Annotated in this window: 53 protein-coding genes, 1 tRNA gene and 1 pseudogene; 31 read left to right on the forward strand and 24 right to left on the reverse strand. The window is 57.3% G+C overall.

Going from position 1 to position 50,235, the window contains the following annotated elements; all coding sequences use genetic code 11:
• Nucleotides 1-94: 94 nt before the first annotated feature.
• The 3 genes and pseudogenes from ACOTZF_RS23130 to ACOTZF_RS23140 form a co-directional block, all read right to left on the reverse strand.
• Nucleotides 95-382 (reverse strand): annotated as a pseudogene (locus ACOTZF_RS23130) (hypothetical protein); the annotation flags it as partial.
• A 347-nt stretch (nucleotides 383-729) separates the two neighbouring features.
• Nucleotides 730-805 (reverse strand) — tRNA-Phe (locus tag ACOTZF_RS23135).
• 95 nt (nucleotides 806-900) lie between these two features.
• Nucleotides 901-1,614 carry a DUF554 domain-containing protein gene (locus ACOTZF_RS23140; protein WP_013098689.1) on the reverse strand — a complete coding sequence of 238 codons (714 nt, stop codon included), beginning with the start codon at nucleotides 1,612-1,614 and terminating at the stop codon, nucleotides 901-903.
• A gap of 182 nt (nucleotides 1,615-1,796) precedes the next feature.
• Here ACOTZF_RS23140 and ACOTZF_RS23145 point away from each other — a divergent pair, with 182 nt between their 5' ends.
• Nucleotides 1,797-3,932 carry an ornithine decarboxylase gene (locus ACOTZF_RS23145; protein WP_129253544.1) on the forward strand — a complete coding sequence of 712 codons (2,136 nt, stop codon included), beginning with the start codon at nucleotides 1,797-1,799 and terminating at the stop codon, nucleotides 3,930-3,932.
• A 54-nt stretch (nucleotides 3,933-3,986) separates the two neighbouring features.
• Here the strand turns inward: ACOTZF_RS23145 and ACOTZF_RS23150 are convergent, their stop codons facing one another.
• On the reverse strand, nucleotides 3,987-4,679 hold the full coding sequence (locus tag ACOTZF_RS23150) for a response regulator (protein ID WP_014833240.1): 693 nt from the start codon (nucleotides 4,677-4,679) through the stop codon (nucleotides 3,987-3,989).
• Nucleotides 4,669-6,306 (reverse strand): ATP-binding protein, encoded by a 1,638-nt coding sequence (locus ACOTZF_RS23155; protein ID WP_114519506.1) that lies wholly within the window; start codon nucleotides 6,304-6,306, stop codon nucleotides 4,669-4,671. The genes ACOTZF_RS23150 and ACOTZF_RS23155 overlap by 11 nt, the downstream gene beginning before the upstream one ends.
• A 344-nt stretch (nucleotides 6,307-6,650) precedes the next feature.
• On the opposite strand from ACOTZF_RS23155, the gene ACOTZF_RS23160 reads away from it, so the two are divergent.
• Genes ACOTZF_RS23160 through citG form a run of 8 tightly spaced genes read left to right on the forward strand, consistent with a single transcriptional unit; the run spans nucleotide 6,651 to nucleotide 13,959 of the window.
• Nucleotides 6,651-8,012 carry a 2-hydroxycarboxylate transporter family protein gene (locus ACOTZF_RS23160; RefSeq protein ID WP_129318028.1) on the forward strand — a complete coding sequence of 454 codons (1,362 nt, stop codon included), beginning with the start codon at nucleotides 6,651-6,653 and terminating at the stop codon, nucleotides 8,010-8,012.
• 17 nt (nucleotides 8,013-8,029) lie between these two features.
• Nucleotides 8,030-8,893: a fumarylacetoacetate hydrolase family protein gene (locus ACOTZF_RS23165; RefSeq protein WP_023621451.1), complete on the forward strand. Its 864-nt coding sequence runs from the start codon at nucleotides 8,030-8,032 to the stop codon at nucleotides 8,891-8,893.
• Nucleotides 8,894-8,903: 10 nt separating this feature from the next.
• Entirely contained in the window at nucleotides 8,904-9,926 is a 1,023-nt protein-coding gene (citC, locus tag ACOTZF_RS23170; RefSeq protein WP_013098683.1) for a [citrate (pro-3S)-lyase] ligase, read from the forward strand.
• A gap of 16 nt (nucleotides 9,927-9,942) precedes the next feature.
• Complete coding sequence (gene citD, locus ACOTZF_RS23175) at nucleotides 9,943-10,236, forward strand: citrate lyase acyl carrier protein (RefSeq protein ID WP_013098682.1); 294 nt, start codon at nucleotides 9,943-9,945, stop codon at nucleotides 10,234-10,236.
• Nucleotides 10,233-11,108: a citrate (pro-3S)-lyase subunit beta gene (gene citE, locus ACOTZF_RS23180; protein WP_013098681.1), complete on the forward strand. Its 876-nt coding sequence runs from the start codon at nucleotides 10,233-10,235 to the stop codon at nucleotides 11,106-11,108. Before citD ends, citE begins: the two co-directional genes overlap by 4 nt.
• 10 nt (nucleotides 11,109-11,118) lie before the next feature.
• On the forward strand, nucleotides 11,119-12,636 hold the full coding sequence (gene citF / locus ACOTZF_RS23185) for a citrate lyase subunit alpha (RefSeq protein WP_029882972.1): 1,518 nt from the start codon (nucleotides 11,119-11,121) through the stop codon (nucleotides 12,634-12,636).
• Nucleotides 12,637-12,638: 2 nt separating this feature from the next.
• Nucleotides 12,639-13,178, forward strand: coding sequence for a citrate lyase holo-[acyl-carrier protein] synthase (citX, locus tag ACOTZF_RS23190; RefSeq protein WP_129253136.1), 540 nt, complete (start codon nucleotides 12,639-12,641; stop codon nucleotides 13,176-13,178).
• On the forward strand, nucleotides 13,156-13,959 hold the full coding sequence (gene citG, locus ACOTZF_RS23195) for a triphosphoribosyl-dephospho-CoA synthase CitG (protein WP_129253134.1): 804 nt from the start codon (nucleotides 13,156-13,158) through the stop codon (nucleotides 13,957-13,959). Before citX ends, citG begins: the two co-directional genes overlap by 23 nt.
• A 33-nt stretch (nucleotides 13,960-13,992) precedes the next feature.
• Here citG and ACOTZF_RS23200 read toward each other — a convergent pair whose 3' ends face one another.
• The 4 genes from ACOTZF_RS23200 to mutY all read right to left on the reverse strand — a co-directional run bounded on the left by ACOTZF_RS23200 (nucleotide 13,993) and on the right by mutY (nucleotide 18,021).
• Nucleotides 13,993-15,249: a nucleoside permease gene (locus ACOTZF_RS23200; RefSeq protein ID WP_013098677.1), complete on the reverse strand. Its 1,257-nt coding sequence runs from the start codon at nucleotides 15,247-15,249 to the stop codon at nucleotides 13,993-13,995.
• A gap of 288 nt (nucleotides 15,250-15,537) precedes the next feature.
• A complete protein-coding gene (gene mltC, locus ACOTZF_RS23205) occupies nucleotides 15,538-16,614 on the reverse strand; it encodes a membrane-bound lytic murein transglycosylase MltC (protein WP_013098675.1) in 1,077 nt (358 codons plus the stop codon).
• A gap of 56 nt (nucleotides 16,615-16,670) precedes the next feature.
• The gene (locus tag ACOTZF_RS23210; RefSeq protein WP_013098674.1) at nucleotides 16,671-16,943 is read right to left on the reverse strand and encodes an oxidative damage protection protein; all 273 of its coding nucleotides are present in this window, start codon (nucleotides 16,941-16,943) and stop codon (nucleotides 16,671-16,673) included.
• A 25-nt stretch (nucleotides 16,944-16,968) separates the two neighbouring features.
• Nucleotides 16,969-18,021, reverse strand: coding sequence for an A/G-specific adenine glycosylase (gene mutY, locus ACOTZF_RS23215; protein WP_168733707.1), 1,053 nt, complete (start codon nucleotides 18,019-18,021; stop codon nucleotides 16,969-16,971).
• Between the two features lie 144 nt (nucleotides 18,022-18,165).
• On the opposite strand from mutY, the gene trmB reads away from it, so the two are divergent.
• Genes trmB through ACOTZF_RS23230 form a run of 3 tightly spaced genes read left to right on the forward strand, consistent with a single transcriptional unit; the run spans nucleotide 18,166 to nucleotide 19,984 of the window.
• Nucleotides 18,166-18,885, forward strand: a complete 720-nt coding sequence (trmB, locus tag ACOTZF_RS23220; RefSeq protein ID WP_020689542.1) for a tRNA (guanosine(46)-N7)-methyltransferase TrmB — start codon at nucleotides 18,166-18,168, stop codon at nucleotides 18,883-18,885.
• Nucleotides 18,885-19,211, forward strand: coding sequence for a YggL family protein (locus ACOTZF_RS23225; protein ID WP_003862421.1), 327 nt, complete (start codon nucleotides 18,885-18,887; stop codon nucleotides 19,209-19,211). Before trmB ends, ACOTZF_RS23225 begins: the two co-directional genes overlap by 1 nt.
• A 56-nt stretch (nucleotides 19,212-19,267) precedes the next feature.
• Nucleotides 19,268-19,984, forward strand: coding sequence for a DUF2884 domain-containing protein (locus ACOTZF_RS23230; protein WP_023621456.1), 717 nt, complete (start codon nucleotides 19,268-19,270; stop codon nucleotides 19,982-19,984).
• A 67-nt stretch (nucleotides 19,985-20,051) separates the two neighbouring features.
• Here ACOTZF_RS23230 and ACOTZF_RS23235 read toward each other — a convergent pair whose 3' ends face one another.
• Genes ACOTZF_RS23235 through ACOTZF_RS23260 form a run of 6 tightly spaced genes read right to left on the reverse strand, consistent with a single transcriptional unit; the run spans nucleotide 20,052 to nucleotide 23,791 of the window.
• The gene (locus ACOTZF_RS23235; RefSeq protein WP_038983532.1) at nucleotides 20,052-20,414 is read right to left on the reverse strand and encodes an endonuclease domain-containing protein; all 363 of its coding nucleotides are present in this window, start codon (nucleotides 20,412-20,414) and stop codon (nucleotides 20,052-20,054) included.
• A gap of 56 nt (nucleotides 20,415-20,470) precedes the next feature.
• Nucleotides 20,471-21,619, reverse strand: a complete 1,149-nt coding sequence (hemW, locus tag ACOTZF_RS23240; protein ID WP_038983534.1) for a radical SAM family heme chaperone HemW — start codon at nucleotides 21,617-21,619, stop codon at nucleotides 20,471-20,473.
• On the reverse strand, nucleotides 21,612-22,205 hold the full coding sequence (gene rdgB, locus ACOTZF_RS23245) for an RdgB/HAM1 family non-canonical purine NTP pyrophosphatase (RefSeq protein ID WP_129253132.1): 594 nt from the start codon (nucleotides 22,203-22,205) through the stop codon (nucleotides 21,612-21,614). The genes hemW and rdgB overlap by 8 nt, the downstream gene beginning before the upstream one ends.
• Before the next feature lie 12 nt (nucleotides 22,206-22,217).
• The gene (yggU, locus tag ACOTZF_RS23250; protein WP_013098668.1) at nucleotides 22,218-22,505 is read right to left on the reverse strand and encodes a DUF167 family protein YggU; all 288 of its coding nucleotides are present in this window, start codon (nucleotides 22,503-22,505) and stop codon (nucleotides 22,218-22,220) included.
• Nucleotides 22,502-23,068: a YggT family protein gene (locus ACOTZF_RS23255; RefSeq protein ID WP_013098667.1), complete on the reverse strand. Its 567-nt coding sequence runs from the start codon at nucleotides 23,066-23,068 to the stop codon at nucleotides 22,502-22,504. Before ACOTZF_RS23255 ends, yggU begins: the two co-directional genes overlap by 4 nt.
• Before the next feature lie 21 nt (nucleotides 23,069-23,089).
• A complete protein-coding gene (locus ACOTZF_RS23260; RefSeq protein ID WP_023620785.1) occupies nucleotides 23,090-23,791 on the reverse strand; it encodes a YggS family pyridoxal phosphate-dependent enzyme in 702 nt (233 codons plus the stop codon).
• 17 nt (nucleotides 23,792-23,808) lie between these two features.
• On the opposite strand from ACOTZF_RS23260, the gene ACOTZF_RS23265 reads away from it, so the two are divergent.
• Nucleotides 23,809-24,789, forward strand: a complete 981-nt coding sequence (locus tag ACOTZF_RS23265; protein WP_029883139.1) for a type IV pilus twitching motility protein PilT — start codon at nucleotides 23,809-23,811, stop codon at nucleotides 24,787-24,789.
• A gap of 10 nt (nucleotides 24,790-24,799) precedes the next feature.
• Here the strand turns inward: ACOTZF_RS23265 and ruvX are convergent, their stop codons facing one another.
• The 8 genes from ruvX to metK all read right to left on the reverse strand — a co-directional run bounded on the left by ruvX (nucleotide 24,800) and on the right by metK (nucleotide 31,874).
• Nucleotides 24,800-25,216: a Holliday junction resolvase RuvX gene (ruvX, locus tag ACOTZF_RS23270; protein ID WP_006811925.1), complete on the reverse strand. Its 417-nt coding sequence runs from the start codon at nucleotides 25,214-25,216 to the stop codon at nucleotides 24,800-24,802.
• Complete coding sequence (locus ACOTZF_RS23275; RefSeq protein WP_129253130.1) at nucleotides 25,216-25,776, reverse strand: YqgE/AlgH family protein; 561 nt, start codon at nucleotides 25,774-25,776, stop codon at nucleotides 25,216-25,218. The genes ruvX and ACOTZF_RS23275 overlap by 1 nt, the downstream gene beginning before the upstream one ends.
• Before the next feature lie 86 nt (nucleotides 25,777-25,862).
• The gene (gene gshB, locus ACOTZF_RS23280; RefSeq protein WP_023620782.1) at nucleotides 25,863-26,810 is read right to left on the reverse strand and encodes a glutathione synthase; all 948 of its coding nucleotides are present in this window, start codon (nucleotides 26,808-26,810) and stop codon (nucleotides 25,863-25,865) included.
• Between the two features lie 19 nt (nucleotides 26,811-26,829).
• Complete coding sequence (rsmE, locus tag ACOTZF_RS23285; protein ID WP_013098662.1) at nucleotides 26,830-27,561, reverse strand: 16S rRNA (uracil(1498)-N(3))-methyltransferase; 732 nt, start codon at nucleotides 27,559-27,561, stop codon at nucleotides 26,830-26,832.
• Between the two features lie 52 nt (nucleotides 27,562-27,613).
• The gene (gene endA, locus ACOTZF_RS23290; RefSeq protein WP_013098661.1) at nucleotides 27,614-28,321 is read right to left on the reverse strand and encodes a deoxyribonuclease I; all 708 of its coding nucleotides are present in this window, start codon (nucleotides 28,319-28,321) and stop codon (nucleotides 27,614-27,616) included.
• A 94-nt stretch (nucleotides 28,322-28,415) separates the two neighbouring features.
• Nucleotides 28,416-28,913, reverse strand: coding sequence for a SprT family zinc-dependent metalloprotease (locus ACOTZF_RS23295; protein WP_003860035.1), 498 nt, complete (start codon nucleotides 28,911-28,913; stop codon nucleotides 28,416-28,418).
• A 58-nt stretch (nucleotides 28,914-28,971) separates the two neighbouring features.
• Nucleotides 28,972-30,369 carry a galactose/proton symporter gene (gene galP / locus ACOTZF_RS23300; protein ID WP_020687062.1) on the reverse strand — a complete coding sequence of 466 codons (1,398 nt, stop codon included), beginning with the start codon at nucleotides 30,367-30,369 and terminating at the stop codon, nucleotides 28,972-28,974.
• Nucleotides 30,370-30,719: 350 nt separating this feature from the next.
• Nucleotides 30,720-31,874 (reverse strand): methionine adenosyltransferase, encoded by a 1,155-nt coding sequence (gene metK / locus ACOTZF_RS23305; protein ID WP_013098658.1) that lies wholly within the window; start codon nucleotides 31,872-31,874, stop codon nucleotides 30,720-30,722.
• Nucleotides 31,875-32,299: 425 nt separating this feature from the next.
• On the opposite strand from metK, the gene ACOTZF_RS23310 reads away from it, so the two are divergent.
• From ACOTZF_RS23310 to speB, 4 genes are all read left to right on the forward strand, one after another.
• A complete protein-coding gene (locus ACOTZF_RS23310) occupies nucleotides 32,300-32,443 on the forward strand; it encodes a hypothetical protein (RefSeq protein WP_418250466.1) in 144 nt (47 codons plus the stop codon).
• A 94-nt stretch (nucleotides 32,444-32,537) separates the two neighbouring features.
• Nucleotides 32,538-32,669, forward strand: a complete 132-nt coding sequence (gene yqgB, locus ACOTZF_RS23315; protein ID WP_127312443.1) for an acid stress response protein YqgB — start codon at nucleotides 32,538-32,540, stop codon at nucleotides 32,667-32,669.
• Nucleotides 32,670-32,677: 8 nt separating this feature from the next.
• Nucleotides 32,678-34,654 (forward strand): biosynthetic arginine decarboxylase, encoded by a 1,977-nt coding sequence (gene speA / locus ACOTZF_RS23320; RefSeq protein WP_014833212.1) that lies wholly within the window; start codon nucleotides 32,678-32,680, stop codon nucleotides 34,652-34,654.
• A gap of 210 nt (nucleotides 34,655-34,864) precedes the next feature.
• Complete coding sequence (gene speB, locus ACOTZF_RS23325; RefSeq protein ID WP_002434404.1) at nucleotides 34,865-35,785, forward strand: agmatinase; 921 nt, start codon at nucleotides 34,865-34,867, stop codon at nucleotides 35,783-35,785.
• 3 nt (nucleotides 35,786-35,788) lie between these two features.
• On the opposite strand, the gene ACOTZF_RS23330 is transcribed toward speB, so the two are convergent.
• Entirely contained in the window at nucleotides 35,789-37,000 is a 1,212-nt protein-coding gene (locus tag ACOTZF_RS23330) for an MFS transporter (RefSeq protein ID WP_062729664.1), read from the reverse strand.
• Nucleotides 37,001-37,414: 414 nt separating this feature from the next.
• On the opposite strand from ACOTZF_RS23330, the gene ACOTZF_RS23335 reads away from it, so the two are divergent.
• The 14 genes from ACOTZF_RS23335 to ACOTZF_RS23400 all read left to right on the forward strand — a co-directional run bounded on the left by ACOTZF_RS23335 (nucleotide 37,415) and on the right by ACOTZF_RS23400 (nucleotide 50,109).
• Nucleotides 37,415-37,738, forward strand: coding sequence for a Rieske (2Fe-2S) protein (locus ACOTZF_RS23335; RefSeq protein WP_038983552.1), 324 nt, complete (start codon nucleotides 37,415-37,417; stop codon nucleotides 37,736-37,738).
• Nucleotides 37,735-38,043 (forward strand): recombinase-like helix-turn-helix domain-containing protein, encoded by a 309-nt coding sequence (locus ACOTZF_RS23340; RefSeq protein ID WP_020687064.1) that lies wholly within the window; start codon nucleotides 37,735-37,737, stop codon nucleotides 38,041-38,043. Before ACOTZF_RS23335 ends, ACOTZF_RS23340 begins: the two co-directional genes overlap by 4 nt.
• 10 nt (nucleotides 38,044-38,053) lie before the next feature.
• Complete coding sequence (locus ACOTZF_RS23345; protein ID WP_013098652.1) at nucleotides 38,054-39,076, forward strand: aromatic ring-hydroxylating oxygenase subunit alpha; 1,023 nt, start codon at nucleotides 38,054-38,056, stop codon at nucleotides 39,074-39,076.
• A complete protein-coding gene (locus ACOTZF_RS23350; RefSeq protein ID WP_013098651.1) occupies nucleotides 39,076-39,825 on the forward strand; it encodes an SDR family oxidoreductase in 750 nt (249 codons plus the stop codon). The genes ACOTZF_RS23345 and ACOTZF_RS23350 overlap by 1 nt, the downstream gene beginning before the upstream one ends.
• A 12-nt stretch (nucleotides 39,826-39,837) precedes the next feature.
• Nucleotides 39,838-40,626: an IclR family transcriptional regulator gene (locus tag ACOTZF_RS23355; RefSeq protein ID WP_028028063.1), complete on the forward strand. Its 789-nt coding sequence runs from the start codon at nucleotides 39,838-39,840 to the stop codon at nucleotides 40,624-40,626.
• Nucleotides 40,627-40,704: 78 nt separating this feature from the next.
• Entirely contained in the window at nucleotides 40,705-41,631 is a 927-nt protein-coding gene (locus ACOTZF_RS23360; protein ID WP_058650423.1) for a VOC family protein, read from the forward strand.
• Nucleotides 41,628-42,815 carry an NAD(P)/FAD-dependent oxidoreductase gene (locus ACOTZF_RS23365; protein WP_129253129.1) on the forward strand — a complete coding sequence of 396 codons (1,188 nt, stop codon included), beginning with the start codon at nucleotides 41,628-41,630 and terminating at the stop codon, nucleotides 42,813-42,815. Before ACOTZF_RS23360 ends, ACOTZF_RS23365 begins: the two co-directional genes overlap by 4 nt.
• 25 nt (nucleotides 42,816-42,840) lie before the next feature.
• The gene (locus ACOTZF_RS23370) at nucleotides 42,841-44,097 is read left to right on the forward strand and encodes an MFS transporter (protein ID WP_040021710.1); all 1,257 of its coding nucleotides are present in this window, start codon (nucleotides 42,841-42,843) and stop codon (nucleotides 44,095-44,097) included.
• A gap of 10 nt (nucleotides 44,098-44,107) precedes the next feature.
• Nucleotides 44,108-44,638, forward strand: a complete 531-nt coding sequence (locus ACOTZF_RS23375; RefSeq protein WP_013098646.1) for a cupin domain-containing protein — start codon at nucleotides 44,108-44,110, stop codon at nucleotides 44,636-44,638.
• A 9-nt stretch (nucleotides 44,639-44,647) separates the two neighbouring features.
• The gene (locus ACOTZF_RS23380; protein ID WP_013098645.1) at nucleotides 44,648-45,418 is read left to right on the forward strand and encodes an alpha/beta fold hydrolase; all 771 of its coding nucleotides are present in this window, start codon (nucleotides 44,648-44,650) and stop codon (nucleotides 45,416-45,418) included.
• Nucleotides 45,402-46,196, forward strand: a complete 795-nt coding sequence (locus ACOTZF_RS23385; RefSeq protein WP_020687070.1) for an SDR family oxidoreductase — start codon at nucleotides 45,402-45,404, stop codon at nucleotides 46,194-46,196. Before ACOTZF_RS23380 ends, ACOTZF_RS23385 begins: the two co-directional genes overlap by 17 nt.
• 9 nt (nucleotides 46,197-46,205) lie before the next feature.
• Nucleotides 46,206-46,976: an aspartate dehydrogenase gene (locus ACOTZF_RS23390; protein ID WP_040021709.1), complete on the forward strand. Its 771-nt coding sequence runs from the start codon at nucleotides 46,206-46,208 to the stop codon at nucleotides 46,974-46,976.
• Between the two features lie 9 nt (nucleotides 46,977-46,985).
• On the forward strand, nucleotides 46,986-48,455 hold the full coding sequence (locus tag ACOTZF_RS23395) for an aldehyde dehydrogenase (RefSeq protein ID WP_129253556.1): 1,470 nt from the start codon (nucleotides 46,986-46,988) through the stop codon (nucleotides 48,453-48,455).
• 13 nt (nucleotides 48,456-48,468) lie between these two features.
• Nucleotides 48,469-50,109 carry a thiamine pyrophosphate-binding protein gene (locus ACOTZF_RS23400; RefSeq protein ID WP_058650427.1) on the forward strand — a complete coding sequence of 547 codons (1,641 nt, stop codon included), beginning with the start codon at nucleotides 48,469-48,471 and terminating at the stop codon, nucleotides 50,107-50,109.
• Nucleotides 50,110-50,235: the final 126 nt, after the last annotated feature.

Consider the following 50,235-nt stretch of genomic DNA (forward strand, 5'->3'; position numbering starts at 1 on the left):
TCGTCGGAAAAACGCTTCTTCATGGGGATGTCCTCATGTGGCTTATGAAGACATTACTAACATCGGGGTGTACTAATCAACGGGGAGCAGGTCATAATAAACGAGCTTGTTCCAGGAGGTTACAGTTTTCTTCTCTCAGAACTTTAACGCATTCCATGCATTCTTCATCTGATTTAGCCCGACGAGCTAATGTAAACTGTCGTTCTATGAGGTCACGAATTTCCTGAATAAACTTCATTCGAGTCAGACTATCGCTGAGATGAAAAGCCGACAGAGTGTTGGCTGTATTTACCAGCTTCCTGGCTTCCATATTCACCATAGTTTCCGCCCAGGCTTTATTTCTTCCACCTGAGTGCATCATGTTAAGTAATGCTGCATCCATTGTAATTTCTCTCCATTGCTTTACCGGCCACTGCTTAGACTGATAAACGACTCCCCATGACAGCCATGCGTACCAACGCACCATATAGTAGCAATGTGGTTACGTGGTCTGAAGCAGAAGTCACTTCACGCATACGTGACGCCACTCTGTCGGGCTTTGTGGGGTTGATATGTGCTTTACAATACTTGAACAGATCGGTGAAGGTCAGGTTTTTCTGTTTCTATGTGACGGTAAACACGCCAATTGCGTACCACAGGGAAGCGGGGGATGGAGGAAAGAAAAGGGGGGTAGCTACTTTGCTGACTCAGAAAGCAAAAACCCCCGCCTAAGCGAGGGTTTAAAATGAGTGGTGCCCGGACTCGGAATCGAACCAAGGACACGGGGATTTTCAATCCCCTGCTCTACCGACTGAGCTATCCGGGCAACGGGGCGCATTAAACCCGATTCACTCTCCGCCGTCAACGAAAAATGTTGTTTTCGTTACAGGATGCACAATCTCTCACCAGTTCGTCGCAATCTTAAGCGAAAAAGTGGGTCCACAGCGCGGAAAGCGGCATGGCGAGCAGCAGGGCGGGCAGCATATTCACCACCGCGAACATCTTGATCCCGCAGATGCGCAGCCCTGTTGCCAGCAGGAGCAGACCGCCAACGGCGGTAAAATCTGCCATCATCGCGGGCGTGGTCAGCGGAAGGATCAGGGTGGCGCAGGTGGCAAGCGCCAGCTGAATCAGCAGCATTGGCACACAAATCGCGGCCACCGCGATACCGAGCGTGGTGGCAAAAATCGTAGCGGTGAAGAAATCGAGAAACGCCTTCGCGATTAAAATGCTGGGGTCACCGGTCATCCCTTCCTGCATCGAACCGAAAATCCCGGTGCCGCTGGCGCAAAAGAGAATAATGATGGCAACGTAGTTTTGAATAAACGTCTCGTGGGTGCCGTGTTTGGCTTTGCCCGGACGGGCTATCAGGTTTTTCGCTTTGCTGACCGCGTTGTTAATTCCCTTTTCCAGATAACAAAACTCACCAATCAGCGCCCCGAGCAGGGTGGCCAGCACCATCACCGGCAGGTTGGCGCATTTGATCACCAGCAGAATGCCAATCCCGAGGGAGGCCAGGCCAAAAATGGAGGGCATAGAGACGCGAATACGCTCCGGTAATCGCTGACTTAACACTGCACCGAGTACGCCGCCCAGCAATACGGCACTCGCGTTGATAAATGGCCCGATAACCACGGAAAACTCCTGTTACTTAATCATAGGTATTGCATGATTATGACACGCCAGCGCTTTTTTACGCTTAGCTTTGGGTGGTGAAGTGCATACTGATTCCTTCTTGCACCTCAAAATAAAAGGTGACATTATTGCGCGAATTTTCTCCTCCCTGTCTCACCGTTCGGTGAGGGTATATAGCGCCTATGAAAACCATGAAAATCGCCGTCAGCCGTGAGCTGGTTTCCACTGTGTCCACGCATCGCGAAAAGGTGACGCTGGATAACACTGATTTTACCGATGTGGCGGCAGTCGTCATTACGCTCGCGGAGAGTCGCAGTGGCATTCTTGCGTTGCTGAAACGCACGGGCTTTCATTTACCGGTCTATTTATTCTCGCAAGAGCCGACGGACGTGCCCGATAGCGCCACGGCTGTCATCTCGGGTAAAGCGCAGGAGTTCCTGGAACTGGAGTCTGCCGCCAGCCGTTACGAAGAGAACCTGTTACCACCGTTTTTCGACACCCTGAGCCAGTATGTTGCAATGGGCAACAGCACTTTTGCCTGTCCGGGCCACCAGCACGGGGCGTTTTTCAAAAAACACCCGGCGGGACGACAGTTCTATGACTTCTTTGGCGAGAACGTTTTTCGCGCCGATATGTGCAATGCTGACGTGAAGCTCGGCGATCTGCTGATCCACGAAGGTTCCGCCAAGCATGCGCAAAAGTTCGCCGCGAAAGTGTTCAACGCGGATAAAACCTACTTCGTGCTGAACGGTACGTCGGCGGCCAACAAGGTGGTGACCAATGCGCTGCTGACCCGTGGCGATCTGGTGCTGTTTGATCGCAATAACCACAAATCTAACCATCACGGGGCCCTGATTCAGGCGGGCGCGACGCCGGTGTATCTGGAAGCGGCGCGTAACCCGTTTGGCTTTATCGGTGGGATTGACGAACACTGCTTTGACGACGCGTACCTGCGCAATCTGATCCGCGACGTTGCGCCGGAGAAGGCAGACGAGACCCGCCCGTTCCGCCTGGCAGTGATCCAGCTTGGTACTTACGATGGCACGATCTACAACGCCCGTCAGGTGATCGACAAGATCGGCCATCTGTGCGATTACATCCTCTTTGACTCTGCGTGGGTGGGCTACGAGCAATTTATTCCGATGATGGCGGAAACCTCCCCGCTGTTACTGGAGCTGAACGAGAACGATCCGGGCATTTTCGTGACCCAGTCGGTGCATAAACAGCAGGCCGGGTTCTCGCAAACCTCGCAGATCCATAAAAAGGATAACCACATCCGGGGCCAGGCGCGTTTCTGTCCGCATAAACGCCTGAACAACGCATTTATGCTGCACGCCTCCACCAGCCCGTTTTATCCCCTGTTTGCGGCACTGGATGTGAACGCAAAAATTCACGAAGGGGAGAGCGGACGCAGGCTGTGGGCGGAGTGCGTCGAGCTGGGGATTGAAGCGCGTAAGGCGATCATTGCAAATTGCCATATGATCAAACCGTTTATTCCGCCAGTGGTGGCAGGCCGTCCGTGGCAGGATCATCCAACTCAGGCCATCGCCAGCGAACGTCGCTTCTTCAGCTTTGAGCCGGGGGCCAAATGGCACGGATTTGAGGGCTATGCCCGCGATCAGTACTTTGTCGATCCGTGCAAGCTACTGCTGACCACGCCGGGCATCGATGCTGAAACCGGGGAATATACTGATTTCGGTATTCCGGCGACCATCCTTGCGCACTATCTACGGGAAAATGGCATCGTGCCGGAGAAGTGCGATCTCAACTCGATCCTCTTCCTGCTGACGCCTGCCGAAAGCAGCGAGAAGCTGGCGCAGCTGGTGGCGATGCTTGGCCAGTTTGAACAGCATATTGAAGACGATACGCCGCTGGCGGACGTGTTGCCGACCATCTATCAGAAATACCCGGTACGCTACCGGGATTACACGCTCCGCCAGCTGTGTCAGGAGATGCACGATCTCTATGTCAGTTTTGATGTGAAAGATCTGCAGAAGGCGATGTTCCGCAAGGAGAGCCTGCCCGCGGTGGTGATGAATCCGCAGGATGCCAATCAGGCGTACATTCGCGGGAACGTGGAGCTGGTGCGCATCCGTGATGCGCAAGGGCGCATTGCTGCTGAAGGCGCGCTGCCGTATCCGCCTGGTGTACTGTGCGTGGTGCCGGGAGAAGTCTGGGGCGGGGCGGTGCAGCGCTACTTCCTGGCGCTGGAAGAGGGGATTAACCTGCTGCCGGGCTTCTCGCCGGAGCTGCAGGGCGTTTACAGCGAAAAGGATGCCGACGGGATTAAGCGGCTTTATGGGTATGTATTGAGATAGTGCGGGCTGTTGCCCTCACCCTAACCCTCTCCCACAGGGAGAGGGAACTTTTCTTCAAACCGCACTACGCTTGTACATCCTCCGCGGATGCCCAATCTTGCCGTACAGCATCTCCACCGTCAGAAAACCTGCCTCCACGCAGTGCTCCAGATAGCGCCGGGTGGTGGTTTTACTCAGCCCCGTTTCACTCACCACCTCATCCACCGTAAAACAGTGCGTCGCCTTGTCGTTAAACAGCGCCTGCACCCGCGCCAGCGTATTTTCCTCAATACCTTTGCTGCCGTTGTCCTGGCGGTAGTTTTTCGCCTGTAGCTGGTATAAAGAATCGACGTTCTGCTGGTCAACAATCTTCCAGACCCGCTGTTGCTCAGCAAACTGCACAAAACGCTCCAGCGACTGGCTGAGCCGCTTCCAGGAAACCGGCTTCAGGATGTAATCAAACGCCCCGTTACGAATGGCCTGGCTGCAGGTGTCCATATCGCTGGCGGCGGTGATGAAAATCACTGAACAGTTGGCGCGGGCGAGCATCGGGTTACTGATAAGGGTGATGCCTTTCCCGTCCGGCAGGTAGTTATCCAGCAACATCAGCTGCGGCTGTTTACTTTCAAGCTCAACCTGCGCTTGCGCCAGCGACGAGGCAATCCCCACCAGTCTAAGACGCGGATGTTTGCCGATCAGCTCTGCGTGCAGTTGCGCCAGTTCGTTCTCGTCTTCAACTATCAGTACGTCGATAAGTTCATGTTGCATAATCGGTATCTTCCTGTTCCTGTGCGGGATGCCGGGCGGTTCCCGTGGCGGGGATAAACAGTGAGAAAATCGCCCCCCGCGGCGTATTATCGGCAACCTCAATTGCACCGCCAGCCTGTGTGACATAGCTTTCGATCAGATACAAACCAATGCCGTGATCGCCGCGCGTTTTGGTGGTGATGCCTCGCTCAAATATCCTGTCACGGATCTCCGGTTTAATGCCAACGCCCTGATCGGCCACTTCGATGATGAGTTCTTGTTCGCTCAGTTTTATCAGCACTTCCACAGGAGCATGCAGAAGCGGCGAGCGCTGGGTCGCTTCAATGGCGTTATCCAGCAGGTTGCCAATGATAGAAATCAGCGCCTCCTCAGGCAGCGCGAGGAACGGTCTGTCCAGACGACAGATCGGGTCGAAGTTCAGCTCGACGCCTTTCTCCCGCGCCCGCGCGGCTTTCCCCAGCAGCAGGCCGCACAGGGTCGGGGAGCTGAAGCGCGAAGAGATAAAGTCCAGCAGCTCCTGAGCGTGTTCCGACTGCGCCTGAATGTAGCCAATCGCCTCCTCGTAGCGGCCCATATGCAACAGGCCGGAGAGAGTGGTCATCCGGTTTAGCTGCTCGTGACGCATAATGCGCAGGTTATCAACATAGCGTTTGACCTGGCTGAGCTGGGCGCTGAGCGAGTCGATCTCGTTGCGATCGCGGAAGGTGATCACCCAGCCCTGCAGAGAGTTCTCCAGCATGATGCGCACCCGGCTGGCGATCACCGTGAGATCGTTAAAGCGGCAAATCTCGTCATGGGTATCTTTGGCGAGCATCGTTTGTGTTTCGAAGAACGGAACAGGATCGATTACCTCGCTTATCAGCTGCCCGCGCAGTTCCCGGGCCGGCTGGCTCAGGCCCAGCAGTTTACGTGCCGCCTGGTTAATCACTTCTATTCGCCGTTCATCGTCAATGGCGATCACCCCTTCATAAATGGACTCCATCATCGCCTTCTGCTGGCGCACAAGCAGACCAATCTCTCGCGGCTCCAGGGAGAAAATCTGCTTCTTGATACTGCGGGTAAAGAACCAGGAGAAGATAAAGAGGGCAAGCAGTAACAGTACGGCGGCGATCAGGATGTTAACCACTTTACTGACGGTGATGGTTTCAAGATAGCTGGTGAGATAGCCTACCGAGACAATCCCCACTACCTGACCGGCATCGTTAAAAATGGGCGCTTTGCTGCGCAGCGAAATGCCTAATCCTCCCTTGCGGATGGTGGTGGTGCTTTTACCGCGCAGGACCTCTTCGTTGTCTCCGCCGACCAGCGTATGGCCCACTCTGTCCGCAAAAACGGAATGAAACAGATGCAGCCCTTTGTTATCGCCAATCACAATAAAACTGGCATCACTGTGGGTGGCTATTTTCTGCATAAAATCGTGAATGGCGTTGATATCTTTTTGTTCGACTTCTTTTCGTAATGACGGAATAAGGGCGATCTCTTCCGCCTGTATTTTTGCGCGTGCGCTCATTTCCTGATAAAGTTGTCGGCTAACGTCGACATAATAATATCCGCCCAGCAAAGCAAAAAGCACTGAGAAAAAGACAACCAGCGAAACAAACAGCTTAATCTGAAACGATACTTTCATAACAATCACGCGTGGTATCAACGAGGTTTGTCAATATATCATCTTTTTTCGCGTGGATACCCGCTTTGCCGAAAACTTGTGATCCCTTGCACAGCAAGGCCTGCAAAAGAATTATCTGAAAGGGTTTTCCCTTAAACACGACCGTGTAAATGTTATTTGTTTGTTCGGTTTAGAAAAGAAACCATAAAAACCACGGCAATAAATAAGGGGCAAATCACATTAAATAAAAGAAACCATTAAAACCATAGTCGCCATTAAAACTTCGCTTTTAATATGCCATTCCTCACATAAAGTAAGCCTTTGTGACTCTAAGCTGAACGCACAAAATAACTAAGGGGCTTATTATGAGCACAACTGACGATTCTTTCTCTGTTACCCACGACCCGATTGATATTCAGCGGCCATCGCTCAAAGAGCGCTGGTGGCATATTATGGATACCTGGAAAATCGGGATTATTCCTCTGCCGCTGTTTGTCCTGGCGGGCGCGCTGATTGCCATTGATTGTCTGGGCGGAAAACTGCCAAGCGATATCGTGGTGATGGTGGCGACGCTGGCGTTCTTCGGATTTGCCTGCGGTGAGTTCGGCAAACGCCTGCCGATTGTCGGCAAGCTCGGCGCGGCGGCGATTTGCGCCACCTTTATCCCCTCCGCGCTGGTCTATTACGGCCTGTTGCCGGATGTGGTAGTGGAATCCACCACTAAGTTCTATAAATCCACCAACATTCTTTATCTCTACATCTGCTGCATTATTGTCGGCAGCATCATGAGCATGAACCGCACCGTGCTGATTCAGGGCTTCCTGCGCATCTTCTTCCCGATGCTGTGCGGCGAGATCGTCGGCATGCTGGTGGGGATGGGCGTGGGTCTGGCGCTGGGTCTTGAGCCGTTCCAGATCTTCTTCTTTATCATTCTGCCGATTATGGCAGGCGGCGTGGGCGAAGGGGCTATCCCGCTCTCCATCGGCTACGCCACCCTGCTGCACATGGATCAGGGCGTGGCGCTCGGTCGCGTGCTGCCGATGGTCATGCTCGGCGGGCTGACCGCTATCATCATCTCCGGCTGTCTGAACCAACTGGGCAAGCGTTATCCGCACCTGACCGGTGAAGGTCAGCTGATGCCGAACCGCGCGAATGCCGATGCCACCGTTTCTCAACCGGCGTTCTCTGGCAAAGCGGACGTCACCACCATCGCCTCCGGTGCGTTGCTGGCGGTGCTGCTCTACATGCTGGGCATGCTCGGCCACAAGCTGATTGGTCTGCCTGCGCCGGTTGGCATGCTGTTTATGGCGGTGCTGGTGAAGCTCTGCAACGGTGCCTCTCCGCGTCTGCTGGAAGGCTCTCAGGTGGTGTACAAATTCTTCCAGACCTCGGTGACCTATCCCATCCTCTTCGCGGTCGGTGTGGCGATCACCCCATGGCATGAACTGGTCGCGGCCTTCACGCTGACTAACCTGCTGGTGATTATCAGTACCGTCTCTTCACTGGTGGCGACCGGCTTCTTCGTCGGCAAAAAGATTGGTATGCACCCGATTGATGTCGCCATCGTCTCCTGCTGCCAGAGTGGCCAGGGCGGTACCGGTGACGTGGCGATCCTGACCGCAGGCAACCGTATGAGCCTGATGCCCTTCGCCCAGATTGCTACCCGTATCGGCGGCGCGATTAACCTCTCTATCTCACTGCTGATTCTGGGCAACTTCCTCGTTTAAGTTTTCAGGAAAGAACAATGAAACTCGCAAGCTTTTTATACCAGGGAAAACGCAGCTACGGCATCGTCCAGGCCGAAGGTGTGATTGATTTAGGTCGCCGTCTCGGCGACCGCTACAGCGACCTCAAAGCGCTGCTGCAGGGCAACGGGCTGGCGCAGGCCACCCGTTACCTGAACGATGCCGTGGACGTGCCGATGAGCGCCATCACCTTCTTACCGGTGATTGAGCAGCCGGAAAAAATCCTCTGCGTCGGCATGAACTACGCCGACAAGCGCAAGGAGTTTGACCAGCACAACCCGGCACCGACGCTGTTCGTGCGCTTCCCGGATTCGCAGACCGGCCACAACGAGCCGGTGCTGAAGCCGCGTCACTCCAGCGAATTCGACTACGAAGGCGAGCTGGCTGTGATCATCGGCAAGGGCGGGGAAAACATCAGCCGTGACGAGGCGCTGCGCCACGTGGCGGGCTACAGCTGCTATATGGACGGCTCCGCCCGCGACTGGCAGCACACCTGGTTTACAGCCGGTAAGAACTGGCGTCAGACCGGCGCGTTTGGCCCGTGGATGGCAACGGCCGATGAGATCCCGGACCCGCACAGGCTGGCGATCCGCACCTGGCTGAATGGCCGCATGGTGCAGGAAGATAACACCAGCAGCATGATCCACAAGGTTGCGGAGCTGATCGAGTACATCAGCACCTTTACCCGCTTAAGTCCGGGCGATGTGATCATCACCGGCTCCCCGGGCGGGGTGGGTAAAAAGCGTAATCCGCCGCTGTTTATGAAAGAGGGGGATCGCATTGAAGTGGAGATCGAGCATATCGGTCATCTGAGCAACGTGATTGTGGAAGCGCCAGCCACCGGGCTTGCGGCGGCACACTGAGAAAGGCGGCATGAACAGTCAACCCATCGATTTTCGCCACACGCTGGTGGCGAAACACCCGGAACGCTTAAGCCAGATCCGTTATCTGCTTGCAGACAGCGGCCTTGGCCTGGACAACGACATCACGCTGTTTGTCGAAGCCTGGTCTGGCGCGCAACTGGTGGGTTGCGCCGGTCTTGCCGCCAACGTCATCAAGTGTGTGGCCGTGAACGAGCAGCTTCGCGGCGAGAACCTCAGTGCGCGCTTGCTGGCGGAGGTGCAGAATGCGGCGCTGGAGCGCGGTCATTTTCACCTCTTCCTCTGCACGCGACCGTGCAATAAGGAGCGCTTTGCGCGTAGCGGCTTCTGGCCGATTGCCCAGAGCGGCAACAACGCCGTGCTGATGGAGAACACTCCGCAGGGGATCGAGCGTTACTGCCGTTCCCTGGGCAGGATGCGCAAGGGCGGGGAGAAGACTGGCGCGATAGTGATGAACGCCAACCCGTTCACCCTCGGCCACCGTCATCTGGTGGAGCAGGCGGCGATGCAGTGTGACGCCCTGCACCTGTTTGTGGTGCGTGAAGATGCCTCGTTCTTTCCGTTCAGCGCGCGCCTCGGAATGGTGCGTGCGGGCGTCGCGCATCTGCCAAATGTGACCGTGCACGAAGGCTCGCAGTACATCATCTCCCGCGCCACCTTCCCGGCCTACTTTTTGAAAGAGACCGGCAAAGTGCAGCAGGCGTGGAGCGAAATCGACGTGCTGATCTTCCGCGACTTTATCGCACCGGCGCTGGGCATTACCCATCGTTTTATCGGCTCCGAGCCGTTTTGCGATATCACCCGTCAGTACAACCAGACGCTGCACGCCTTGCTGAGCCCGCAGATTGAGGTGGTGGAAATGCCGCGCATCAAGGCCACCGGCAATGCCATTTCAGCGTCCGAAGTGCGCCGCTTGCTCAAGACTCAGCAGTTTTCCCGGATCCGGGAGATTGTCCCGGACTCCACCTTCGCGCACCTCGAAACACACTACCGTGCGAGTGCCGAAGTCGCTTAACTACCAGGAATTTATCATGAAAATTGTAAGGGAGGCGCTGGCCGGAACGCAGGAGTCCAGCGACCTGATGGTGAAAATTGCTCCCGCTCACGGCGAGCTGGAGATAGTCATCCACAGTGAAGTGATTAAGCAGTTTGGCGAGCAAATTCGCCAGGTGGTCAACGAGACATTGCGCGCCATGAACGTGCACCAGGGACTTATCATTATTGAAGATAAAGGGGCGCTGGACTGTGTGATCCGCGCCCGCCTGCAAAGTGCGCTTCTGCGTGCTGCCGATGAACAGGCCATTAACTGGGGGGCGCTGAAATGAGCAAACTCCGCCGCAGTATGTTGTTCCTGCCGGGCGCCAACGCCGCCATGCTTTCAACTGCGTTTATCTACCGTCCAGACTCCATCATGTTTGACCTTGAAGATGCCGTTGCTCTGCGCGAGAAAGACACCGCGCGAATGCTGGTGTTCCACGCCCTGCAGCACCCGATGTATCAGGACATCGAAACCGTGGTGCGCATTAACCCGCTGAGCACGCCGTTTGGCTTGCTGGATCTGGAAGCCGCCGTGCGTGCCGGCGTGGACGTGATCCGCCTGCCGAAAACCGACACCCCGGACGACATCTACGAGCTGGAAGGCCATCTTGAGCGTATCGAGCAGGAGTGCGGGCGCGAGGTTGGTTCTACCCGCGTGATGGCGGCGATTGAATCGGCCATTGGCGTTATCAACGCCGTGGCGATTGCCCGCAGCTCGCCGCGCCTGATCGGCATTGCGCTGGCGGCTTTTGACTACGTGATGGACATGCAGACCGAGCGCGGCGACGGCACCGAGCTGTTCTACGCCCGCTGCGCCGTGCTGCACGCCGCTCGCGCAGCAGGCATCGACGCCTTCGACGTGGTGTGGTCAGACGTTAACGATGAGGCCGGATTCCTGCGCGAGGTCGATCTGATCCGCAAGATGGGCTTTAACGGCAAATCGCTGATCAACCCGCGCCAGATAGACCTGCTGCATAACGCCTACGCGCCGACCCAGGAAGAGGTGGATCACGCCCTGCGGGTGATTGAAGCGGCAGAAGAGGGCGAACGTAACGGCCTTGGCGTGGTGTCGCTCAACGGCAAGATGGTGGATGCACCGATTATTAACCACGCGCAGGTGGTGCTCGAACGCGCGGCGGCTTCCGGCGTGCGTCGGTAAGGATGACACAATGAACCAGACAGAACTTCTCCATGTGAATTTTCCCCATCTGCGGGAGTTAAAACCGTTTGATACCGCCCACAGCGCCACGCCGTGGCTGGCGGACAGCGACGCGAAACACAGCCGTAAACTCTGCGCCTCCATTGAAGAGGCGGTGAGGCGTAGCGGCCTGAAGGACGGAATGACCATCTCCTTCCACCACGCGTTTCGTGAAGGCGACCGGGTGATCAACACCGTCGTGGCGCTGCTGGCGCGGATGGGCTTCAAAAACCTGACCCTCGCCTCCAGCTCGCTGATGACCTGCAACGACGCGCTGATCGAGCATATTGCAAGCGGGGTGATCGCCCGGATCTACACCTCCGGCATGCGTGGCAAGCTGGCGGATGCCATCTCCCACGGGCTGATGGACGAGCCGGTACAAATTCACTCTCACGGCGGGCGCGTAAAGCTGCTGCAGGACGGTGAGCTGAACATTGACGTGGCGTTTCTTGGCGTGCCGTGCAGCGATGAGTTTGGTAACGCCAACGGCACGCACGGGAAATCGTGCTGCGGCTCGCTGGGCTACGCGATGGTGGACGCCCATTTTGCCCGCAAGGTGGTGTTGTTGACGGAAGCGCTGGTGCCGTTCCCCAATATGCCCGCCAGCCTGGTGCAGGATCAGGTGGACTACATCGTGCAGGTGGAGAGCGTGGGCGATCCGGCAAAAATCAGCGTCGGCGCGGCGCGCGTCACCAGTAACCCGCGCGAGCTGATGATTGCCCGCTATGCGGCGGATGTGATTGAGCACTCCGGCTATTTTAAACCGGGCTTCTCGATGCAGACCGGCTCCGGCGCGGCGGCCACCGCCTGCACCCGCTTTATGGAAGAGAAGATGGAGCGCAGCGGCGTGAAGGCACGCTTTGCGCTGGGTGGCATCACCGGCAGCCTGGTAGATCTGCACGAGAAGGGGCTGATTGAAAAGCTGCTCGATACCCAGTGCTTCGACGGCCAGGCGGCGGCCTCGCTGGCGCGCAACCCGAACCACGTGGAGATCTCCACTAACGTCTACGCCAACCCCGGCAGTAAGGCGGCAAGCTGCGACCAGCTCGACGTAGTGATCCTCAGCGCGCTGGAGATTGACGTCGATTTCAACGTTAACGTCATTACCGGCTCCGATGGCGTGATGCGCGGCGCGTCCGGCGGGCACTGCGACGTGGCCGCCGCGGCGAACCTGACCATCGTCGTTGCGCCGCTGCTGCGCAGCCGCATTCCGACGGTGGTGAAGCGCGTTACCACACGCCTCACGCCGGGCGAAAGCATCGACGTGCTGGTCACCGATCACGGCATTGCGGTCAACCCGGCGCGCCCGGAGATCCGCGAACGCCTCATGGAAGCAGGGCTGAAGGTTGTGGATATCAACGCCCTCTATGAGCGGGCGATTTCGCTGACAGGCGTACCGAAACCAATTGAATTCACCGACAAAATTGTCGGGGTGATCCGCTACCGCGACGGCAGCGTGATCGACACCGTTCGACAGGTAAAGGAGTGAATATGACCATTGCGACACCCGTGCGGGCGGGTGTCAGCCTGGACGCGCTGCTGGCGGCGAAAGAGCGCCGCGCGGCCCGTCAGGCTGACTGGCTTACGCACTATCAACAACCGGTGATCTCCCTCACGCTGATAACACCCGGGGAGATCAAAGACAGCCTGCGCTATCGCAACACCATGGGCGTGGCGTTACAAATGTGCGACCAGCTATTGTGGGAAAACCGTTGGCAGGTGCTGGACCGCCAGGTGCTGTGGCTCCCGACCGGGCCCGAAGCGCTGTGGTGTGTGGCCCATCCCGCGGCAGAAATCAAAGCCCACTGTGCGGAGCTGGAGCAGACGCACCCGCTTGGCAGGCTGTGGGATCTGGATGTGATTTGCCCTGAAAACGGCCACGTTGGACGTCAGTCGCTGGGCTCAAATCTCAGACGCTGTCTGATTTGCGATGAACCTGCCCACGCCTGTTCCCGTTCGCGCAAACATCCTGTGGAGCAGGTGGTGGCGCGCGTGGAGAAGATGATCGATGACTGGTTTGCTCGCGACTAAACCGCGCCCGCTTAACGTCCCCGCGCTTGCCGCAGAGGCGCTGTGGCAGGAGCTGGCGCTGACACCGAAACCGGGGCTGGTGGACAGGCTCAATAACGGCTCCCATCGCGATATGGATCACGCGCTGTTTGTCCGCAGCATTATGGCGATTACGCCGTGGTTTTCGCGCTTTGCTGAGTTGGGTAACACGCATGCCGATAAACCCGCAGGCGAACAGTTACGGCTCCTCCGCCCGATGGGGATGGCCTGTGAGCAGGCGATGTATGCCGCGACGAACGGGGTGAACACGCACAAAGGGGGCATTTTTGCCCTTGGTTTACTCTGCTTCGCCGCCGGGCGTGTGAAAAATATCTCCGCAGAAAGCCTCTGTTGTGAGGTGAGTAACATCTGCCACGGGCTGGTTTCGCGAGAGCTGGCCGAACGCAGCGGGCAGGCGACGGCGGGGGAGCGGCAGTTCCGGCAGTACGGCTTAACCGGCGCGCGCGGCGAGGCGGAGAGTGGTTTTGCGACGGTGCGTAAAGCGCTGGCGCAGTGGAACGGACATTCACTTCACGGCCTGCTGTTACGCCTGATGGCAATCAATCAGGACAGCAATCTGGTGTCGCGCGGCGGCATTGAGGGGCTGGGCTACGTTCAGAACTATGCGCGGGAACTGCTGGCTGACGGCTGGGATGGTGAAGCGTTGCGTAGAATGGATAACGCATTGATTGAACGCAACCTGAGCCCGGGCGGCAGCGCGGATTTGCTGTCGGTGGGGTGGGTGCTTGCTGCAATAAAATAGCCGGGTGGCGGCTTCGCCTACCCGGCACAATAATCAATGCGCGACTGGCTGTGCGCCGTGCGGTTCGCGTACATGCTTGTACTGGAACAGCACGATAAACGCGAAGAACAGCACCAGCGAGTATGCGGCGAAGATAAGCCACACTGGCTGCCAGTCGGTAATGCCGTTGGTGGTATACATCTCAACCACTTTACCGCTCACCACGCCGCCCAGGATACAGCCGAAGCCGTTGGTCATCATCAGGAACATACCCTGTGCGCTGGCGCGGATTTCAGGTTTCACCTCTTTTTCCACAAACACCGAACCAGAGATGTTGAAGAAGTCGAAGGCGCAGCCGTAAACAATCATCGACAGAACCAGCAGCACGGTGCCGAACGGGCTTGGGTCGCCGTAGGCGAACAGGCCGAAGCGCAGCATCCACGCGGCAATACTGATCAGCATGACGTTCTTGATGCCGTAGCGGCTCAGGAAGAACGGGATGGTCAGGATGAACAGCGTCTCAGAGATCTGCGAGATGGACATCATTACCGAGGCATGTTCAACGATAAAGCTGCCTGAGAACAGCGGGTTATTATCGAAGCTGTGCAGGAAGGTATTGCCGAACATGTTGGTGATTTGCAGTTCCGCGCCCAGCAGCATGGAGAAGATAAAGAAGATCGCCATGCGTTTGTTTTTAAACAGCGCGAAAGCGTCCAGGCCAAGCATGGTGCTCCAGCTCTGGTTTTTCTGCTGGTTAGATACCGGAATATGCGGCAGCGTCAGGGTAAACAGTGCCAGCACCACGGAGAGCGCCGCACCGATGTAGAGCTGCATATGGCTCAGTTCAAAGCCCGCGAAGCTCACGCCCCACATTGCCATAATAAAACCGATGGTGCCCCAGATACGGATAGGCGGGAAGTCGGTCACGATATCCATATCGGCGGATTTCAGGCGGTAGTAGGAGATGGTGTTGATCAGCCCAAGCGTTGGCATGTAGGCCAGCGAGTTAAGCAGGATCACCATAAACATCGCCCCCGGCGTGGTGACCTGGGCTGCCATAAACAGCGTGCCCGCGCCCACCAGGTGGCAAAGCATGTACAGCCATTTCGCACTCAACCATTTATCCGCCACGATCCCCAGCAGCGTTGGCATAAAGACCGCCGCGATACCCAGCGAGCTGTAGACGGCACCGATTGACGCACCATCGAACTTGAGCGTCACAAACATATAGGAGCCGAGTGTAGTCAGCCAGCTACCCCACAGGCAGAACTGCAGAAACGACAATATTTTAAGCTGCAGCTTAAGGTTCATGTTACTTTCCTCACAAGTGAGCGGGAGATATGTTGTTATAGGAACATTCAGGGTTGTTATTTGATGCAATTCTATCAGTTGGCAACGATATGTTTTGTTACCTCCCGCAAAAAAATGCAATCCACATTAATTTGCAGTTTGGATTGTGATGCAAATAACATTTTCGTATGGGTGGGGTGAGATGGGGTAGGTGCGGCCTGATGCCCTCACCCTGGCCCTCTCCCACAGGGAGAGGGAACTTGAATACCCTCTCACTTTGGGAGAGGGCAGGGTGAGGAGGGTTATTTTCTAGCGGCGACGATAGTTCTTCTGCGCCGTATTCACCTTATACAGATAACGACGGGATTCCGCAGACGGGTGGCGGGTGGTGAGGGTGGCGTAGACATCCCCCGGCGCCATGCTGTTGATGATATTTGCGGCCTGCACTTTGTCATTCGAGAAGACACGCAGCACGCTGCCTGCACCGCCGTTGTAAGCGGTAATGACCGCATAACGACGTGAGGTTGGGTTATCAATCCCGCCCAGATAGACATTATTCAGCATCGCCAGATAGGCCGTGCCGGTATCAATGTTGCTTTGCGGGTCAAACAGATAGCTACGGCTCGGCGTGCCCGATTTCCCCTGTGCGCGGAACACGTCTTTACCGGCGCTGTGCTGGACAACCTGCATCAGCCCCAGCGCGTCGGAACGGCTCACGGCGTACGGGTTAAAGGACGATTCGGTCTGCATGATCGCCAGGATCAGCGACTCATCCACGCCATATTTACGTGACGCCTGACGCACCATGCCCAGATACTTATGCGCACGCTTGTCGAGGTGGTTCGGCACCAGGTTAATTGTGACGCTATAAATCACTTTCAGGCCGTTGGTGCGGCTTTTCAGACGCGTTTGCAGCAGATAGTCGGCGAATTTCGTGGCGCGGCCTTCCCAGCGGATTGGCTGACCGGTCTGGTCCACGACCTGACCGTACAGGAACGGCTCTTTAGAAATGGTAATGTCGTCGGCGTCGGAGTAGAGATCGATTGAACCCGGATCGTCGCCCATCAGCAGGGTTTTGATAATGGCCTGCCGTAAATGCGCCGCTGGGTCAGTCCCCGCGATGGTTTCAACCGTGATCGTACCGTCATCGAAGTTGATGTGGCTACGGGTCTGGTAGGCGTCGGTGTACTTAACGTAATCCTTAGGTCCGGCGATAAGAACTTCGTTAAATCCCCATATGTTCTCGATGTTGTGGGCAAACTGCCCCATCAAAATATCAAAACCGTTGGTGTCCTTAACCCAGGCTTCGTTGTATTCATCGCCTTTTTTGGATGAACACGAGACAAGCAACGGCGCAACAAGGGCTAGCGCTAAAATTTTTTTCATCATTCCGGGAGTGCGTGTTGTGTTTGCTTGAACGGCGGGGTTTCCCCCGCGCGCTGTTATTTTTCCGGCGGCGTATAGCCTTCGATGTGCACGTCTTTACCTTCGAACAGGAAGTTCACCATCTCCTGCTCCAGCAGCTTGCGGTGTTCCGGGTTCATCATGCTGAGTTTTTTCTCGTTAATCAGCATGGTCTGTTTTTTCTGCCACTGTCCCCAGGCTTCTTTGGAGATCTCGTTATAAATGCGCTTACCCAGTTCGCCCGGATAGAGCTGGAAGTCCTGGCCTTCAGCGTCGCGCTGCAGGAAAGTACAAAAAATGGTTCTGGCCATACTCATTCCTCTTTTTTAGCCGATGCTAAACCATTGCACCGGCACGTAATTGTTGTAACAGGCGCTCCACGGGAGCCGCCAGCCCGACTGATGGCGGTTGCGCTAAGTTATACCAGAGAGCGGTGCCTTCATCCATGCACGAGGCGAAGGAGGACACGGGAAGCCACATCGGCACAATATCCAGATGGAAATGGCTGAAAGTGTGGCGAAACGCGGTCTGCTGCGTCAGGTTATCGGCAGCAATGCCGCGCTGTTTAAGCCAGGCCCGCAGCGTGGCTTCATCTTCAAACTGTGGGAAGCAGTATAGACCACCCCAGAGGCCGCTCGGCGGGCGCTGCGCCAGAAAGACCTCGTCCCCGTGCTGCATCAACAGCATGTAACCGGTGCGCTCCGGCAGCGTCTGCTTCGGCTTTTTACCGGGATACTGCGCCCAGGAATGATTTGCGTACGCCACGCACAGGTTATTGAGCGGGCAGAGCTCGCATTTTGGTTTCGAGCGGGTGCAGACCATCGCACCCAGATCCATCATCGCCTGGTTAAACCGCTCCACGCCCTTTGCCGGGGTCACCGCTTCGCTGATCTCCCACAGCCGCTTTTCGACCTCTTTTTTCCCCGGCCAGCCGTCAACCGCATAGCAACGTGCCAGCACGCGCTTCACGTTACCGTCAAGGATCGGGAAATGCTTGCCGAGGGACAGTGAGAGGATGGCACCCGCGGTGGATCGCCCAACGCCGGGTAAATCCGCCACCTCGTCGAAGGTTTCCGGGAATTTACCGTTGTGGCGCGTCGCGACCTGCTGTGCGGCTTTGTGCAGATTGCGCGCGCGGGCGTAGTAGCCAAGCCCTGTCCACAGGTGCAGCACCTCGTCTAACGGCGCGTTGGCCAGATCGGTTACCGTGGGAAAGCGCGCCATAAAACGCTCAAAGTAAGGGATCACCGTGGCAACCTGCGTTTGTTGCAACATCACTTCGGAGAGCCATACTTTGTAAGGCGTTTTTTCAATTTGCCAGGGCAGGGTTTTACGCCCGTATTTGTCGTACCAGTCCAGCACCTGGGCTGAAAATTGAGAGGCTTGCATGGTCATCGATTCGTCTAATCAGGGACGCCGATTGCAGCACAGCGTCAATCTGCTGTAAACCGGATCTTTCCCATGCTTGCATAGAAGCCTTAACTTTGGATAATGCCCGTTTCCCGAACATTCTCACAAGCAGACAACTCTTTTATGAAAAACGACGTCATTTCACCGGAATTTGATGAAAACGGTCGCCCGCTGCGCCGTATTCGCAGCTTTGTCCGCCGTCAGGGTCGCCTGACAAAAGGGCAGCAACACGCGCTGGACAACTACTGGCCGGTGATGGGCGTTGAGTTCAGCGAGCAGCCGCTCGATTTTGCCGACCTGTTCGGTCGCGATGCGCCAGTGACCCTGGAGATCGGCTTTGGTATGGGCACCTCGCTGGTGACCATGGCGAAAGCCCGCCCGGAGCAGAACTTCCTCGGCATAGAAGTGCATTCTCCAGGCGTTGGCGCGTGTCTGGCCACCGCCCACGAAGAGGGGGTCGAGAACCTGCGCGTGATGTGTCACGACGCGGTGGAAGTGCTGCACAAAATGATTCCTGACAATTCTTTGAACATGGTTCAGCTCTTTTTCCCTGACCCGTGGCACAAAGCACGTCATAATAAGCGCCGTATCGTTCAGGCGCCGTTTGCTGAGCTGGTAAAAAGTAAGCTGAAACTGGGCGGTGTCTTCCATATGGCGACCGACTGGGAACCGTATGCGGAACATATGCTGGAAGTGATGTCGTCTCTGGACGGGTATAAAAACCAGTCAGAGAGCAACGACTATGTACCGCGTCCGGAATCGCGTCCGGTAACGAAATTTGAACAGCGTGGCCATCGTCTTGGTCACGGCGTATGGGACTTAATGTTCGAGAGGGTGAAATAATGGCAAAGAATCGTAGCCGTCGTCTGCGTAAAAAGATGCACATCGAAGAATTCCAGGAAGTGGGCTTCTCCGTTGCCTGGCGTTTCCCGGAAGGCACCAGCGTTGAGCAGATCGATCAGGACGTTGATGCGTTCATCAACGAGGTGATCGAGCCAAACAAGCTGGCCTTCGACGGTAGCGGCTATCTGGCGTGGGAAGGTCTTATCTGCACCCAGGAAGTGGGTAAATGCACCGAAGAACATCAGGCGCTGGTACGTAAATGGCTTGAAGACCACAAACTGGAAGATGTCCGCGTCAGCGAACTTTTCGACGTTTGGTGGGACTAATAAAGAAGTCAGGGGCCAGCATTAGCTGGCCCATTTTGTCTGAGGGAGTGTTAAAGATGCGCAAAACGTTGCTGGCTGTTGTCTTAATGGCAACCGGATTCACCGCCCATGCGGAGTATAAATGTAGCGTCACCCCGCGTGATGACGTGGTGTTAAGTCCGCAAACCGTTCAGGTTAAAGGTGAGAACGGCAATCTGGTCATCACGCCGCAGGGTGATGTCACGTTCAATGGCAAACAGTACAATCTGACCGCCGCGCAGCGTGAGCAGGCCAGAGACTACCAGGCCGATTTGCGTACCGCGCTGCCGTGGATTGACGAAGGCGCGCTAACCCGCGTGGAGAAAGGCCGCGTCGCGCTGGACAAGATCATTACCAAAGAGGTGGGTGAGAGCAGCAACATGCGCACCCGCCTGACGAAGCTCGACAAACAGCTGAAAGAGCAGATGAACCGGATTATCGAGCATCGTACCGACGGCCTGACGTTCCACTACAAAGCGATTGATCAGGTGCGTGCTGACGGCCAGCAGCTGGTGAATCAGGCCATGGGCGGCATCCTGCAGGACAGCATTAACGAGATGGGCGCCAAAGCGGTACTGAAAGGCGGCGGTAACCCGCTGCAGGGTGTGCTGGGTAGCCTGGGCGGTCTGCAGACCTCGATTCAGAACGAGTGGAAGAATCAGGAAGCCGATTTCCAGCAGTTCGGTAAAGACGTGTGTAAACGCGTGGTGTCGCTGGAAGACAGCAGGAAGGCGCTGGTGGGGACGTTGAAGTAATTAACTTCACCCCTCACCCTAACCCTCTCCCCAAGGGGGCGAGGGAATGGTTTGCTCCCTCTCCCTTTCAGGGAGAGGGCCGGGGTGAGGGTAGTAGCATTTGCAGGGTTTCCCGTTTTTTTTCTAATACCGCCTCTTCGTTGTTCCAGATTTCGTTATTCCAGAATCGAATGACATACCAGCCTTTCTCGTTAAGCCAACGTGTCCTTTGACGATCGTATTCTTGCTTTTCGTCATGCTGCCCGCCATCTAACTCAACTGCCAAACGTGCTTTGCAGCATGCGAAATCCAGAATGTAGTGACCTACCGGATGTTGTCGACGAAATTTATAATTTTCGAAACGGCGGCTGCGAAGTAAATACCACAGTCGTCTCTCTTCCTTCGTCAGTTCGCGTCTGAGCTGTTTTGCATAAGAATATATAATTTCCATCCCCACACTCTGCCAGCCTTTCCCTTAGCTGGCAGAACGGGATGCAAAATCCTGAATCAGCCTTCAGATTCTTCGGCGAGGAACAGCTCAAGAAGGGAGTTTAAGAACAGTTTGCCGTGCTCGGTGATCTGCCAGTATTCCTCACATTCCGTGAGATACCCCTGTGCCAGCGCCTCGTCAATTTGTGGGCGAATCACGGTTTCCGGCAACCCGGTATAAAGGGCAAACTCTTTACGCGGCGCGGCTTCCAGCAGGCGGAAGCGGTTCATAAAGAACTCAAACGGCTTGTCCGCCGCCTCGACATCGTGCTGACGTTCGAGATAACGACCTTCCATATACCCGCGCGGATGGCGCGTTTTTGCGGTACGCAGGATACGCCCGTCAGGGAACGTCACTTTACCGTGCGCGCCGCAGCCAATGCCCAGATAGTCGCCAAAGCGCCAGTAGTTCAGGTTGTGCTGGCACTGGTAGCCCGGCTTCGCATAGGCCGACGTTTCGTACTGCTGATAGCCTGCGGCGGTCAACAGTTGATGGCCCTGCTCAAAGATATCCCACAGCGCATCGTCATCCGGCAGCACCGGTGGACGAGAGCCAAACAGCGTATTGGGCTCGATGGTCAGCTGATACCACGAAAGATGCGGCGGGTTCAGGGCAATCGCCTGACGCAAATCGTCCAGCGCCTCTTCCAGCGACTGATCCGGCAGGCCGTGCATCAGGTCGAGGTTAAAACTGCGCAGACCCAGCCCAGTAGCCAGCTTTGCCGCCCGCTTCGCCTCTTCCGGGCCGTGAATACGCCCCAGTCGTTTTAACTTCGGCTCGCTAAAGCTCTGCACGCCGATGGAAATCCGGTTCACGCCCGCCCGCTGATACTCGACAAAACGGTCGGCCTCAACGGTACCGGGGTTGGCTTCCATCGTAATTTCAGCATCCGCTGCCAGATTCAGGCGCGCACGCACGCCGTCCAGCAGCGTCTGCATCGCCGGGCCTGACAGCAGGCTCGGCGTACCGCCACCAATAAAAATGGTCTTCACTTCACGTCCCTGTGCGTAAGGTACATCGGCATCCAGGTCGGCCAGCAGATGTGCAACGTAATCATCGTGCGGCACTTCACCTTTCAGCGCATGCGAGTTGAAATCGCAGTACGGGCATTTCTGCACGCACCAGGGGATATGAATATAAAGACTCAGAGGCGGCAAATTAGCCATTACGCAGGGCTTCCAGTAACAATTTCAGGGCGCGTCCACGGTGGGAAATCGCGCTTTTCTCTTCGCGGGTCAGTTCCGCAGCGGTTTTGCCCTCAGTCAGGACAAAGAAAATCGGATCGTAGCCAAAGCCGCCGTTACCGGCTGCTTCACGGGTAATCACCCCCGGCCAGCTGCCGTGGCAGACGACAGGCGTGGGGTCTTCAGCGTGGCGCATATAGACCAGCACGCAGTGGAACTGCGCGGTACGCTGTTCGTCTGGCACATCCTTCAGGGCGACAAGCAGCTTTTCCAGATTCTGCTGGTCGGTGGCGTCCACGCCTGAATAGCGGGCAGAGTAAATGCCCGGAGCACCGCCCAGAAAATCAACCGCCAGACCGGAATCATCGGCAATCGCGGGCAGGCCGGTGACCTGTGCGGCATGGCGTGCTTTCAGGATCGCGTTTTCGATAAACGTCAGGCCGGTCTCTTCGGCGGACTCCACGCCCAGCTCGGTCTGCGCCACCACATCCAGCCCAAAATCATTTAATAGCGAGGCCAGCTCGCGCACTTTATCGGCGTTGCCGGTAGCGAGAACAACTTTCTGCATCGTTTTATCCTGTTAAATCAGAGCCGCGACTTCCGTCGGGATGGATTGCGGATTAAGGATTTTTACCTGTTTATGCCGCCCAAGTTCACCCTTTTCTATGATGACCTGGCTTTTAGCAACGCGAAACTGTTTTGCCAGATATTTGGTCAGATGCGCATTTGCCTGGCCATCTACCGGTGGGGCGGTGATGGCGACTTTTAACTCGTCGCCATGCAGTCCAACAATATTGTCACGGCTGGCTTTCGGCTGAATATACAGCCGTAAAACCAGCCCATCAGCGCAGGTGCTTACTGCACTCATAGCGCCATCCACAGCCCCGGCAGCAGCATATCGCCCGTGGACTGTAACAGCTCGGCAATGCCCATATTAACGACATACAGCAGCAGAACCAGGATCATCGGGGAAAAGTCGATGCCGCCCATTGACGGGAGCAGGTTGCGGATAGGGCGCAGCAGCGGTTCCGCCAGCTGAATCAGTGCATATTCCACCGGGCTACGGCCCTGGCTGACCCAACTCATGATGGCCATGACCAGCAGCACCCAGAAGATCAGCAGACCGATGGTTTTAATCAGGATCAGGACGGCAGCAATCCAGATGATCGGCTGGAAGGTGATGACCATAAACAGCACAATCGCTTTGATAACGCTCAGAATAAACGCTACCAGCAGAGATGCGCTGTCAATGGGGCCCATCGCCGGAATAATACGGCGCAGCGGCCCCACAACAGGTTGGGTGATTTTCACGACAAACTGCGAGAACGGGTTGTAAAAATCACAGCGGGCCCACTGCATCCAGACGCGCAGCAAAAGCGCCATCGTATACAGCTCAATGACCGTTGAGAGCAGGAAAGTCAACGTCTTCATGGCGTTCCTCAGGTTTCCTTATTATTGGGTGTAGTCGCGCGCACCGAAAATTGCCGTGCCGATGCGCACCATAGTGCTGCCTGCCGCGATGGCGGCTTCCATATCATCCGACATGCCCAGAGAAAGCGTGTCTACCGTTTCGTAGCGCGCTTTAAGCGCCCCAAATGCTACAGCCATTTGCTGTGCCACGGCAAACTGCCTTTCATAACTTGACTCAGGCGCCGGGATTGCCATCAAACCGCGCAGGGTTAAGCGCGGCAGTGCGGCCACTTCAGCCGCCAGCGCATCCAGCTCGCTCAGCGCAATGCCGGACTTGCTGTTTTCATCACTGATGTTGATTTGAATCAGCACGTTAAGCGCGGGCATCTCCGCCGGGCGCTGATCGTTCAGACGTGTGGCAATGCGCAGACGGTCGATGGTATGGCACCAGTCAAAGTGCTCTGCCACCAGACGGCTTTTATTCGACTGCAGTGGGCCAATAAAGTGCCATTGCAGGCCGGTATTCCCCTGCTCCTGGAAGTAGCGAATTTTATCCACGCCTTCCTGCACGTAGTTTTCACCAAATGCACGCTGGCCTGCATCAATCGCTTCTGCGATGGCGCTCGCAGGCTTGGTTTTGCTCACTGCAAGTAACGTAATTTCTTCTGAAGCACGGCCGCAACGTGTTGCTGCGGCTGAGATTTTGTCCCGGACCTGTGCCAGGTTATGCGCAATGTTGTTCATTTTCCGAGGAGTAATGTATGGATGTGGAAGAAATTGTGGCCCTTAGTGTAAAGCATAATGTCTCCGATCTACACCTGTGCAGTGATTCGCCACCGCGCTGGCGCAGAGTAGGCCGCCTTGAACCGGCTCCCTTTCCCTCTCCCGATGTGGATGCGTTACTGAAAACGTGGCTCAACGATGAGCAGCAGGGGGCATGGTGGGCAAGCGGGCAGGTGGATTTTGCCGTGACACTTACGGGAAACCAGCGCCTGCGCGCAAGCGCCTTTAAACAGATGAAGGGCAACTCAATCACGCTACGCCTGTTGCCCCGGGCCTGTCCGCAGCTCTCCGCCCTGGGGGTTCCCCGGGCTATCCCGGAACTCTTATCCCACGACAGCGGGCTGATACTGGTGACGGGGGCAACCGGCAGCGGCAAATCTACCACCCTTGCGGCAATGGTGGATTTTCTTAATCACCAGACGGATGGGCATATTCTGACGCTGGAAGATCCGGTGGAGTTTGTCTATCAGAGCGAACGTTGCCTGATTCAGCAGCGGGAGATAGGCCTGCACAGTCCCTCATTTGCCGAGGCGCTGCGCGCTGCGTTGCGTGAAGATCCGGATGTCATCCTGCTGGGAGAACTGCGCGACAGCGAAACGATCCGCCTGGCGCTGACGGCCGCTGAAACCGGGCATCTGGTGCTGGCGACGCTGCACACGCGCGGTGCCTCTCAGGCGATTGAACGGCTGGTCGATACGTTCCCGGCGCAGGAGAAAGACCCGGTGCGTAATCAGCTGGCCGGCAGCCTGCGGGCGGTGCTGGCGCAAAGACTGCTTCCCGACCTGCAGGGTGGGCGCGTCGCGCTGTATGAGCTGCTGGTGAATACGCCAGCGGCAGCGAACCTTATCCGCGAAGGTAAAACGTGGCAGTTGCCCGGGATTATTCAAACCGGTCAGCAGGCGGGGATGCAGAACTTTGACCAGAGCCTGGCAGAGCGACGGGCGCAGGGGCGGTTGTAAGCCCCGGCGATCAGTAACCCTGTTCGAAATAGCTTTCGAGGATAATGACGGCAGAAGCCGAATCGACACTGCCTTTGTTGAGTGCGCGGAAACCCCCGTGCTCAAACAGGCCGGCACGCGCTTCGACGGTACTCAATCGTTCGTCGTGGAGTTTCACGGAAACGCCAAAGCGACCGTGGATTTTATTGGCAAACTTACGCGCGCGGGCGGTAAGCGGCTGTTCAGTGCCATCCATGTTCAGCGGCAGACCGACAATTACATCGTCAGGCTGCCACTCTTTGAGCAGACGCTCAATGAGGTTCCAGTCCGGTGTGCCGTCGTTCGCCTTAAGGGCCGTGAGCGGGCGAGCGGTGCCGGTGATACGCTGGCCGACGGCGACGCCAATGCTTTTCGTGCCAAAGTCGAAGGCCAGAAGTGTGCCGCTCATTACGCGTGCCCCGCTACGCCTGGCATGGTCAGAATATCAATGCCAATCAGTTTCGCCGCATCACGCCAGCGATCGGTGATAGGGGTTTTAAACAGGATATTCATATCCGCAGGTGCGGTGAGCCAGGCGTTATCCAGGATCTCCTGTTCAAGCTGACCCTTCTCCCATGAGGCGTAACCCAGAGCCACCAGCACTTCGGAAGGCTGCTCTGCGGTGCCCAGCGTTTCCAGCACATCGCGGGAGGTGGTGATTACCGTGTTGTCAGAGATACGAATACTGGAAGAGAAAATGGGCGGCGTATGCAGGATAAAACCGCGATCCTCTGCAAGGGGGCCACCCAGCATTACCGGTTTATCAAGACGGATTTCCGGCAGGCGCGCTTCAGCTGTAATTTTCAGCTTTTCCAGAATCCCTTCAACCTGCAGGTTTTCCAGCGGTTTGTTGATGATAATGCCCATCGCGCCGTCTTCATTGTATTCACAAATATAAACCACGGAGCGGCGGAAAATCGGGTCCTGGAGAGCAGGCATGGCAATAAGAAAGTGATGCTGTAAATTCATTGTCAGAGGTACTGTTTCCTGGTTTAAAAAGCGACAGCCCCAGTATGCGGACAAACCGGGGTGCTGTCACTAATAGTATTGGTAAGTTATTTCTGGAGACGTTTTTCGATGGCGTCCATCAGCATTCCGGTGATCGAGACCGGGAATTCCGCTTCAATTTCACGAATGCAGGTCGGGCTGGTAACGTTCACTTCGGTCAGACGATCGCCAATGATATCCAGGCCAACAAAGATCAGGCCTTTGGCTTTCAGCGTTGGGCCGACACGGCGGGCAATTTCCCAGTCGCTTTCGGTTAACGGACGCGGTTCGCCACGACCACCGGCCGCCAGATTGCCACGGGTTTCGCCCCCCTGCGGGATACGTGCCAGGCAGTAAGGCACGGGTTCGCCATCCACGATCAGGACGCGTTTATCGCCGTCTTTAATCGCGGGCAGATAGTTCTGTGCCATGCAGTAACGCGTACCCAGTTCGGTCAGCGTTTCGGCAATCACGCCGATATTCGGGTCGCCTTCTTTTACGCGGAAAATAGACGCACCGCCCATGCCGTCCAGCGGCTTCATGATGATATCACCGTGCTTCTGCCAGAATGCCTTAAGCTGTGTTTTGCTGCGGGTCACCAGCGTTTCCGGCGTCAGATCGGAGAACCAGGCGGTATAGAGTTTCTCGTTGCAGTCGCGCAGGCTCTGCGGCTTATTGACGATAAGCGTCCCTTTTTCTTCTGCGCGCTCAAGGATATAGGTGCAGTAGATGTATTCGGTGTCGAACGGAGGATCTTTACGCATCAGGATGACGTTGAGATCGGCGAGCGCAATATCCTGCTCGCTGCCGAATTCGTACCATTTGTCGTAATTCTGCTCGACGTTAACGATGCGGGTGCGCGCGCGGGCTTCACCGTTGATCAGATAAAGATCGTTCATCTCCATATAGTGGAGCTCATAGCCGCGACGCTGCGCTTCCAGCAGCATGGCGAAGCTGGAATCTTTCTTGATGTTAATGTTTGCGATGGGGTCCATCACGATGCCGAGCTTGATCATGTTCTTCTCCGTTAATGGGTCAACCCAGATCGCCAAACCGCACCTGTAGCGCGGTGATGGCTGTGAGTGCCGTTGTCTCAGTGCGCAGAACGCGAGGTCCCAACAGAATATCAGTAAACTGGTAACGCGCCGTCATGGCAATTTCATCTGCCGACAGGCCGCCTTCCGGGCCAATCAGCAGGCGTACACGTTCAACGGGCAGTGGCAGCGTATTGATGCTGGCGCTGGCGCGCGGATGGAGATTGAGCTTGAGCCCGCTCTCCTCTTCTGCACACCAGTCTTCCAGGTCCATCGCCGGGCGGATCTCCGGAATACGGTTGCGGCCACTCTGTTCGCAGGCAGCAATGGCAATTTTCTGCCACTGCTGGATCTTCTTGTTCAGACGTTCCGCGTCCAGTTTAACGCCGCAGCGCTCAGAAAAAAGTGGCGTAATGAGGCTTACACCCAGTTCAATGGATTTCTGAATGGTGAACTCCATCTTTTCCCCGCGCGACATCACCTGGCCCAGATGAATGTGCAGCGGCGATTCACGGTCATCGATTTCGCCGCGTAGCACATTGACGTGCACGCTTTTTTTATCCGCCCGCGTAATTTCCGCGTCGAAAACCTGGTTGGAGCCGTCAAACAGCTGAATCGCCTGGCCTGCCCCCATGCGCAGCACGCGGCCAACGTGGTTGGCGGCATCGTCAGACAGGGCGATTTCGCGGCCAGCGGTAATCAGTTCAGGGTGATAGATGCGAGGAATACGCATAGTCAAAAATTCCATGTGTCATGCTGTGTAAGCGAATTGCCGCTAGTGTAGGTTAGCTCTTTTGCGCCTGGCAAGCCCGCTGGACGTAAGGGTTATGATTCCCCTGGACCCTGGCGATGCGTTCGTCGCGCTGACATTCCCACTCGGTGACCGGGTATTGTTTATTCCAGGCGTTAAATAGTTGGGTTTGCTGGCGGGAAAGGTTGAGGTTGTAACGATCGCGCATATAGAAGTACGTGCGGGCAATGCTGCCGCGTGCCCGGGCGGGTGGCTCAGCGACTTTCTCTTTAAAATCAACCTTCATACCGCACTGGCCATACTGACCTTCGCCACCGTTCCACTGGCTGTACATAAAGTTGCCGCGATCGCCATTGACTTCGCCAACCGCCGGCTGCAGGTTGTGCATATCGCTTTCCATCTGACGATAGACCGGATCTTTGGCGCAGTTTTTACGTCCGCCATCCTGCCAGCACTGGCGCTGATGGCCAAACTGCCATGCCGGAACCACATGCTCCCACTCGATGCGGCTGGCGCGGTTTTCGTTTTTACGCACCTTATAGCCGCAGGATTCAAGGTCAACGATCCCTTTTTTACCCTGCCAGTTAATTTTGCAGCCACAGTAGAAATCGCCCGGCACGTCGGCGTTGACCTTCACGCCTGCCGCTTTGGCCTGGGAAAAACTGTTGATACCGTCGGCCAGAGCCTGGCCGGAGAGGGCCGTTGTCAAAAAGGCAACCGCGAGAGAGAAATTACGGGACATCTTACACTCCGTGTCAAAACGAGCCCGCAACGTAGCGAAAGTTGTTCCGGTATGCAATCAGCCAGATCAGGAAAGTTCCTGAAAGTTCAGTTGGTTATTCTGCGACCAGTGGCTCGCCGCACTTCACGCAGCGGTAGGTTGCCTCGCCGCGTACCACACGATTATGGCGACGAACGGTGAGCTGATGCTGTTGGCACTGGCAGCGGTAGGGGAAGGTATTACGGCGTACCGATTCCAGTTCAAACTGATGAGTACGGCGTGCCGGAACGCCGAGTACCGCCTCCATCATCCATTTCCACTCTTTGCCGTGCGGAGCCACGCGGCCGAAGTGTTTCCATACCAGAAGGTGTGCCAGTTCGTGCGGTACCACCTCCTCGATAAACGCCTGCTGGTTTTCCATCATCAGAACCGGGTTCAGGCGGATCTCATAGGATTCCAGCCAGGCGGTACCCGCCGCGGTTCCTCGCTGCTGGTAGACGAGTTTCGGCTCCGGATAATTACGGCCGAGCTTCAGGTTGGCCTGGGCGAGTTTTTCCCGCAGGCTGCGCATAACGGCTTGCTGAATGGCGATGGGGAGACGGGGTGCTTTCATAGGGGCAGAGCATAAAGCGCGAAGCGGGGAGGCGCAAGAGGCGCCTCCCGCAAGAGGATTAGTCGTGTGCGCCAATTTCGCGCAGCGGACGACCTTTCATCAGATTACGTTCAATGTGTTCCAGTGAAACGTGTTTGGTTTCAGGAACCAGCCAGACGGTGAGAACAATAAAGAACAGGTTCAGACCGGCGTAGACCCAGAAGGTGTTCGCATTGCCCAGCGTGTTGAGCATGGTGAGGAACGTGGCACCGACGATCATGTTGGCAATCCAGTTGGTCGCGGTAGAGCAGGTGATACCGAAATCACGCCCTTTCAACGGCTGGATTTCAGAGCACAGCACCCAAATCAGCGGACCGGCACTCATTGCAAACCCGACGATAAACATCAGCAGCATACCTACCGCCAGGTACTGCGCGGTTGGAGAGTGAATGCCCATATGCATCATGGTACCGAGAATCCCCATACCGGCGGCCATCACCAGGAAGCCCAGGGTCAGCGTTGGCTTACGTCCCCAGCGATCGACCAGACCGATCGCGATGAAGGTCGCCAGCACGTTGGTCAGCCCCACGATCACGGTGCCCCACATCTGCTCGGTGGTATTGGTATAACCCGCCAGTTCAAAGATTTTTGGCGCGTAATACATGATGACGTTCATCCCGGTGAACTGCTGCATTACCTGTAACAGCACGCCAAGGAACACCGCGCGGCGGAAGTTGCTGTTCTCTTTGAACAGTGCCCAGCCAGACTGTTTCACCTTCAGGCTTTCGCGGATCTCTTCCAGCTCATTCTTCGCCTCTGCGCTGGTATCTCGCAGGCGTAAGAGTACCCGTTCAGCATCGTGGAAGCGGCGTTTGGCGGCAAACCAGCGCGGGCTGTCCGGCAGGAAGAAGACGCCAATCAGCAGCAGAACGGCTGGAATGATGATCACGCCCAGCATCCAGCGCCATGCGCCGCTGTAGCTGAACGCGGTATCGGACAGGTAAGCGCCCAAAATACCGATGGTGATCATCAGCTGGTACATCGAAATCATACTGCCGCGGATTTTCTCCGGCGCGATTTCTGACAGGTAAAGCGGCGCGGTATAAGACGCCACGCCCACGGCCAGCCCCAACAGCACGCGGGAAAGAATAAGCACTTCAACGTTAGGGGCGGCGGCAGAGAAGAGGGAACCGGCGACGAAGAGGATCGCGCCAATCATCAGGCTCTTTTTACGTCCCAGCTTGAAAGAGAGCCAGCCGCTGCCGACGGCCCCGACGGCCGCGCCAAACATCATGGAGCTGACCACCCATTCCTGGGTGTGTGCGTTAATCTGGAATTCGTCTGCGATGAAGGGAAGAGCGCCGGCAATCACGCCGATATCCAGGCCAAAGAGTAATCCTGCCAGGGCGGCAAGGAAGCAGACGAAGAAAGTCATCGCCTTGTTGGACGTACGCCCCTGTTTATTATTGTCAGGCATTATGCCCTCCAGTTGGGTTATCAGTTTTATCGATGTTAAGGGTAGGTGAGCGACCCGTAAAAATATGTGAGACAAATCACAATGGTGTAATCGGTTACACTAAGCTGCAACCGTAAAAATAATTAAAGCTTTGAAAATATAGAGGTAAATTAATTGATGTGCATCGCGTTTGTTTGAATTTCAGACTTAACTGAAAGGAAATGTAACAGCAGAAGAAAGGCGATCATGCAAAGAGAATATTCTGAAAGCGGGGTATAGAAAGTGAGGTGTAAGCGGTTCCAAACATTGCCGCCACCCGCCATAAAAAAGGCCAGCACAAAGGCTGGCCTGTTTAAGCAGCGGGTAGTCGATTACTTCAAACCGGCAGCTTCACGCAGCAGAGCGGCTTTGTCGGTTTTTTCCCATGGGAAATGTTCGCGACCAAAGTGACCGTATGCAGCAGTTTCTTTGTAGATTGGGTGCAGCAGATCCAGCATCTGAATCAGGCCGTATGGACGCAGGTCGAAGAACTCGCGCACCAGCAGGGTCAGCTGTTCTGAAGGCACTTTTTCAGTACCGAAGGTTTCAACCATGATGGAGGTTGGCTCTGCCACGCCGATGGCGTAGGAAACCTGGATCTCACAGCGGTCAGCCAGGCCTGCAGCAACGATGTTTTTCGCCACATAGCGTGCAGCGTAAGCAGCAGAACGGTCCACTTTTGATGGATCTTTACCGGAGAATGCACCACCACCGTGACGCGCCATGCCGCCGTAGGTATCAACGATGATTTTACGACCGGTCAGACCGCAGTCACCCATTGGGCCGCCAATCACAAAGCGTCCGGTTGGGTTGATGAAGTATTTGGTTGCGCTGCTCAGCCATTCGGTTGGCAGAACAGGCTTGATGATCTCTTCCATCACTGCTTCCTGCAGGGATTTCTGATCGATATCTTCGGCATGCTGGGTAGACAGAACTACCGCGTCAATGCCGACGATTTTGCCGTCGTCATACTGGAAGGTCACCTGGCTTTTTGCATCCGGGCGCAGCCATGGCAGGGTGCCGTTTTTACGCACTTCAGCCTGGCGCTGCACCAGACGGTGCGCGTAGGTCACCGGTGCTGGCATCAGCACGTCGGTTTCGTTGGTTGCATAGCCGAACATCAGGCCCTGGTCGCCCGCGCCCTGTTCCAGCGGATCGGCACGGTCAACGCCCTGGTTGATGTCTGGAGACTGTTTACCAATTGCGCTCAGAACCGCGCAGGAATTGGCATCAAAGCCCATATCAGAATGTACATAACCGATCTCACGTACCGTGTTACGGGTGATCTCTTCGATATCAACCCATGCGCTGGTGGTGATCTCACCGCCAACCAGAACCATGCCGGTTTTGACATAGGTTTCACACGCTACGCGCGCTTTCGGATCCTGAGTCAGGATCGCATCCAGCACCGCATCGGAGATTTGGTCAGCAATTTTATCAGGATGTCCTTCTGATACGGACTCGGACGTAAACAGGTGTTTTGCCATGTTTTATTTCACCTAAGAGGAATTTGGTTAGCTCAAGCTGCTGTGTGGAATAGCCAAAGGAGATAATTCTACCAAGGCCGCAGGTTTTTTGACACTGGCAGTATGAGTGTTAATCAGTATAGATGGATTAACATCTGGATGGCTATTTTAGGTCACTTCTTCGCCCGATTTCCAGTTTTTTTTGACAACGCTCTCACTGAGTTGAATTCATTACTGGAAATTTTTCCTGACGCTCCTGGCAACCCGCGTATTTATCTTTTGCTTTTTACCCCTGTTCTCGGTATAAAACGCGGCGCGCGGCTCATACCAAAAAAGCGCTCGATGAACTCATCGTGTCGCCACTTCCAGCCGGGTTAAGCAGTGAACTTTTAGCTTTGGCTTGTGGTCCGTTTCAGCAGAGGCGGCCGTGGAGGTGATACGAGATAATGAACCATCGTTTTCCGCTAATTCAGCGCAGCCGTTCTGGCGCGCATTTGATTCCCGCAACCCGCATTTCTAGTCTGCAAACCTGCCGATGTTATACCCATCTCGGCGCTTCTCAGGATTCCAGGGCCGGTCACGCTTTGTGAAAACTGAACAAGGGCGCTCTTGTTAATACAAGAGTTTTCTCGTGGTTTCGCCGAACCTTGTCATACAGAGTTCGGATACGTGTTTTACAATGATATGAATAAGAAACCGGTCGCACGGTCTGGATTTCAGCATACTCTGCTGGGAAACGGAGCCGTTTATGGGTTGTTATCGCCGTATAACGCTGCGATAGTAGTCAACTGTTTTACACTTAATACAAAGAGTTGAGGTTCGCTATGTCTGACGACATGTCTTCTTTTTCGCCTTCGTCAGCGGGCGAACAGGGTGTACTACGTTCCATGCAGGAGGTTGCGATGAGCTCCCAGGAAGCCAGCAAGATGCTGCGCACTTACAATATTGCCTGGTGGGGCAATAACTACTACGACGTCAACGAGCTGGGCCACATCAGCGTCTGCCCGGACCCGGACGTCCCTGAAGCGCGCGTGGATCTCGCCAAACTGGTGAAAGCACGTGAGGCGCAGGGCCAGCGTTTGCCTGCACTGTTCTGCTTCCCGCAGATCCTGCAACACCGTCTGCGTTCTATTAACGCCGCGTTCAAGCGTGCGCGTGAATCTTACGGTTACAAAGGCGACTACTTCCTGGTTTACCCCATCAAGGTGAACCAGCACCGCCGCGTCATTGAATCCCTGATCCACTCCGGCGAACCGCTGGGCCTGGAAGCGGGTTCAAAAGCAGAGCTGATGGCCGTACTGGCGCATGCGGGCATGACCCGTTCAGTGATCGTCTGTAACGGCTATAAAGACCGTGAATACATTCGTCTGGCGCTGATTGGCGAGAAGATGGGCCATAAGGTCTATCTGGTTATCGAGAAGATGACAGAAATCGCCATCGTACTGGAAGAAGCCGAGCGCCTGAACGTGGTGCCACGTCTTGGCGTGCGTGCGCGTCTGGCCTCGCAGGGTTCCGGTAAATGGCAGTCCTCCGGCGGCGAAAAATCTAAATTCGGTCTGGCGGCAAACCAGGTACTGCAGCTGGTGGAAATTCTGCGCGAGCGCGGTCGTCTGGACAGCATTCAGCTGCTGCACTTCCACCTCGGTTCGCAGATGGCCAACATTCGTGATATCGCTACCGGCGTGCGTGAGTCAGCGCGTTTCTACGTTGAGCTGCACAAGCTCGGCGTCAATATTCAGTGCTTTGACGTGGGCGGCGGCCTGGGCGTGGACTATGAAGGTACCCGCTCGCAGTCCGACTGCTCCGTGAACTACGGCCTGAACGAATACGCGAACAACATTATCTGGGCGATTGGCGATGCCTGTGAAGAGCACGGCCTGCCGCACCCGACGGTGATCACCGAGTCTGGCCGCGCGGTGACCGCGCACCATACGGTGCTGGTCTCTAACATCATCGGCGTTGAGCGCAGCGAAATCACCGAAGCGACGCCTCCGCAAGACGATGCCCCGCGTTCGCTGCAAAGCATGTGGGAAACCTGGCAGGAGATGCACGAGCCGGGCACGCGCCGTTCACTGCGCGAATGGCTGCACGACAGCCAGATGGACCTGCATGATATCCACGTCGGCTACTCTTCAGGCACCTTTAGCCTGCAGGAGCGCGCGTGGGCCGAGCAGCTTTATCTGAACATGTGCCATGAAGTGCAGAAACAGCTGGACCCGAGCAACCGTGCGCACCGTCCGATTATCGACGAATTGCAGGAACGTATGGCGGACAAGATTTACGTCAACTTCTCGCTGTTCCAGTCGATGCCGGATGCCTGGGGTATCGATCAGCTGTTCCCGGTTCTGCCGCTGGAAGGGCTGAACCACGCCCCGGAACGTCGTGCGGTGCTGCTGGACATCACCTGTGACTCCGACGGTGCCATCGACCACTATGTTGACGGCGACGGTATCGCAACGACCATGCCAATGCCGGAATACGACCCGGAGAACCCGCCAATGCTGGGCTTCTTTATGGTCGGCGCGTATCAGGAGATCCTTGGCAACATGCATAACCTGTTCGGTGATACCGAAGCGGTTGACGTGTTTGTCTTCCCTGACGGCAGCGTGGAAGTGGAGCTGTCTGACGAAGGTGACACCGTGGCGGACATGCTGGAATACGTGCAGCTGGATCCGAAAACCCTGCTGACGCAATTCCGCGATCAGGTGAAAAACACCGGTCTGGATGACGCGCTGCAGCAGCAGTTCCTGGAAGAGTTTGAAGCGGGTCTGTACGGGTACACGTACCTGGAAGACGAGTAGGTTGACCTCCCTCTCCCTGTGGGAGAGGGCTGGGGTGAGGGGCAAAGGCCGCACAATGCCCTATACTCACTTGAACCCGTATGAATTAACGGCGATAATTCGCCCCAATAAGCGATTTACGAATCAATCCCTTCCTCGTCGGGTTTAACGACGCGGAGGGGATTTTTTTTCATCTGTTTTTAACGCATCGACTTTAAAAGAGGTCAGGACATGAGCACTTTAGGTCATCAGTACGACAACTCTCTGGTATCTAACGCGTTTGGTTTTTTACGCCTTCCGATGAACTTCCAGCCGTACGACAGCGATGCTGACTGGGTGATCACCGGCGTGCCGTTTGATATGGCCACATCAGGCCGTGCGGGCGGTCGTCACGGCCCGGCGGCGATCCGTCAGGTTTCCACCAACCTGGCCTGGGAGCATAACCGCTTCCCGTGGAACTTCGACATGCGCGAACGCCTGAACGTGGTGGACTGCGGTGACCTGGTGTACGCCTTCGGTGACGCGCGTGAAATGAGCGAAAAGCTGCAGGCCCACGCCGAGAAACTGCTGGCTGCCGGTAAACGCATGCTCTCCTTCGGTGGCGACCACTTCGTGACCCTGCCGCTGCTGCGCGCCCACGCGAAGCACTTCGGTAAAATGGCGCTGGTGCACTTCGATGCGCACACCGACACCTACGCGAACGGCTGCGAGTTCGACCACGGCACCATGTTCTACACCGCACCGAACGAAGGTCTGATCGATCCTAACCACTCCGTGCAGATCGGTATCCGTACCGAGTTTGACAAAGACAACGGCTTCACCGTACTGGACGCCTGTCAGGTGAACGATCGCGGCGTGGATGACATCATCGCGCAGGTTAAGCAGATCGTCGGTGATATGCCGGTGTACCTGACCTTCGACATCGACTGTCTGGATCCGGCGTTTGCGCCGGGCACCGGTACGCCGGTGATCGGCGGGCTGACCTCAGACCGCGCCATCAAACTGGTGCGCGGCCTGAAGGATCTGAACATTGTCGGGATGGATGTGGTGGAAGTGGCGCCTGCCTATGACCAGTCCGAGATCACCGCGCTGGCCGCGGCGACCCTGGCACTGGAAATGCTCTATATCCAGGCTGCGAAAAAAGGCGAATAAGCCTTACGCGCTGATTGCTGCTGCGCGACGCATGCGCAGCAGCAACATTCCCCCCGCCAGCAGGGTGATAATCTGCGACACCACCAGCACGGAAAAGCCAGAGCTGACCGACCCCACCGATCTCATCACCATCCCCATCAGCAGCGGAATAAAGGCGGCGCAGAGATTGCCGATCCCATTAATGATGCCGTACGCGCTCCCCACCGCCTCCCGCGCGGCGTGATGTTGGATCACCGCCGGAATGGCCGCGCCCTGAAGTCCCCAGAAGACGTTAGCCGACAGCATAAACAGCGCCAGCCAGGCAGGCTGATGGCTGAGCATCAGCGCGATCACGGATAACGCCGTCAGCGCCCCGCCCGCGATAAACAGCAGCGGTGCCTGTTCCGGCCGCATTTTATCGAGCAGTACCCCGCCAAGGAATTTTGAGCCCAGGCTCAACAGGAAGGGGATGGCCGCGAGCATGCCCGTGGCGTGCAGCGAGAAGTGATGTTCGTCGCGTAGCCACGCCGGGAGCCAGGCGCTGCTCCCCCAGAGATAGCTCAGCGTGGCGATTTCAACCAGCAGGATCCAGCCCAACAGCGGGGTTTGCCACGCAAGCATCACTGTCTCTGCGAGCCCCCGTTTGTGCATTTTTACTGTACCGCGCGGTGCCGGCAGGAAACGCCAGATCAGGCCGCCACCGAGCACCAGGTTGATTGCCGCCAGCGCATAAAACGATCCGGCCCAGCCCAGATGGGCCATCAGCCAGGTCACCAGCGGAAAGCCCACAGCCAGACCGAGCGAGACGCCCAGTGCGGTCACGGCGTTGGGTTTGCCAACCTCTTCCGCACGAAAGTTATCGCTGATAAAGCGGGTTTTCAGTGAAAAGAGCGGTCCCTCAGCGATCCCCAGAATCACACGGGCGATGAGCATTCCCATTAGCGATCCGAGTAAGGGAGAAATGGCGCAGACCAGAGCCCAAATCGCAATGCTGCTTAATAATCCATGTCGATAATGCAGTTTGCTTTCGATAACCGGTGTTAATAATAAAGCCGATAATCCATAACCCAGAAGAAAGCAGGTCATTAACATTCCTTGTAACATTCTGTTTTCATTTAACTGAAAATGTTCGGCAAATTCCGGGTTTAAAATCATCACCGAGATATTTACCCGGTCAATGTAGGAAATAATAATGAGAAATAACAGTGCAATTGTGCCTTGCCATCTTGCCGTCATATTGCCCGCCTTATGCGTTCTCGCATTTATATTTTTATCAATGTGATTGTCACGGATGTAAAATGGTTCACCCGTGAAACTTGTTGTTTTTAAAGATGTATTTTTAAATGTGTTTCACAGGTGAAACACGGTGCTTTTTCAGTTGTTTATTTTTAAGGAAGAAAAAGAAAAGAAGTCAATATTTTTTATTTGCGCTTTGAGTTCATCACTAAAACGTATTCATTCACGCCTTAATAATGAAAATTTCATATCGCTGCATTTTTTCGTGATCCCTTGCACACTTAGCTTATTAATTGTCGGCTGATTAACAAATTCGTCACATTGACGCTTGACGAAACATTCATCGCTTTTATATTGACCGTATTAAATAAGAAACAGAGTTTCATATATGAAACAAAGGCCTGGAGGATCGTGATGAGCTGGATAGGCGTATGTGACGCAGAACAAGTACAGGAAGATTTCCCTTTTAGCGGCAACGTTGAAGGTAAAGAGATCGGCGTTTATTTAATCGACGGCGAATATTACGCGCTGGAAGACGTATGCCCGCACGCCTATGCGCTGCTGAGTCAGGGCTTTGTCGAGGACGGCAAAGTGGAATGCCCGCTGCACGAGGCGGTGTTCGACGTCAAAACCGGCCAGTGCCTGCAAGGCCCCGGAGGCCGAAACCTCAACCGCTACCCGGTTCGGGTATTTGAAAACCAAATCCAGATTACTTTTGTCGAGGAGACCGTGGCATGAGCGACATCCTGAACTTCAACCCGGCGCTGCCCGAAAGCCGCCAGTTTACGCCCCCGGCAGAGGGCGGGAACGGCGCCATTCATAAACCGGGTGAGTATCAGAACCTGATCTGGCAGACCCGCAGCCGGGTGCCGGAAAACTGGGAAATGAGCCTTATCGCCACGCTGGAAGATCTCTTTGAGCAGGGCGTTGAAACCTTGCCGGAGCTGGTCAACGGGCTGAATGCGGTGCGCATGCATGACCAGCAGGGCGAGCCGTGGAGCGACGCCAGCTTCCAGGCATTCTTACAGGTTAACGGCTACTGAGGACGACGCGATGACAACTACCGTACAAAACTATCTCGATAAAGGTCTGCGTGGCCTCTGGTATCCGGTGCTGGCGAGCTGGGAAGTGCAGTCTGCGCCCGTGGGCATTACTCGTCTGGGCGAACAGATTGTGGTCTGGCGCAATAAAGATGGTCAGGTGCAGGCGCTGGAAGACCGCTGTCCGCACCGCGGTGCGCGTCTGTCGATGGGCTGGAACCTCGGCGACCGCATCGCCTGCTGGTATCACGGCGTGGAAGTGGCGGGAAACGGTGAAGTGAAAGACGTGCCCGCCGTGGACAAATGTCCGCTGGTCGGCCAGCAGTGCGTGCGCAGCTATCAGGTGCAGGAGGCGCACGGTGCCATCTTCCTGTGGTTTGGCGTCACCGCCGATCAGCAGCCGGACGAGCTGACCTTCCCGGATGAACTCGCTGACACGGAACATTTCAGCAACTTCCTCTGCACCGCAGCCTGGAAATGTAACTACCAGTACGCGCTGGAAAACGTGATGGATCCGATGCACGGTACGTATCTTCACTCCTCCTCGCACTCGATGGCGGAAGGGGATCGCAAGGCCGACATGGTCCTGCAGCCGACGAAGACCGGCTTTATCTTCGAGAAAAAAGGGCAGAGCGGCGTCAACTTCGACTGGGTGGAGCTGGGCAATAGTGGCACCTGCTGGATGCGACTCTCCATTCCCTATAAGAAGCGTTTCGGACCGGGTGGCCACTTCTTCATCGTTGGCATGGTGGTGCCGGAAGATAACGACAACTGCCGCGTCTTCTTCTGGCGTATCCGCCGCGTACAGGGCTGGCAGCGCGATATGTGGCGATTCATGTACCGTAACCGCCTGGAAAAACTGCACTGGGAGGTGCTGGAGCAGGACCGCGTGGTGCTGGAAAGCCTGGCGCCAAACGCCCGCGACCATGAATACCTGTACCAGCACGATGTCGGCCTCTCGCGCCTGCGCCGCATGATGCAAAAGGCCGCTAAAGAGCAACTGGCGATGCGTGAAGCGCAGCAGGGAGCGGCCTGATGAATGCGCTGCTGAGCGGAAAACGCATTGTGGTGACCGGCGCCGCGCGCGGGTTGGGCTATCACTTCGCCAGCGCCTGCGCGGAGCAGGGCGCCGCGGTGGTGATGTGCGACATTCTTGAAGGCGAGCTGGCCGAAAGCGCACACGCTCTGCGGGCACAGGGTTTTACGATCGAATCGCACGTTATCGATCTCGCCGATCCGGCCTCCATTGAGCAGGTGTTCAATGCGATTGGCGAGCAGGGGCAGATTGACGGGCTGGTAAATAACGCGGCGATGGCGACCGGCGTGGGCGGCAAAAATATGCTCGATTACGACCCGGATCTGTGGGACCGGGTGATGCGCGTCAACGTCAAAGGCACCTGGCTGGTGACGCGCGCCGCCGTGCCGCTGCTGCGCGATGGCGCAGGGATCGTGAACGTGGCGTCCGACACAGCACTTTGGGGCGCGCCGCGCCTGATGGCCTACGTCGCCAGCAAAGGGGCCGTGATTGCCATGACCCGCTCAATGGCGCGCGAGCTTGGTGAAAAGCGTATTCGAATCAACGCCATCGCGCCGGGGCTGACCCGCGTCGAGGCAACGGAATATGTTCCCGCCGAACGACACCAACTCTACGAAAACGGCCGGGCGTTAACAGGGGCACAGCAGCCGGAAGATGTCACCGGCAGCGTGGTCTGGCTGTTAAGCGATCTGTCGCGGTTTATCACCGGGCAGCTGATCCCGGTCAACGGCGGTTTTGTCTTTAACTAAGGTAGGGCGATGATGGCAAACGATCAGGAAGTGAAGTATCTGGTGCCGGGGCTGGAGCGTGGCCTGCAGCTGCTGTTGGCCTTTGGCGAGCAGCATCGCGAACTGACCTTTGCCGAGCTGCACCGGCTGGTGGATATGCCGAAGGCCACCGCCTACCGCGTGGTGCAGACCCTGGAGTATATGGGCTTTCTGGAGCGCAACACCCGTACCAATACCTTCTCGCTCGGCATGAACGTGCTGCGTCTGGGCTTTGAGTACATCGCCTCGCTGGATGTGGCGCAGGTGGGTCAGCCGGTGATTGAACAGCTGCGCGACGTGAGCCAGTGCAGCAGCCATCTGGCGATCCGCGACGGGCGCGACATCATCTACATCGCCCGCGTCAGCGCCGCCGGGTCACGCATCAACCAGGTCAGCATTGGTACCCGTTTGCCGGTGCACTGCACCTCGCTTGGCCGCATGCTGTTGACCGATATTTCCCGCGCCGATTTCGAACAGCTGTTCCCGCAGGAGCGCCTGCCGGGCAACACGCCGGGTCAGCTTCACGATCGTGAAGCCCTGTGGCAGATGGTGCAGCAGGACAAAGCCCGCGGATATGTGATCGGTGAATCCTTCTTCCGCCACGGTATCTCCTCCATCGTTTATCCGGTGTTTGACCGAAGCCATCGCGTGGCGGCGGTAGTGAGCATTCTGGTGCCGTCGGAAGAGATCCCACAAGCCGACCGCGAGCGACTGCAAAACGAGGTTCGTCTGGCGGCGGACAAAATTTCTGGCTTCTTAGGGTATTTATCACAGGCCAGTTAAATCAGTGAGTTAACGTCAGGCGCTTTGCTGCGTCGGGCATGTTTTACGCCCAATTTGGGCCAGATGAGGCAACGAACGATGAGTGTAACCGGAATTGAAAAGCTGGAATTTGGCGTTGAAGACCTGACGCACTGCGCCAAATTTATGCGTGATTTTGGCCTGACGGGCGATGCGAGTGGCCAGCGTTTTACCACCCTGAGCGGCGCGCGCGTGGAACTAAACCCGATCGACAGCCCCGACCTGCCCCCGGCGTTTGAAGCGGGCAACACCCTGCGCCGCATGACATGGGCGGTTGCCGCACAGTCAGATCTGGATGCGCTGCGTCCGAAGCTTGCGCAGCAACCCGGCTTTCGCGAAGTGGGTGACGCCCTGGAGTGTCTTGACCCGAACGGCATGACGCTGCGTGTGCAGGTCAGCCAGCAGACCGACGTGGAACTGAATGTTGAGCCGATCAACCAGTGGGGCGACGCTCGCCGTATCGATACCCCCAGCCCGGTTTACGATCGCGCCCAGCCCATTAACGTGGGGCACGTGGTGTTCTTCGTGGAGGAGCTCGCGGCGGTGGAGACATTTTACCGCGAGGTGCTCGGCTTCCAGGTCTCTGACCGCTACATCAACCGCGCCGTGTTTCTGCGCTGCGGTGTGCGCGGGGGGCATCACAACCTGTTCCTGCTGCAGCTGCCGAACCGCAAGCGCGGCCTGAACCACGTGGCCTTTACCGTGCGCGATATTCACGAAGTGATCGGCGGCGGGATTGCGATGAACAAAAACGCCTGGAGCACGTTTATCGGACCCGGCCGCCATCCGGTGTCGTCAGCCTACTTCTGGTACGTCAACAGCCCGACCGGCGGGGCGTTCGAGTATTACACCAATGACGACTACCTGACGGAAAACTGGCAGCCGCGCGAGCTGGAGCATTCGCTGGTCTCCTTTACCGAGTGGGCGGTGGAAGGCGGGATCGATCACGACACGCGCCGCCAGCAGAAAAAACCGGAGGCGGTATGACGTCGCGCATTGTCATTATTGGTGGCGGTCAGGCGGGAGGCTGGGCGGCGAAAACCCTGCGCGACGAGGGCTTTGACGGTGAGATCTGCGTGGTGGCGGAAGAGGCGTGGGATTTCTATGAACGTCCACCGCTGTCGAAAGCGGCTCTGCTGGAGACGGACGCGACGCTTCCGCGACTCTTTACTGAAGAGGCTCAGCAGGCGCTGAATCTGACCTGGTACCGTCCGCTGCGCGCGGAGCAGATTGACCGCAATGCGAAAACGGTGCGTTTGAGCAACGGCGAACATCTTAGTTACAACATACTTTTAATTGCCACCGGAGGGCGGGCGCGCTTGCCGGGCGAGGCATGGTCTGTGCATCCGCAGGTCTACACCCTGCGCCACTGGCAGGACGCGCAGCGCCTGAAACGTCGGCTTGCGGAAAGTCAAAAGCTGGCGATTGTGGGCGGCGGCTGGATAGGCCTGGAGATTGCCGCTTCTGCGCGCAAAAGCGGCGTCGCGGTCACCCTGTTCGAGCAGCAGCCTGCGCTGTGCATGCGCTCGGTGAGCGGCGAGGTATCGCAGCGCTTAGAGACCATTCACCGTGAGCAGGGCGTGGAGATCCGAACCGGCTGCGGCGCGCTGGAGCTGGAGGACGATAACGGCCTGCCGGTCATTCACTGTGATGGCAAACGTGAAACCTTTGATGCGGTGGTGGTAGGGATCGGCGTCGATCTCAATCTGGAACTGGCGCGCGACGCGGGGCTGCAAACCGAACGCGGGATCGTGGTGGATGCCCAGGGCCGCACGTCGGATCCGTCCATCTTCGCTGCCGGGGATGTGGCACAGCATCATCATTACGGCTTGTGTATTCAGTCCTGGGCCTTCGCCCAGAATCAGGCGGTGGCGGCGGCAAAAGCGATGCTTAACCCCGATGCCGCAGGCTATGACGACGCGCCGTGGCTATGGTCGGATCAATACCAGCACAACATTCAGATCCTCGGCATTCCGCAGCCGTGCAGCCGCACCATAGTGCGTGAAGACGCGCTGTACTTCTCGCTGGACGAAAACGGGCGCCTGACGCAGCTGGTGGCGTTCAATGATGCGCGCACCGTCAAGCTGGCAAAGCGCTGGATGGCGGCCGGGCGGGATTTATCAGACGTGCCGCTCGCCGACCCGACTTTTTCACTGATGTCATTGCGATAGCTAACCCGCACCCGTAGGGGGAGACATGACCACATTAGACACTAACACCGCGCCCGTTGAGGCGAGCGGTGAGGGGACCCGCACGCCTGAAAAAGCGGTGCGCTGGGCCATCCCGCTGTCGCTGCTGGCCTGCGTGCTGCTGGCGTTTTTCGACAAAATCAGCATTGCCGCGCTGTTTTCTGATGGCCATTTCCAGCAGGCGATGGGCATCGATTTTGACACCACGCGCCTCGGCATTCTGATGAGCGCCTTCCTGTTGAGCTACGGCTTTTCATCGGTCTTTCTCAGTGGGCTGGGGGACAAAATCGCCCCGCTGCGCCTGCTCACCGGGATGATGGTGGTGTGGTGCGTGCTGATGGTGGCGATGGGCTTTACCCATAACTACACGCTGATGATCGTGCTGCGCATTCTGCTGGGCGTGGCGGAGGGGCCGCTGTTCCCGCTGGCCTTCGCCATTGTGCGCCACAACTTCCCACAGCATCTGCAGGCGCGCGCCACCATGCTGTGGCTGCTGGGCACGCCGGTAGGGGCGGCGATTGGCTTCCCGCTCTCACTCTGGCTGCTGAACACCTTCGGCTGGCAGAGCACCTTCTTCGTGATGGCGATGCTGACCGTACCGGTGCTGATCTTCGTGCGCGTCGGTCTGCGTGGGATCCGTCTGGAGGCGAAGAGCGGTACGTCACAGACCTCCCGGGACGAACGGCGTGCCGCACGGCGCGAGCTGTTTGTCAGCCCGCACTTCTGGATCATCTGCATCTTTAACATCGCTTTCCTGACCTACCTGTGGGGCATTAACGGCTGGCTGCCGGGCTACCTGATCAAGGGGAAGGGCATTCATCTGGAACATGCGGGCTGGCTGTCGTCGATGCCGTTCATCGCCATGCTGGCGGGGGAAGTGATTGGCGCATGGCTCTCTGACCGGGTCGATAAGCGCGCAGCGGCCTGCTTCATCTCCATGGCGGGGGCCGCTGTCGGGCTCACGGCCGTAATGCACCTCGATACCCCGCTGACCATCATTGCGGCGATGAGCTTCAGCACATTCATGTGGGGCACCGGGGCACCCAACATTTTCGCCCTGCTGGCAAAGGCTACCCATCCAAGGGTGAGCGCCACGGCGGGCGGCATTTTCAACGGGCTGGGAAACTTTGCGGGCGCGCTGTCGCCAGCGGTGATGGGCGCGCTTATCGCCTTCACCCACAGCATGGATTCCGGGCTGATTTTTCTGGCGGTGATGGCGGCGGTGGGCTGCGTCCTGTTACTGCCGCTGCTGAGACGTTACTGAGGAGAGTGTCATGACTGATTCAACCGTAACCAACCCATCTGGCATCAAACCTGACCACCTGACGATGGAAGAGTGGGTCGAGTCCCGTATTGCGCGCTTTGAGGGCCGCAAATACGACTGGAACGCGCTGAAGTTCCAGGCCGATTTTGACCCGAAATACCGCCGCGCGCAGATGCGCTATATCGGCACCGGTGCTACCGGCGTGGCGAGCGACACCAACACCGTACAGGCGGAGCATTTTACCTTTTCCACCATGGTACTGCCGTCGAAGTGCGAAGGGCCGCTGCACCTGCACGACGATGTGGAAGAGGTGTTCTTCATGCTCAAAGGGCAGATCACGCTGATGATCCAGGACGGCGATAACTACACCGAAACCGTGCTGCGCGAGCGTGACCTGATCTCCGTGCCGCCGGGGATCTATCGCGGGCTGTTTAACCACGGCGAAGAAGAGGCGCTGATGTGCGTCATGCTGGGCACCAACAAGCCGGAAATTCCGACCTACCCGGCGGACCATCCGCTCTCGAAAGTGAAGCGGAACTAAGGGGGCATGATGACGGGTTTTCGTGAACAGGGAAGCGGCATTCCGCTGATGCTGCTGCACGGGATCAGCTCTGGCGCAGCCTCCTGGCACAAGCAGATGGCGCTGAACGGTTTTCGCGTGCTGGCGTGGGACATGCCCGGTTATGGCGAAAGCCCGATGCTGGCCGCGGAACGGGCGAACGCGGGGGATTACGCCGATGCGCTGGCGGCGATGCTTGACCGGGCTGGCGTGTGGCAGGCGGTGCTGGTGGGCCATTCACTCGGGGCACTGGTTGCCAGCGCCTTTGCGGCGAAATATCCGGATCGTGTGCTGCATCTGGTGCTGGCGGACGCCGCGCAAGGTTACGGCCAGGCCGCGCCGGAGCAGCGCGAGCAGGTCTGGCGCAGTCGCGAGCAGCAGATGGCACTCGGCGGCGAAATCCTCGCGCAGACCCGCGCCGCAAAACTGCTGCGTCCCGGCGCGCGTGAAGCGGATATCGCCACCGTGGCAGCGGGCATGCGCAGGCTTCGCCCCGAGGGCTACCTCGCCGCCGCGTGGATGCTGGCGCACGACGATATTCATGGCTGGCTGAAGCGCTATTCAGGCAACTTTGAAGTGTGGTGCGGCGAGCAGGATGCGATCACGCAACCCGAGCTGGTGCAGGGGCTGGCGCTGCGCTACGGCATGCCGTTTATCGCCATTGCCCAGGCGGGACATGCCAGCTATCTCGATAACGACGCGTTTTTTAACCAACAGCTTTTACGTATTAACGAAGAGGTGCGCGATGAATGCACAAATTGACGGACGCGTAGCGGTCGTCACCGGCGGTTCTTCTGGTATTGGCTTTGAAACGCTACGCCTGCTGCTGGGCGAGGGGGCAAAAGTGGCCTTCTGTGGCCGCGATCCGGATCGCCTCGCCAGCGCCCATGCCGCGCTGCATAACGAATACCCCGACGGGGAGGTTTTCTCTTATCGCTGCGACGTGCTGAACGCTGACGAGATGCAGGCCTTCGCGGATGCCGTTCAGGTGCGCTTTGGTGCCGTGGACATGCTGATCAACAACGCCGGGCAGGGATACGTGGCGCACTTTCATGACACCCCGCGCGAGGCGTGGCTGCATGAAGCTGAACTCAAACTGTTTGGCGTGATCAACCCGGTGCAGGCGTTTCAGCCTTTGCTGGAGCAGTCCGACATCGCTTCCATCACCTGCGTGAACTCCCTGCTGGCGCTGCAGCCGGAGGAGCACATGATTGCCACCTCAGCCGCCCGCGCCGCGCTGTTGAATATGACGCTGACGCTCTCAAAAGAGCTGGTGGGCAAAGGCATCCGCGTGAATTCGATATTGCTTGGCATGGTGGAGTCCGGGCAGTGGCAGCGTCGCTTTGAAAACCGGACAGACAAAAGCCAGAGCTGGCCGGAGTGGACGGCGGAGATCGCCCGCAAACGCGGTATTCCGATGGCGCGCCTCGGCAAGCCGCAGGAGCCCGCGCAGGCGCTGCTGTTCCTCGCCTCGCCGCTGGCTTCGTTTACCACCGGTGCGGCACTGGACGTTTCCGGCGGCTTTTGCCGCCATCTGTAAGGACACATCATGAAAAAGATTATGTTGATTGGTTTTGGCGCCATGGCGCAGGCGGTGATTGAGCGCCTGCCCGCTGGCGTGGCTATCGGCTGGATTGTGGCGCGCGAGGCCCATCATGCGGCGATTCACGCGCAGCTTGGTGATGCGGTAGTGGCATTGACCTCACCGCTGGAATGCGCGCAAACGCCCGACCTGGTGCTGGAGTGCGCCAGCCAGCAGGCGGTAGCGCAGTACGGTGAGGATATTTTACGTCGCGGCTGGCATCTGGCGGTTATTTCGACCGGCGCACTGGCGGACAGCGCGCTCGAACAGCGCCTGCTCAACGCCGGCGGCAGACTGACGCTGCTCTCCGGGGCGGTAGCCGGTATCGACGGGCTGGCGGCGGCGAAAGAGGGCGGGCTGGCGCGCGTGACCTACCAGTCGCGTAAAAGCCCGGCCAGCTGGCGCGGCAGCTATGCCGAGCAGCTTATCGATCTTAATTCGGTATCTGCTGCGCAGGTCTTTTTTGAAGGCAGCGCCCGCGAGGCGGCGCGACTGTTTCCGGCCAACGCCAACGTGGCGGCCACCGTGGCACTCGGCGGCGTGGGAATGGACGACACGCGCGTACAGCTGATGGTCGACCCGTCAACGAAACGTAACACCCACACGCTGCACGTTGAAGGCGCGTTTGGTGAATTCCATCTGGAGCTAAGCGGCCTGCCGCTTGCCTCTAACCCGAAAACCTCCACCCTGGCGGCACTCAGCGCGGTACGCGCCTGCCGCGAGCTGGCCATGAGCTGAGGAGTGACGATGGACGATCTGAAGATATTTATCGGCGGCCAGTGGCGACACGGTGGCGGCAACCCGATGCAGAGCTATTTCCCGGCAGACGGGTCGATCAACGCGACGTTGAATGCTGCCAGTCCCGACGATCTGCATGACGCGATCGAGGCCGGCGAGCGCGCGTGGCGCGATCCCGCCTGGCGCCACAGCCTGCCGCATACACGGGCGAAGATCCTGCACAAGGTGGCAGATCTCATTGAATCCCGTGTCGACGAGCTGGCGCAGATGCAGAGCCGCGATAACGGCAAGCCGCTGGCGGAGGCCCGCGGGCTGGTAATGAGCGCGGCGGGAACGGCGCGCTACTTCGCCGCCGCCTGCGAGCTGCTGGAAGGGGAACTTCCGACGCCGCGCCAGCCGGATTTACTGACCCTGAGCCGCTATGAGCCGCTCGGCGTGGTGGCGGCCATCACGCCGTGGAACTCGCCGATTGCCAGCGAGATGCAGAAGGTCGCTCCGGCCATTGCCGCGGGTAACGCGGTGATCCTCAAGCCCGCCGAAGCCACGCCGCTGATGGCGCTGGAGCTGGCGCGGATATTTGAACAGGCCGGGCTGCCCGCCGGGTTGCTGAGCGTGCTGCCGGGCAAAGGCTCGGTGATTGGCGATGCGCTGGCACGCCACCCTAAGGTACGCAAAATTTCCTTTACCGGCGGTACCGCCACAGGCCGTCACCTGGCCCACGTGGCGGCGGAAAAACTGATCCCGGCATCGCTGGAGCTGGGCGGAAAATCGCCGACTATCGTGCTGGAGGATGCGGATATCGAGCTGGCCGCGCGCGGGATCTGCTACGGCATTTTCAGCTCGGCGGGGCAGGCGTGCATCGCCGGTTCGCGGCTGTTTATCCACGAGAGCCTTTACGCCCCGCTGATGGCGCGGCTGCTGGAGTTAACCCGCGGTCTGCGCGTCGGACATCCGTTTACCGACGGTGTCCACGTTGGGCCGCTGATCAATGAAAAACATCGTCAGAGCGTACAGGCGTACGTTGAGCTGGCAAAGCGTGAAGGGGGCCGCGTGCTGTGCGGTGGGGAGATCCCGGCCGATCCCACGCTGGCAAGCGGCAGCTTCTTCCTGCCAACGATTATCGAAGGGCTGAGCAACAGCGCCCGTGTCTGCCAGGAGGAGATCTTTGGCCCGGTGCTGGTGGCGATGCCGTTTCGCGATGAAACCTCGCTTATCCGCGAGGCCAACGACTCGGTTTACGGCCTGGCCGCCGGGATCTGGACACGCGATACCGGGCGCGCGCTGCGCTTAAGCGAACAGCTTGAGGCCGGCACGGTGTGGATCAACACCTACAAAGTATTTGCGATTTCGACCCCGTTCGGGGGCTTTAAAGAGAGCGGTCTGGGCCGCGAGAAGGGCATTCAGGGGCTGAAAGCCTGGATGCAGCAAAAGAGCATTTATCTGGCGACGGGTAACAGCGTCAACCACTGGTGCGACTGAGAAAGGGTGAGCAATGAGCGAAATGATAACCGTCGGCGACGCCATCGCCAGAACGCTGGAGCAGTATCAGGTTGAGGCCATCTACGGCGTCATCTCTATTCACAACCTGCCCATCGCGGATGCAGTAGGGCAGCGCGGCAACATCCGCTTTGTACCGGCACGCGGCGAAGCGGGGTCTGTCACCATGGCTGATGCCCACGGACGTTTTTCCGGCCTTGGCGTGGCGCTGACCAGCACCGGCGCGGGCGCGGGTAACGCCGTAGGCGCGCTGGTGGAGGCGATGAACGCCTGCACGCCGCTGCTGCACCTGACCGGGCAGGTAGAAAAAGCCTGGCTGGATGCCGACACCGGGTTTATCCATGAAACCCGCGACCAGCTGACTTTCCTGAAGGCCAGCTCAAAACGGGCGTATCGCATCAGCAATGCCAGTCAGGCGATAGCGATTTTGCATAAAGCGATTCAGGAGGCGCAGACGCCGCCGTGCGGGCCGGTCTCCGTGGAGATCCCGATTGATATTCAGGGCGCGAAAATTCCGCTGTCGCTGGTGACCGCTCCGGTGAAACCGGCGTCGGTTTCGCCGGTAGATGTCGGGAGTGTTAATGCGCTTTGGGCGCAACTCAAGCAGGCGAAACAGCCGCTGCTGTGGCTGGGCGGCGGTGCGCTGGGCTGCGCGGACGCAGTGAAAAAGCTGGCGGATGCAGGTATCACCGTGATCTCCAGCACTCACGCGCGCGGCGTGCTGCCGGACAGCCATCGCGCCAGCCTGCGGGCATTTCACAACTCGCCATCGGTTGAAGCGCTGATCGCGCAGTGTGACTTTACGCTGATCGCCGGTTCACGTCTGCGCAGCAATGAGACCCGTTCATGGACGCTCGAGCTGCCTTCTCCGCGCGTACAGATCGATATCGACCCGGCGGCGGCAAGCCGTAACTATCTGATGGATAACACGCTGGTAGCCGACTGCTCAGCGTTGCTGAGCGCGCTGGCTGAAAAAGCACAGGGGCGTGAATGGGGGAATGCTCAGTGGGATGGTCTGGTTCAGGAGGCGGTGACACAGGCCGAACGTGGGCTGCGTGAACAGTGCGGCGCCTATGCGCAACTCAACGATGCCATAGAGAAAGCGCTACCTGAAGATGGCCTGCTGGTGCGCGATATTACCGTTTCCGGCAGCCTGTGGGGCAGCCGACTGTTCCGCGCCAGGGGGCCGCTGATGAATATTCACTCTCTGGCCGGGGCAATTGGCATGGGCCTGCCGATGGCGATTGGCACCGCGATTGCCAACCCACAACGCAAAGTGGTGGGGCTGGTGGGGGACGGCGGTCTGAGCCTGAATCTGGGCGAACTGGCGACACTGGCGCAGGAGAAGGCCAACGTGACGTTGCTTATCATGAATGACGGCGGCTACGGCGTGATGCGCGGTATACAGGACAAGTATTTCGGTGGCCGTCAGTACTATAACGAGCTGCATACGCCGGACTTTACCCTGCTGTCACAGGCGATTGGCCTGCAGGCATGGAGCGTTGAGCGGGCAGAGGATTTTGATGCGGTGATGACGGAAGCGCTGGCGATGCCGGGACCGTCGGTAGTGGAAGTGCGGATGGGACAAATTGGCGCGCTGAAGTTTGCCGGGCCGCCGCAGAAGACGCTTTACTAGCTGTTTTTCCCTCACCCCGGCCCTCTCCCAAAGGGCTGAGGGTTCCCCAGAAAAATGAAAAGCACGATGAAGTGTGATCTACTGGTTGCGCTAACAAATCAGAAGAGACCTCATCGTGCCTTTACA

Origin of the sequence: Enterobacter cloacae complex sp. SHL021, from assembly GCF_049237765.1 — a bacterium.
Taxonomy (GTDB): domain Bacteria; phylum Pseudomonadota; class Gammaproteobacteria; order Enterobacterales; family Enterobacteriaceae; genus Enterobacter; species Enterobacter cloacae.

Coding starts and splice junctions, on each gene's coding strand:
- ACOTZF_RS23255 (WP_013098667.1), bottom strand. CDS start 23,068: ATGAAGACGTTGACTTTCCTGCTCTCAACGGTCATTGAGCTGTATACG.
- ACOTZF_RS23395 (WP_129253556.1), top strand. CDS start 46,986: ATGGACGATCTGAAGATATTTATCGGCGGCCAGTGGCGACACGGTGGC.
- citG (WP_129253134.1), top strand. CDS start 13,156: ATGACTGGTTTGCTCGCGACTAAACCGCGCCCGCTTAACGTCCCCGCG.
- ACOTZF_RS23370 (WP_040021710.1), top strand. CDS start 42,841: ATGACCACATTAGACACTAACACCGCGCCCGTTGAGGCGAGCGGTGAG.
- hemW (WP_038983534.1), bottom strand. CDS start 21,619: ATGGCTAATTTGCCGCCTCTGAGTCTTTATATTCATATCCCCTGGTGC.
- ACOTZF_RS23145 (WP_129253544.1), top strand. CDS start 1,797: ATGAAAACCATGAAAATCGCCGTCAGCCGTGAGCTGGTTTCCACTGTG.
- citX (WP_129253136.1), top strand. CDS start 12,639: ATGACCATTGCGACACCCGTGCGGGCGGGTGTCAGCCTGGACGCGCTG.
- ACOTZF_RS23340 (WP_020687064.1), top strand. CDS start 37,735: ATGAGCGACATCCTGAACTTCAACCCGGCGCTGCCCGAAAGCCGCCAG.
- ACOTZF_RS23385 (WP_020687070.1), top strand. CDS start 45,402: ATGAATGCACAAATTGACGGACGCGTAGCGGTCGTCACCGGCGGTTCT.
- mutY (WP_168733707.1), bottom strand. CDS start 18,021: ATGCAAGCCTCTCAATTTTCAGCCCAGGTGCTGGACTGGTACGACAAA.
- citF (WP_029882972.1), top strand. CDS start 11,119: ATGAACCAGACAGAACTTCTCCATGTGAATTTTCCCCATCTGCGGGAG.
- ACOTZF_RS23355 (WP_028028063.1), top strand. CDS start 39,838: ATGGCAAACGATCAGGAAGTGAAGTATCTGGTGCCGGGGCTGGAGCGT.
- ACOTZF_RS23345 (WP_013098652.1), top strand. CDS start 38,054: ATGACAACTACCGTACAAAACTATCTCGATAAAGGTCTGCGTGGCCTC.
- speA (WP_014833212.1), top strand. CDS start 32,678: ATGTCTGACGACATGTCTTCTTTTTCGCCTTCGTCAGCGGGCGAACAG.
- ACOTZF_RS23360 (WP_058650423.1), top strand. CDS start 40,705: ATGAGTGTAACCGGAATTGAAAAGCTGGAATTTGGCGTTGAAGACCTG.
- ruvX (WP_006811925.1), bottom strand. CDS start 25,216: ATGAGCGGCACACTTCTGGCCTTCGACTTTGGCACGAAAAGCATTGGC.
- yqgB (WP_127312443.1), top strand. CDS start 32,538: ATGAATAAGAAACCGGTCGCACGGTCTGGATTTCAGCATACTCTGCTG.
- ACOTZF_RS23365 (WP_129253129.1), top strand. CDS start 41,628: ATGACGTCGCGCATTGTCATTATTGGTGGCGGTCAGGCGGGAGGCTGG.
- citE (WP_013098681.1), top strand. CDS start 10,233: ATGAGCAAACTCCGCCGCAGTATGTTGTTCCTGCCGGGCGCCAACGCC.
- rsmE (WP_013098662.1), bottom strand. CDS start 27,561: ATGCGTATTCCTCGCATCTATCACCCTGAACTGATTACCGCTGGCCGC.
- ACOTZF_RS23400 (WP_058650427.1), top strand. CDS start 48,469: ATGAGCGAAATGATAACCGTCGGCGACGCCATCGCCAGAACGCTGGAG.
- ACOTZF_RS23160 (WP_129318028.1), top strand. CDS start 6,651: ATGAGCACAACTGACGATTCTTTCTCTGTTACCCACGACCCGATTGAT.
- ACOTZF_RS23275 (WP_129253130.1), bottom strand. CDS start 25,776: ATGAATTTACAGCATCACTTTCTTATTGCCATGCCTGCTCTCCAGGAC.
- ACOTZF_RS23265 (WP_029883139.1), top strand. CDS start 23,809: ATGGATGTGGAAGAAATTGTGGCCCTTAGTGTAAAGCATAATGTCTCC.
- endA (WP_013098661.1), bottom strand. CDS start 28,321: ATGTCCCGTAATTTCTCTCTCGCGGTTGCCTTTTTGACAACGGCCCTC.
- citD (WP_013098682.1), top strand. CDS start 9,943: ATGAAAATTGTAAGGGAGGCGCTGGCCGGAACGCAGGAGTCCAGCGAC.
- speB (WP_002434404.1), top strand. CDS start 34,865: ATGAGCACTTTAGGTCATCAGTACGACAACTCTCTGGTATCTAACGCG.
- trmB (WP_020689542.1), top strand. CDS start 18,166: ATGAAAAACGACGTCATTTCACCGGAATTTGATGAAAACGGTCGCCCG.
- ACOTZF_RS23235 (WP_038983532.1), bottom strand. CDS start 20,414: ATGGAAATTATATATTCTTATGCAAAACAGCTCAGACGCGAACTGACG.
- ACOTZF_RS23200 (WP_013098677.1), bottom strand. CDS start 15,249: ATGAACCTTAAGCTGCAGCTTAAAATATTGTCGTTTCTGCAGTTCTGC.
- ACOTZF_RS23260 (WP_023620785.1), bottom strand. CDS start 23,791: ATGAACAACATTGCGCATAACCTGGCACAGGTCCGGGACAAAATCTCA.
- ACOTZF_RS23165 (WP_023621451.1), top strand. CDS start 8,030: ATGAAACTCGCAAGCTTTTTATACCAGGGAAAACGCAGCTACGGCATC.
- ACOTZF_RS23225 (WP_003862421.1), top strand. CDS start 18,885: ATGGCAAAGAATCGTAGCCGTCGTCTGCGTAAAAAGATGCACATCGAA.
- ACOTZF_RS23310 (WP_418250466.1), top strand. CDS start 32,300: ATGAACCATCGTTTTCCGCTAATTCAGCGCAGCCGTTCTGGCGCGCAT.
- ACOTZF_RS23330 (WP_062729664.1), bottom strand. CDS start 37,000: ATGACGGCAAGATGGCAAGGCACAATTGCACTGTTATTTCTCATTATT.
- metK (WP_013098658.1), bottom strand. CDS start 31,874: ATGGCAAAACACCTGTTTACGTCCGAGTCCGTATCAGAAGGACATCCT.
- ACOTZF_RS23380 (WP_013098645.1), top strand. CDS start 44,648: ATGACGGGTTTTCGTGAACAGGGAAGCGGCATTCCGCTGATGCTGCTG.
- ACOTZF_RS23210 (WP_013098674.1), bottom strand. CDS start 16,943: ATGGCCAGAACCATTTTTTGTACTTTCCTGCAGCGCGACGCTGAAGGC.
- ACOTZF_RS23155 (WP_114519506.1), bottom strand. CDS start 6,306: ATGAAAGTATCGTTTCAGATTAAGCTGTTTGTTTCGCTGGTTGTCTTT.
- ACOTZF_RS23390 (WP_040021709.1), top strand. CDS start 46,206: ATGAAAAAGATTATGTTGATTGGTTTTGGCGCCATGGCGCAGGCGGTG.
- ACOTZF_RS23335 (WP_038983552.1), top strand. CDS start 37,415: ATGAGCTGGATAGGCGTATGTGACGCAGAACAAGTACAGGAAGATTTC.
- citC (WP_013098683.1), top strand. CDS start 8,904: ATGAACAGTCAACCCATCGATTTTCGCCACACGCTGGTGGCGAAACAC.
- ACOTZF_RS23295 (WP_003860035.1), bottom strand. CDS start 28,913: ATGAAAGCACCCCGTCTCCCCATCGCCATTCAGCAAGCCGTTATGCGC.
- ACOTZF_RS23375 (WP_013098646.1), top strand. CDS start 44,108: ATGACTGATTCAACCGTAACCAACCCATCTGGCATCAAACCTGACCAC.
- ACOTZF_RS23350 (WP_013098651.1), top strand. CDS start 39,076: ATGAATGCGCTGCTGAGCGGAAAACGCATTGTGGTGACCGGCGCCGCG.
- mltC (WP_013098675.1), bottom strand. CDS start 16,614: ATGAAAAAAATTTTAGCGCTAGCCCTTGTTGCGCCGTTGCTTGTCTCG.
- yggU (WP_013098668.1), bottom strand. CDS start 22,505: ATGAGTGCAGTAAGCACCTGCGCTGATGGGCTGGTTTTACGGCTGTAT.
- rdgB (WP_129253132.1), bottom strand. CDS start 22,205: ATGCAGAAAGTTGTTCTCGCTACCGGCAACGCCGATAAAGTGCGCGAG.
- ACOTZF_RS23230 (WP_023621456.1), top strand. CDS start 19,268: ATGCGCAAAACGTTGCTGGCTGTTGTCTTAATGGCAACCGGATTCACC.
- galP (WP_020687062.1), bottom strand. CDS start 30,369: ATGCCTGACAATAATAAACAGGGGCGTACGTCCAACAAGGCGATGACT.
- ACOTZF_RS23150 (WP_014833240.1), bottom strand. CDS start 4,679: ATGCAACATGAACTTATCGACGTACTGATAGTTGAAGACGAGAACGAA.
- gshB (WP_023620782.1), bottom strand. CDS start 26,810: ATGATCAAGCTCGGCATCGTGATGGACCCCATCGCAAACATTAACATC.